Below are 54,082 nucleotides of genomic sequence, written 5' to 3'. Positions count from 1 at the left end.
CAGCTGGATCAAGAAGCCGGGTGGTGCGGCGCCGCTTGGGCTGCTCGCGTCGAGCCTCGCCAGCCTGAAAGGCACTGACCGGCGCGACAGCCCCGTGACCGCCCCGCATCCGACTGTTCTCGTTGGCGGTGGGCACAGCGCCCTCATCGCGCCCGCCCTCGCAACCTTCTATGGACACGGCGACGGCCGGGGCGTACGCGCCGCTGGCCTTGCAGAGCCGCTGCGGACGGTAACGACCGAGAACAGGCACGCCCTCGTGGCCCCGGTCCTGACCTATGCGCAGCAGGGCGGCGGCAACCGGTCGGCCGAGGATCCGCACCACACGATCTGCGCCTCGGCCAAGGATCAGAACAGCCTCATCGCCGCCAGCCTCGTCCAGACCGGCTACGGCGAGCGGCAGGGCCAAGCGCCCCGCGCGCTCGACATCGGGGCGCCGCTCGGGACGGTGGTGGCCGGTGGCGCGAAGCACGCGCCCATCGCCGCCTTTCTCGCCCAGCAGAACACGGGCCTCATCGGCCATGACATGCGCGAACCGCTGTCCACCATCGTGGGCAAGGGCTGCACTCAGACGCCGGTCGCCGCGTGGTTCGCGAAATACTACGGGACCGGCGACGGCGCCCGCACCGACGAGCCTGCGCACACGATCACCGTCAAGGATCGCCTCGGCCACATGCAAGCCGCGCTGGTCGCGCCGCCGTTCGGCCCCGAGCACGAGGCCCGCGCCCGCCATGTAGCCGAGTTCCTGCGCGCTCACGGCGCGTGGAGCGGCGGCGAGTTCGTCACGCTCGACCTCGACGGCGCCACGTTCGTGATCGTCGACATCGGCATGAGGATGCTGACCCCGCGCGAGTTGTTCCGAGCGCAGGGCTTTCCGACTGACTATGTGATCGAGGGCGTCTGGGAAGAGCGCGACGGCGACATGCGTTGGCGGCCCTTCCCGAAGGACGTGCAGGTCTCGTGCTGCGGAAACAGCGTCTGCCCTCCGCTGGCCGAGGCGCTGGTCCGGGCGAACTGCAGCCACCTCGCGGCTGAGGCAGAGGAGGCCGTGGCGTGATGCACCAGCCCCAGCCCGCCCAGAAGGCGCGCGTGACCGGCCTGACCCACGTCCGGGTGGCGGACCTCCGCATGACGGTCCTCAAGGCCGAGGGCACGGTGCAGCTCGTCGTCGCGCGCGAGGGCGACGCCGGGTGCTTCACCACCTTCTTCAACGAGTTCTGCGACGAGGCGACGGCCGGACAGCTGCGGCAGCTGGCCGATGCGGTGGCCGCTGCTTGGGCAGCATCTGGGAGACAGGGATGACCGTCTACGTCGACGACATGCACACCAGCGCGCGCGGCAACCTCGGCCGGATGCGCATGAGCCACATGGTGGCGGACAGCACGGCCGAGCTGCTCGAGATGGCTGACCGGATCGGGGTTGACCGTCGGCACCTGCGGCACGCGGGCACGGGGCGCGAGCACTTCGACATCTGCCTGAGCCGGCGGGTGCGCGCCGTGGCCGCTGGAGCGGTCGAGATCACGATGAGGGACATGGCGCGGATGCGCCGGGAAAGGAGACAGGGATGAAAGACGCAATCTTGGCGATCTACATCGCAGTGGCACTGGCGGTCGGCTTCTCGCGGCCGTTGTGGCTGATCCTGTGGGTGATGGCATGACCGAGATCGACACGAGCAAGCCGAAAGCATTCGTCGTCTGTGTGGTCGCGGAGAAGCTTCCACGCATCGGATACCGGATGCAGATCGTTTCCGCCAGAAACCAGGACGAAGCTGTCGGCTTTGCGCTCCGGGCTTTTGAAAAAAAGGAGCCCGAATGGCAATTCTCGGCCCCCAGCGCGACTGAGGTCACGCATGCGGCCCTGAGCAATCTTGGCGTGATCGACGCCGAACGTGACGCCTTCGCCGCCGAGAACGACCGGCTGCGGGATGAACTGCGGTTGGCCGAGGAAATGTATCTGACATTGGAGAAGATGCATATCAAACAGACCGCCGCCCTCACCGAGGCCCGCGCCGAGACGGGCGCGCTGATCGAGCGTGACCCGGCGCGCATTCTTAAGGATGCCATCTTCGCAATCCTCAAGATCGGAACAGCACCGGTGACATACGGCGGCGTCTTGGTTGAGCCGGGTCGCTGGGCGCGCATTCGGTTCGATACCTACGGCGAGAACGAGCACAACGCGACCGCCGCCCTCGCCGCGTGGCGCAAGGGAGGCGAGGATGCGTGAGCTTGCGAATTGCCCGTTCTGCGGTGGCGAGGCGGCCATCAGCGACGATGAGCACCACTCCACAGCCGTCTTCTACGGATGCGCTGACAGTGACTGCGCCGGGTGGATGCTATGGGCCGAGACAAGAGCCGAAGCCATCGCCGCGTGGAACCGCCGCACGCCCGTCGCGGCTGACCCGGCGCTGCGCACGGAGGCGAGGGGCGGCAACTACCGCCCCCTGACCGCGCCTCCATCGCCTGATGCGCCGCGACCCCGGCCGACCGACGAGTGAGGTGAGCATGAGCGAGGCACGCCCCTTCACACCTGAGACCCTTGCGGAACGCTGGGGGGTCAGCGCAGCATCGGTGCGCAACCAGTGCGCGGCCGGAACGCTCCCGCATTTCCGATTCGGCCGCCTCTACCGAATCCCCGCCCGCGCAGTTGAAGAGATCGAAGCATGCCAGACATTTCCATCGGACGCCTCCGCGGAGGCTTCTGCGTCTACTGGACCATCGACGGAAAGCGAACCCGTCATCGCCTTGCGGCACGCACCCGAGCGGAGGCGGAAGCAGAGGCCGTAGATGTCTACCGGCGCGAGACCTTCTCGGCCTCGCAGAAGGGCGCGACCGTGGCCGACATCTGGGAAATGTATCGGAAGGACCTGGGCGATAAGCCCACGGCCGAGACGATGGGCTACACCGGCAAGGCGGTGCTGGCCCACTTCGGCCACTACCGGCCGGACCAGATAGACAGCGCGCTCTGCCGTGCCTATGCCGCGGCGCGGGAGAAGGCCGGGATCTCGCAGGGATCGACCCACACCGAGCTGGGCCACCTGCGCAGCACCATGATGTGGGCCGAGAAGAATCGGCTGATCGACAAGGCGCCGGCCATCGAGCGCCCGCCGAAGCCGACCCCGAAGGAGCGGTTCCTGACGAAGGCAGAGGTGGCCCGGCTGATCGAGCACGCGAGCGCGGCGCACATCGGCTTGGCGATCCACCTCCTCTTCGCGACGGCGGGCCGGATCGGCGCCATCCTCGACCTGACATGGGACCGGGTGGACATGGAGCGGGGCGTGATCAACCTGCGCCTGCCCGACGCGCGGACGCGCAAGGGCCGCGCCATCGTGCCCATCAACCGCGGGCTCATGGCCGCCCTGCAGACCGCGCGTGAGGCTGCGGTCACGGAGCATGTCGTCGAATATGGGGGCACGCGGGTTGCCTCGATCCGGAAAGGGTTCGAGGGCGCCGTGACGCGGGCTGGCTTTACGGATGTGACCCTGCACACGATCCGGCACTCGGCGGCCGTCGAGATGGTGTCGAGCGGCATCCCGATCGAGCAGGTGGCGCAATACCTCGGCCACTCGAACCCGTCGATCACCTTCTCGACCTATGGTCGCTTCGCACCCGAGCACCTGCAACAGGCGGCGGATGTGCTCGATTTCGTGAGGCTCAAGGTGGCGCGGTAGGTTCAATGAACCACGGGGCACTTCGTAAAACGCGAAAGGCCCCGGAATTTCCGAGGCCCTTCAACGTATTATGGTGGGCGATAACGGATTTGAACCGCTGACATCTTCGATGTGAACGAAGCGCTCTACCGCTGAGCTAATCGCCCTGTGAGGCGGGTACTACAGCCACTTTCCGGCCTCCGCAAGAGCCCTCGGCGAAAATTTCTGCACCCTCTTTCGACATCCTGCGCCGGCGCCCGGACAGGCCCCGGCCACAAGCTGACGTGCCCGGTCCCGGTCCCATGCGCCTGCATCAGGAGCATGCCCCGGCTCCGGCCAGCTTGATGCGCGGGCCATGTCCGGACGGACAGCCGAGGGTCGTTTCCGCTGGCGCAGCGCCCGTTGTGCGGCGGAAGCCTTTCCCCTAGGGTCGCCCGAACCAGACCAGAGGGGGGTGACCGATGAGCTCAGACCGCAAGCTCGGCTTCGACACGCTGCAGATCCACGCCGGGGCCAGACCCGATCCGGCGACGGGCGCGCGGCAGGTGCCGATCTACCAGACAACCGCCTATGTCTTTCAGGATGCGGACCATGCGGCGCGCCTCTTCAACCTCGAGGAGGTGGGCTACATCTACTCGCGCCTGACCAACCCGACCGTTCAGGCGCTGGCCGAGCGTGTGGCCGCGCTCGAGGGCGGCGCGGGCGCGGTCTGCTGCTCGTCGGGGCATGCGGCGCAGATCATGGCGCTGTTCCCGCTGATGGGGCCGGGGCGCAACATCGTGGCCTCGACCCGCCTCTATGGCGGCACGATCACCCAGTTCTCGCAGACGATCCGGCGCTTCGGCTGGTCGGCCAAGTTCGTGGATTTCGACGACCTCGCCGCCCTCGAGGCCGCGGTGGACGAGGATACCCGCGCCATCTTCTGCGAGACGATCGCCAACCCCGGCGGTGTCATCACCGATCTCGACGCGGTGGCGGCCGTGGCCGACAGGGTGGGCCTGCCGCTGATCGTGGACAACACGACCGCGACGCCCTGGCTCTGCCGCCCGATCGATCACGGCGCGACGCTGGTGGTCCATTCCGCGACCAAGTATCTGACCGGCAACGGCACCGTCACCGGCGGCGTGATCGTCGATTCCGGCAAGTTCGACTGGTCGGCCTCGGGCAAGTTCCCGAGCCTCTCGGAACCCGAGTCCGCCTATCACGGCCTCGTCTTCCACAAGGCGCTGGGGCCGATGGCCTACACGTTCCACTCGATCGCCGTGGGGCTGCGCGACCTGGGCATGACCATGAACCCGCAGGGGGCGCATTACACGCTGATGGGGATCGAGACCCTCAGCCTGCGCATGGCCCGCCATGTCGAGAACGCCCGCCGGATCGCCGAGTGGCTCGAGGCCGATCCGCGGGTCGACTATGTCACTTACGCGGGGCTTCCCTCCTCCAGGTGGCACGATCGCGTCGCGCGGATCTGCCCGAAAGGCGCGGGGGCGCTCTTCACCTTTGCCGTGAAGGGCGGCTACGACGCCTGCGTCAAGCTCGTGGACGCGCTCGAGCTGTTCAGCCATGTGGCGAACCTTGGCGACACGCGCTCGCTGGTGATCCATTCGGCCTCGACCACGCACCGCCAGCTCTCGCCCGAGCAGCAGGAGGCGGCGGGTGCCGCACCGAACGTCGTGCGGCTGTCGATCGGCATCGAGGATGCCGACGACCTGATCGCCGACCTCGATCAGGCGCTCGCAAAGGCCACCGCCTGAAGCCGATCTTCAGGGGCGACTTGAAGATCGCCCCTGAAGTCCCTGTTATCAGGGCTGAACGATCTCATAGACCAGCGTCACGCGCGCCGAGGTCTCGATCTCGCCCTCGGCCACCGGCACGGGCGCACCCATCGCGGCCTCGCGATACATCGGCATGGGCGGGCGATAGTCGTCGCCCCCTTCGCGGATCTCGAGGATGGGCCCGAGCGTCACGCCGGCCGCGCCGGTCAGCAGCTCCGCCCGCGCCCGTGCCTTGGCCACGGCCTTCCTGCGCGCCTCGTCCATAGCCGGCTCGGGATCCGCCAGGGCGAAGCTGACCCCGTGCAGGGTGTTCGCCCCGTCCTGCACCGCCTCGTCCAGCACCGATCCGAGCCGGGCAAGATCCCGCACGCGCACCGTCAGCATGTTCGAGGCGACATAGCCCTCGATCCGCGGCGCCGACCCGTCGGGCCCCTGCGTCCAGTTCGGGTTGAGCGAGAGGCCCGTTGTCTGCAGGTCCCGGTCCTCGATGCCGGCGCCTTTCAGCCGCTCGAGCACCCGCGCCAGGTTCGCGCTGTTGTCCGACATGGCCTCGGCCGCCGTGGCCCCCTCGCTGGTCACGCCGAGCGTGATCGTCGCCAGGTCAGGCCGGCCCGCCACCATTCCCTCGCCCGTCACGGTCAGGCGCGGGGTCTCGGCCAGCGCGGCGCCGGACAGCGCGCCGGCGGGCAGCGCAACAGCGGTGCAGAGCATCAGGACTTTCGCAATGTTCATCTGGAATGTTCCTCCTTGGAGATGAGAGCGTTCGCCTCTTGTGACACATCGGGCAAGGCGATCCTTGGGTGTTTTCCTTCCCTTCGGCAAAAAGCTGCTGTAACACCGGAAAGGCCGAGGCCCGGACTCCCCGGTGAGCCGCCAGATATGCTAGACCCGCGAAATGAAACCGAGATTTGCCCTCAACCTTACGCCTGAGGCCGCGAGTCTGCTTCGGCGGATGCCCGACGGATGGGAAGAACTGGGACGGGTGCCCTACGACGCACCCGACCTCGCGGAGGCGCTGGCGGCCCTGCGCCAGGCGGCTCAGGCCGACGCCGGAGAGGCGGGGGTCACCGCCAAGGTGGTGATCCCGAACTCGCAGGTCCTCTATACCACGCTCGCCGCGCCGGGGCCGGACAGGGCCAGCCGGGGGGCGCAGATCCGCGCGGGTCTCGAGGGGCTGACGCCCTACGAGGTCAAGGATCTGGTCTATGACTTCGAGCCTCAGGGCGATGAGGTGCGCGTCGCCGTGGTCGCGCGTGAAACGCTGGACGAGGCCGAGGGTTTCGCCGAAGAGCACGGCTTCAATCCGGTGGCGTTCGTTGCCATCCCTGTCAACGGCGGCTTCCCGCGCGAGCCCTCGTTCGGCATCCTCTCGGCCGCGCAGCGTCGTCTGCCGAACGGCACGAGGGTGGAGCGCGACGCCGAGCCGATTCGGATCCTGCCGCTCGACGTCGCCGAGGATCCCCCGCCCGCCGAGGCTCCGGCCGCTGCCGAGCCGCTCCTCGACGAGGCCCCGGTGCCGGATGCCGTGGATCCGCCGCCCACCCCTCCCGAGCCCGAGGTGGAGGCGCCTGAAGAGGCCGTGCCCGAGGCCGCCCCGCCCGTGTCCGCCGAAGTCGAGCCGGAGCAGCCGTTGACGGTCGGCAATGCGCCTGCCGCGACGGAGGACGATCCGTCGCCGGAGATGCCGGAGACGACCGCGCCTGCCGAGGACGAGGCGTGGGAGCCCGCTCCCGATCTCGCCGCTCTGGCCTCGCTCACGCCGGACGAAAGCGCGCTTGCCCTGCCCGAACCCGAGGTGGAAGAGCCGGTCGAGCCAGAGGCGTTCATTCCCGAGGCCGAACCCGCGGCCCCGCAGGACGAGCCTCCGGCCCCGGAGGACGAGTTCTTCATGCCGCCGCCGCTCGTCCGGGCGCCGGAACGGCCGATCCCGAACGCGCGCGAGCTTCCGCCCTTCACGCCGCCGTCGCCGCCGAATCCTGCGGTGACAAGCCCCGAGGTGCCCGAGGCGCCGTATGTCGAGCTTGCGGGCGACGATGTGCCGGCCATGCCCCCCGGCAGCTTCGCAAGCCGCCGGGCCGCGGCCGAGGCGATCCACACCCGGCCCGCCGCGCGTGTCACGTCAGAGCCGAAGCCCGTGCGCACGGCCGAACCCGTGCTGCGCGCCCCCGGCGGCCGCTCCGCCCTGCCTCCACGCAGTCCGGCGCCCCAGACCGGCCGAGCCGCGAGCCCGGCTGCCGCGACGGCTCCGGGGCTCGCAGCGGCGCGCCCGAAGGCCCAGACGGGCCCGGCACGGCCGGCGCCAAAGGCCGAGGACCGACCGGACAAACCGTTCGGCGTCTTTGGCGGCAAGCCCGCGCCGAAGCGGGGCAAGCCGCGCTTTCTCGGCCTGATCCTGACGGTCGCCCTGCTCGTCTTCCTGGCGGCGGTCGCGGCGCTCTCGTCCTACCTGGTCGCCACCAACGAGGATGGACCGGCGACCGCGCTCGCCATCTCCGAGGCGACCCCGGAGGTACTGGCCGCGGATCAGGAACCGCCACCCGACGAGGCGATTTCCGCGCAACCGCCGTCCGAAGAGCCGATCGAGGCCGCGGATGCAGCCGCCCCGGCCGGGTCTGACACTGCGGCCGAAGCCGCTGAGGCGCCCGCCCCGGCCGCCGAGGCGCCGCGCGTGGTCTCTGACGAGGCCGGACGGGCCAAGCCCGCCGAGACGCCGCAGGACGAGATCTTCCTCACGACGATGGACTCGCCGCTGCCGTCGCTCGACGCGGTGGCGCTGCCGCCGCCGCCGGTCGAACTCGATGCCGCGCCGGGGATGCCGCTGCCGCCGCCCCCCTTCGGCGCCAGCTACGAACTCGACGAGCGCGGCCTGATCCGGCCGAGCCCGGAAGGCGTGCTGGCCCCCGGCGAGTTCCTGCTGATCCAGGGCAAGCCGCCGATCCTGCCCCCGCGCCGCCCGTCGGTGACCGAGCCCGAAGCGGCAGCGCCCGCCGCCGAGGTCGCACCCCGCGCCGCGGCCAGCCCGGGCTCGATCTTCCCCGGCCCGGCCAATGCCGCATCCGCGGAGCCCCCGGCGGCCGCAGCCGACCCCGCGCTGTCCGGCCGGCGCCCGAAAGAGCGCCCCGCACGCGCCGAAGCCGAAGAGGCGGCCGCCGAACCCGACGCCGCACCGGATGCCGCCGCCCCGCGCATGAGCAGCCTGCGTCCGCGCCTGCGTCCGGTCGATCCCGAACCCGGCCAGCCGGAGGCTCAAGGGGCGACACTTGCCATGGCGCTGACGCCCGCGCCGCGCCCCGATGGCGCTCCCGAAGCGGTGGCCACCTCGAGCGGCGCGATCAGCCCGCTCGCCCTTGCGGTCTCGCGCAAGCCCGAGGCCCGACCGAACGATTTCTCGGAGGCCATCGAGGCCGCCGTCGCCGCCGCCGTCCAGGCACCGCCCGCGCCGGCCCCGGCCCCCGTCGCCGCGGCGCCGGCCCCGAGGCAGGTGGCGCCGGCCGTCGCAGCGCCCCTGCCCGAGGACGATGACGAACCCGAGGTGGTCGCCGCCCCCCGGATCCCGACCCGGGCCAACGTGGCGCAGAACGCGACCTTCACCAAGGCCATCAACCTGTCGAAGACCAATCTGATCGGCGTCTATGGCACGTCCTCGAACCGCTATGCCCTCGTCCGCCAGTCCAACGGGCGTTACGTCAAGCTGCGGGTGGGCGACCGTCTCGACGGCGGGGTCGTGGCCGCCATCACCGCCTCCGAACTGCGCTACAGGAAGGGCAGCCGGATGTTCGCCCTGAGCATGCCCAAGGGGTGAGCCCCGAAGCCGGGGCGAGGGACCATCGACCACAACCGCGACAGTTCGGGCGCACAGGCAGGATGGACAGGCCGGAAGGCCGGGCGATAGCCTGACGTCCAGGGCACGGCGGGCAGCGCGACATGGAAAGCCTCCTTCTGCAGGCAAGCATCTACCTCGGCGCGGCGCTGCTGATCGTGCCGCTCGCCGTGCGCGCGGGCTTCGGCTCGGTCCTGGGCTATCTGGCGGCCGGGATCGTCATGGGGCCGGTGCTGGGTCTTGCCGGAGCCGAGACCGGAGACCTGCGCCACTATGCCGAGTTCGGCGTCGTGCTGATGCTGTTCCTCGTGGGACTGGAACTCGACCCGGCGACGCTCTGGGGGATGCGCCAGTCGCTCGTGGGGCTCGGCGGGCTGCAGATCGGTCTCACGAGTTTCGTCGCGGCGCTCGGCCTCGCCTGGCTCGGGTTCACCTGGCAGGAAGCGGCCGTGCTGGGGATGGTCGCGGCGCTCTCCTCGACGGCCATCGTTCTCCAGACCATGACCGAGCGGCGCATGCTGCGCACCGCCGGGGGCCGCAGCTCCTTTGCCGTGCTGCTGGCGCAGGACATTGCGGTGGTGCCGATGCTGGCGCTGGTGCCGCTGCTGGCGCTGCGTCCCTCGGCCAGCGCCCACCTGCCGCATGACGCCGCCGAAGGCCCGGCGCGGCCGATCATCGGCTTCCTGCAATCGCTGCCGGGCTGGGCCGACACGCTGGTGATGCTGGGCGTCGTCGGCTTCATCGTGCTGGGCGGGCACTACCTCACGCGGCCGGTGTTCCGCTATGTCCATGCCTCGCGCCTGCCCGAGATGGGCAGCTTCATCGCCCTCTTCACCGTCGCGGGCACATCCTTCCTGACCATGGTCGTGGGTCTGTCGCCCGCGCTCGGCACGTTTCTCGCGGGCGTCGTGCTGGCCAACTCCGAGTTCCGCCACCAGCTCGAGGCCGACATCCGTCCCTACAAGGGCATCCTGCTCGGCCTCTTCTTCATGGCCGTCGGGATCGGGATCGACTTCCGCCTGCTCGCGGCCGACCCCTGGCCGCTCATCGCGCTCACGCTGGGGCTGGTGTTCGTCAAGGTGCTGGTGCTGGCCGCGCTGGCCGAGACCTTCGGGCTCCGGGGGCGCGACCGCTGGCTCCTGACCCTCGGCCTTGCGCAGGCGGGCGAGTTCGGCTTCGTGCTGGTGGGCTTTGCGGCACAGGAGGCCATCCTCACCTCCCTCCTGGCGCAGAAGACGCTGATCGTGATCAGCCTCTCGATGCTGGTAACACCCGTCCTCTTCCTCATCGCCGGCTGGTTGTCGGGACTGGGCGAGGAACAGCCGGCCGGCCGGCCCGACCCGATCGACGAGAAGGGTCGCGTCATCATCGCGGGCATCGGCCGCTTCGGGCAGGTGGTGAACCGCCTCGTGCGGATGAGCGGCATCCAGACGGTCGTTCTCGACCATGACATGATGGCCGTGCAGATCATGCGCCGCTTCGGCGTCAAGGGCTTCTTCGGCGACCCGACGCGCCCCGATCTGCTGCAGGCGGCCGGTCTGGACGAGGCGGCGGTGCTGGTGGTGGCGGTGGACGACCGCGAGAATGCGATCAGGATCGTCCGCTACGCCCGACAGGTCCGGCCCGACCTGCATATCGTGGCCCGCGCCCGCGACCGGGTGCATGTCTATGAACTCTATCAGGCCGGCGCGGACGACATCGTGCGCGAGACCTTCGACAGCTCGATCCGGGCCGGGCGCTATGTGCTCGAGAACATGGGATTCAGCGAATATGAGGCGGCCCAGCGGTCGCGCACCTACTACCGCGTGGACCGGGCCGCGATGCGCGATCTGGCCGAGCTCTGGGTGCCCGGCCAGCCCGCGCATCTCAACGACGCCTATGTGACCCGCGCCCGGCAGCTCGATGCCGATCTCGAGACGGCGCTGCTCGAGGAAGCGGTCCAGGCCCGACCCGATCCCGAGGCTGTGGAATAGGGCTGTGGCTCAGCCCTCGGCCACGCCGGCTTCGGCGAAGGTTGCCATGCCCGACAGGCAGGCCACCGCGCTGCGCAGGATGTTGATGGCCACGATGGCGCCGGTCCCCTCTCCCAGCCGCATCCCGAGCTCCAGGATCGGCTCCTTGCCCAGCCGCGCCAGAACCGCCGGATGCGCCCCTTCGGCGCTGACATGGCCCGCCACCGCATGATCGAGCGCGCCGGGCCGGATCGCATGCAGGACCGCCGCGGCAGCCGAACAGATGAAGCCGTCGAGAATCACCGGGATGCGCCCCACGCGCGCCCGCGCGATCGCACCCGCCATGGCCGCAAGCTCGCGTCCGCCCAGCCGGCGCAGGACCTCGACCGGGTCCGAGAGTGCCTCGGCATGCCGTTCCAGCCCCTGCGCCACGACGAGCGTCTTGCCCTCCAGCGCCGCCCCCTCGACGCCGCTGCCGCGGCCGGTCCATTCTCCCGCCGATCCGCCGAAGAGCGCCGCCGCGATCGCCGCGGCGGCCGTGGTGTTGCCGATCCCCATCTCGCCCACGACGAGAAGATCGGCCTCGTCCTCGACCGCCTCCCAGCCCGCCGCCAGCGCCGCGACCAGCTCGTCCTCGGTCATGGCCGGGCCTTGGGTGAAGTCGAGTGTCGGCCGGTCGAGATCGAGTTCCGTGACGGTCATGCTTGCGCCCGCCACCTTGCAGAGCTGGTTCACCGCAGCCCCGCCGGCCCGGTAGTTCGCCACCATCTGAACCGTGACCTCGGGCGGAAAGGCCGAGACGCCGCGCGCGGCAATACCGTGATTGCCCGCGAAGATCGCCACCTGCGGCCGCTCGAGCGCGGGGCGCCCGTCGCCCACCCAGCCCGCATACCAGATCGCCAGCCCCTCCAGCCGGCCCAGCGCGCCCTTCGGCTTCGTGAGCTGCCCGTTGCGCACGGTGGCCGCCTCAAGCGCGGCCGCATCCGGCTGCGGGAGCGCGTCGAAAACGGCACGGAAGCCTGCGAGGGAGGTGAACGGAGCCTTCATGGCGGGTCCTTCTGGTTGCTTGGCTGATGCGGCTTCGGTATCGGGAACTCTCGGTGGAGACCAGTGCACGGGAGAGGCAAGGTGAAAGACAGGCTGTCGCAGAGGTGGGCGGATGTGCTGCTGGCCCTGGCGCTGCTGACGCGGCTGCCTCTGCGCGCGCGGTCCCTGCCCGATCGCGGCGCCTCGGCCGCCTGGGCCTGGCCCCTGGCCGGCGTGGCGGTGGGCGGGCTGTCGGCGCTGGTGGCGGCATTGAGCCTCGCCGCCGGCCTGCCCGCCACGGTCGCAGCGGCGCTGGCGCTGGCAGCGCAGGCGCTGGTGACCGGCGCCATGCACGAGGACGGGCTTGCCGACACCGCCGACGGCCTCTGGGGCGGCTGGACGCGCGAGCGGCGGCTCGAGATCATGAAGGACAGCCGCACCGGCAGCTATGGCGTGGCGGCCCTCATGCTCGTGGGCCTCGTGCGCTGGTCGGCTCTGGCGGCGGCGCTTGAAAGCGGCAGCGCGGTGCTGATCGCGGCCGCGGTGCTCTCGCGTGTGCCGATGGTGGTGCTGATGGCCTGGCTTCCCAACGCGCGCGGCGCGGGGCTCTCGCAGTCGCTCGGCCGGCCCGATGGGCGTCAGGCTCGGCTTGCGGTGCTTGTGGCACTGGCGGTGGCGCTGCTCGTCTCGGGCCCTGCCGCGCTGATCCTCGCCCTCGCCGCAGCATCCGCGGCCCTGGCGCTCGGCATGGTCGCACGCGCCAAGATCGGCGGCCAGACCGGAGACATCCTCGGCGCGTCCCAGCAGCTTTCCGAAGCCGCGGTCTTCGTGGCGGCCGCGGCACTGGCCTGACCTCACGCTGAAAGGCGAGCCAGCGTCTAGTCGCAGGGCCAGGCGGCCATCGCCTGTGCGATGCCCGGATGGCGCAGAACGGTTCCCGGGCCGATCCCCAGCGCGCGGGCGAGGCCCCCGTTGATCTCCAGCACGCTCTGGATCCCGTCGCCGCCGGTGATGGGGGTCAGATCGCCCGGCACCGCCTCGGCATGAACGCTTTTCACCGTCCCGTCAGGGCCGGCGAAGATCATGTCGAGCGGGATGAGCGTGTTGCGCATCCAGAAGCTCGCCCGGTGCGGCTCGTCGAACAGGAACAGCATCCCCGACGACCGCGGCAGGCTCTTGCGATGCATGAGGCCCCGCGACCGTTCCTCGGGCGAGTCGGCAATTTCCACGGCAAAGCGCACCGTCGCGCCGGTCTCGGTGCGCAGCTCGACCGTGTCGGGCCGGCAGTCGGCCCGGACCGCGCCGGGAACGAGCACCAGCGCGAGGGCCAGCGCCCTCAGACCGGTTGCTGATGCTGACGCGCCGCCGCTTCCCATGAGACCACCTGCACCGCCATGCGCCCGCGCCGCCCCTCGATGATGCGCAGCGCCACCGCTTCGCCCGCGGCAAGGTCGGCAAAGCCCGACATCCGCAGGACTTCGACATGGATGAAGACATCCTCGGACCGGCCGAAGACATTGGCAAAGCCGAAGCCCTTGCCCTTGTCGAACCATTTCACCCGGCCCGGCTCGAGCGGACGCGAGGCGATCTCCTCGGGGGTCGTGGCCTCGCTGTCCTCGCTCAGCTGGAACGTCGTCCCGGCCGGCGGCTCGATCTCGACCACCTCGACGGCCTGAACGCCCCGCTGGGTGCTCTGGACCTTTACGGTGATGCCCGCCCCGTCCGCCACCGAACTCTGCCCATAGTTCCGAAGGACATTGGCGTGGAGCAGGATATCGGCTCCGTTCTCCTCGGTCACGATGAACCCGAAGCCTTTTGCCGGATCGAACCATTTCACACGGCCATGCACAAGCTGCAGGGCCTTTTCGTCTTCCACCATTCCAGAGCTGTCCCCAGATGAGCCCGTAGATTGAAACTTGTGCCGTCAATCCTCCGGCGGATTCAAGAGCAAATCATCACTCGCAGCCGAACCTTTCATTCACGAAGCGTGAAATTCAAGGGTGCAGACGCTCGATCGTCCAGCTGTCCGAAAGGTGTTCGCGGCGCCAGCGAAACCGGTCGTGCAGGCGGAAGGACCCGTCGGCCCAGAACTCGATCTCCAGTGGCTTGATCCTGAAACCACCCCAGAACGCCGGCCGCGGCGGGTTTGTTCCGTGGCGCGCCGTGACCCGGGCGACCTCGGCCATGAGGCTCGCGCGCGACGTCAGCGGCTGGCTCTGCTGCGAGGCCCAGGCGCCGAGTCGGCTCTTGAGCGACCGCGACTGGTAGTAGGCGTCCGCCTGCGGCCCCTCCTCGCGTTCGACGAGGCCCCGCACCCTGACCTGCCGGCGCAGCGACTTCCAGTGCAGCACGAAGGCCGCCTTGCCCGTGGCCTCGATCTCGACCGCCTTCTGCGAGCCGTAGTTGGTGTAGAAGACGAAGGCCGCGGGCTCGATCTCCTTCAGCAGCACCATGCGCACGTTGGGCAGGCCCGACGCATCCACGGTGGCCAGCGCGATGGCGTTGGGATCGTTCGGCTCCTGCGGCTCGGCCTCGGCCAACCAGCTTCTGGCGATGGCGAAGGGATCCTCCCCCGCGAAGATGCCCGTCCTGTCCATGGTCTTCCCCTTCTGAGCCGGACGACCCTAGTGCGGCAGACCGCCTCCGGCAATATCCGCCTCATCCTGCCGCACTTGATGGAGACCCTGCGATGGCCTACACCTCGCGCAAACCACTCAGAACATGACGAGGGAAAGCCGATGGCGAACGGACTGCTGGCTGGCAAGCGCGGTCTCATCATGGGGCTCGCAAACGACAAGTCCATTGCCTGGGGCATCGCGAAATGCTGCGCCGAGCAGGGCGCCGAAATGGCCTTTTCCTATCAGGGCGACGCGCTGAAGAAGCGGGTCGAGCCCCTGGCCGCCTCGATCGGCGCGACCGAACTGGTGGAATGCGACGTGTCGGACGAAGGCTCGCTCGACCGGCTCTTTGCCCATCTGAAAGAGATCTGGGGCACGCTGGATTTCGTCGTCCACGCCATCGGCTTCTCGGACAAGACCGAGCTGCGCGGCCGCTATGTGGACACGTCGCCGGCGAACTTCCGCATGACGATGGACATCTCGGTCTATTCCTTCACCGCCGTCTGCCAGCGCGCCTGCGCCATGATGCCCAACGGAGGCAGCCTGCTCACCCTGACCTACTACGGCGCCGAGAAGGTGATGCCGCATTACAACGTGATGGGCATCGCCAAGGCCGCGCTCGAGACCTCGGTGCAATATATCGCCGAGGATCTGGGCAAGGACGGCATCCGCGTCAACGCGATCTCGGCCGGCCCGATCAAGACGCTCGCCGCAAGCGGGATCGGCGACTTCCGCTACATCATGAAGTGGAACGAGCTGAACTCGCCGCTGCGCCGGAACGTGACGCAGGAAGAGGTGGGCAAGGCCGCGCTCTACCTGCTGTCCGACCTCGGCTCGGGCACGACGGGCGAGGTGCTGCATGTGGATGCGGGCTACCATGTCGTCGGCATGAAGGCCGTGGACGCGCCCGACATCGACGCCGTGACCGGCCGCAAGGACCACTGAGGTGACCCTCGCCGCCTTCGCGGCAGCCTGGCTGCTGCATCTGATGGCGGCGATCAGTCCCGGCCCGGCCGTCCTCATGTCCGCCCGCACCGGCATGACCGAGGGGCTGCGCACCGGCGCGGTCCTTTCGCTGGGGCTGGCGGCCGGGGCTGTCACCTGGGCATCGGCGGCCCTCTTCGGGCTGGCCCTGCTGTTCCAGATCGCGCCCTCGATCCTCTGGGGGCTGAAGATCGCCGGCGCCATCTACCTGATCCGCATGGCCTACATCATGTGGCGCGAGGCGGACCGGCCGTTCGATACCGACCTCGGCGGCCGACCGCCCCGAAGCATGGCCTCGGCCTTCCGGCTGGGCCTGTTCACCCAGCTGTCCAATCCCAAGCCGGCGGTCTTCTTCTCGGCCATCTTCATCGGCACGGTTCCACCGGACGCCGCACCCTGGGCGGTGGGGCTGCTGCTTGTCGCGGTGTTCCTGAACGAGTTCCTGTGGAACCTGTTTGTGGCACGCGTTTTCTCCTTTGAACGGGCGCGCAGCGGATATATCAGCCTCAAATCCGTCATCGACCGCAGCTTCGGCGGCCTGCTGGCTCTGCTTGGCGTGAAGCTCGCCGCGTTCTAGGAGATCCGTATGAAAGAGCGCCTTCCCCATGAGAAGGGATTCCACGTCAGCTGGGACCAGATCCACCGCGATAGCCGGGCGCTGGCCTGGCGGCTCGATGGCCAGGGGCCCGACAATGGCGCCTGGCGCGCCGTTGTGGGCATCACCCGCGGCGGCCTCGTCCCCGCGATGATCGTCAGCCGCGAACTCGACATCCGCACCGTCGATACGATCAGCGTGAAAAGTTACAACTGGCAGGAACAGCAGCCCCCCAGCGTCATCAAGGCCCCGCAGGCCGAGCTGATGGGCGATGGCCACGGCATCCTGATCGTCGATGACCTTGTCGATTCGGGAAAGACGCTCGAATTGGTGCGCACCCTCTACCCCCGCGCCCATTTCGCCACGGTCTATGCCAAGCCCTCGGGCCGGCCGATGGTGGATACCTACATCACCGAGGTGAGCCAGGACACCTGGATCTTCTTCCCCTGGGACATGGCGCTTCAATATGTGGAGCCCTACCGCGGGCGCGACTGACGCCCTCTCCTGCCGCCGGAGGCCCCGATGACCCTGCCGCTCAATCCCGCGATGGCCGCGACCTTCCCGCCCCCGGTGATGGAGGCGCGGCGCTGGATCCAGGGGCTGAGCTTTCCTGCGGATCGCCCGCTTCTCAATCTGAGCCAGGCCGCGCCGGTCGAGCCTCCGCCCCCCGGCCTGCGCGAGGCGCTGGCCGAAGCGGCGCTGAGCGATCCGCAGGCCCATCTCTACGGCCCGGTGCTCGGGATGCCGGCCCTGCGCGAGGAGCTTGCCTCCCAGTGGTCGCGCGCCTACGGCGGGCGGATCGAGGCGGCTCAGGTGGCCATCACGCAGGGCTGCAACCAGGCCTTCTGCGCGATCATGGCGACCCTCGCGGCGGCCGGTGACGAGGTGATCCTGCCGACCCCGTGGTATTTCAATCACAAGATGTGGCTCGACATGCAGGGCGTGACGGCGGTGCCGCTGCCGACCGGCCCGACGCTGCGGCCCGACGCCGAGCGCGCGGCGGCGCTTGTCACACCGCGGACCCGTGCCATCGTGCTCGTCACGCCCAACAACCCGGGCGGCGTCGAATATCCGGCCGCAACGCTTGCGGCCTTCCGGGATCTCGCGCGCAGCCGCGGCCTGGCCCTGATCCTCGACGAAACCTACCGCGACTTCGACAGTCGCACCGGCGCGCCACACCCGCTCTTTGCCGATCCCGAATGGGACGGCGTGCTGGTGCATCTCTATTCCTTCTCCAAGGCCTATCGGCTGACGGGGCACCGTGTCGGCGCCGTGGTGGCCTCGGCCGCGCGTCTGGCCCAGGTCGAGAAGTTCCTCGATACGGTGGCGATCTGCCCGAGCCAGCTTGGCCAGATCGGCGCACTCTGGGGGATGCGGAACCTGGCGCACTGGGTCGCGGGCGAGCGGGACGAGATCCTCGCACGGCGGACGGCGATGGTGGGCGGCTTTGCGGCGCTGCCGGGTTGGACGCTTCTCGGCTGCGGCGCCTATTTTGCCTATGTGACGCATCCCTTCGCCGAAGCGTCCGACCGGCTCGCCCAGCGGCTGGTGCACGAGGCGGGCGTGCTCATGCTGCCCGGAACCATGTTCCGGCCTGAGGGCGCGGACGAGGGAGGACGCGAACTCCGCATCGCCTTTGCCAATGTGGACACGGCCCGGATCGCCGATCTGTTCGCGCGGCTGGCGCAGGTCGCGGACTGACGGGGCCGGCGCCGCGGGGGGCTGTCCGCCCCCCGCACCCCCCGAGGATATTTGGGCCAGAATGAAGGAGGCGGGGCCTTCCGCGCATGCAGGCCCCACGCTATATGGGCGCGATGGCCCAGAACCCACCCAACCTCCGCCCCGATCTCGCGCCCCGACTGGTGATCGACAGCCCCCGCCGCGAGGGGCAGCCGACCATAGGCATGGTCTCGCTCGGCTGCCCCAAGGCGCTCGTGGACAGCGAGCGGATCCTGACGCGGCTGCGCGCGGAAGGTTATGCGATCTCGCCCGATTACGCGGGGGCGGATGCGGTGATCGTGAACACCTGCGGCTTTCTCGACAGCGCCAAGGCGGAAAGTCTCGAGGCGATCGGTGAGGCTCTGCGCGAGAATGGCCGGGTGATCGTCACCGGCTGCCTCGGCGCCGAGCCCGATTACATCACGGGCGCGCACCCCAAGGTGCTGGCCGTGACCGGTCCGCATCAATATGAGCAGGTTCTGGATGCGGTGCATGGCGCGGTGCCCCCCGCGCCGGACCCGTTCGTGGATCTCCTGCCTGCGACGGGCGTGCGGCTGACGCCCCGGCATTTCAGCTACCTGAAGATTTCGGAGGGCTGCAATCACAGCTGCCGCTTTTGCATCATTCCCGACATGCGCGGCCGCCTCGTGAGCCGGCCCGAGCGCGCGGTGCTGCGCGAGGCGGAAAAGCTGGTGGAGGCCGGGGTGCGCGAGCTTCTGGTCATCAGCCAGGACACGAGCGCCTATGGCACCGACTGGAAGGGCCCTGTGCGTTTTCCGATCCTGCCGCTCGCGCGCGAGCTGGGGCAGCTCGGCGCCTGGGTGCGGCTTCATTATGTCTATCCCTATCCCCATGTGCGAGAGCTGATCCCGCTGATGGCCGAGGGGCTGATCCTGCCCTATCTCGACATTCCCTTCCAGCACGCCCACCCGGAGGTCCTCAAGCGCATGGCCCGCCCGGCCGCTGCGGCGCGGACGCTCGACGAGATCGCGGCCTGGCGGCGCGATTGCCCGGACATCACGCTGCGCTCGACCTTCATCGTGGGCTATCCGGGCGAGACCGAGGAGGAGTTCCAGACGCTGCTTGACTGGCTCGACGAGGCGCAGCTCGATCGCGTGGGTTGCTTTCAGTACGAGAATGTCGCGGGGGCGCGTTCCAATGCGCTGCCCGACCATGTCGCGCCCGAGCTCAAGCAGGAACGCTGGGAGAGGTTCATGCAGAAGGCCCAGGCGATCTCGGAGGCGAAGCTTGCGGCCCGAATCGGACAAAGGCTTGAGGTGATCGTGGACGAGGTGGATGGCGAGGGGGCGACCTGCCGCACCAAGGCCGATGCGCCGGAGATCGATGGCAATCTCTTCATCGATGAGGGGTTCGAGGCGCTGTCTCCGGGTGACCTGCTGACGGTGGAGGTCGAGGAAGCGGGCGAGTACGACCTGTGGGGACGCCCTGTCTTGGCGTGAAATGTGGATCCTGCCAGTCCTCGAGCGACGCTTCGTGCCGGGCGTGCAGAGGCACCTTCCCCGGGCACAGCCGGGGAAGGTGCTGGGCGTCAGGCCGCGTTCTGTCGCGAGAATCCTGCGTCGAGCGCATCTTCGCCGATCGACATGTCGAGGTCGAACCCACCGCACTTGCGGGGCGCAGCGACGGTCGGCTTTGGCCGGGGAGACGTCATCTGCGGCCTTGAGGTCCGCCTGGGCGCGGCTGCGGCCCCCTCCATGCGGAAGTGGGAGATCGACCCCTCAAGATGTTCCGCCTGGCCCGAAAGCTCCACGGCGCTCGTCGAGAGCTGCTCGGCCGCCGACGTGTTCTGCTGGGTGACCTTGTCGAGTTGCTCGATCGCCGCGGCCACCTGTTGCGCGCCCGTGGACAGTTCGCGCGAGGCCACGGAAATGTCGGTGACGAGACGCGCCGTCCGCTCGATGTCGGGCACCAGCCGTTCCAGCATCTCGCCGGCGACATTGGCCGTCCGCATCGTGCCGATCGAGAGGGTCGAGATCTCGGACGCTGCGGTCTGGCTGCGCTCGGCCAGCTTGCGCACCTCGGAGGCGACAACGGCAAAGCCGCGGCCATGCTCCCCGGCCCGGGCCGCCTCGACGGCGGCGTTCAGGGCCAGCAGATCGGTCTGGCGCGCGATCTCCTGCACGACCATGATCTTCTCGGCGATGGTCTGCATGGCCTCGACGGCCTCGGCCACGGCCCGGCCGCTTTCGCGGGCGTCAGCGGCCGACTTGTCCGCAAGCACCTCGGTCTGGGCGGAATTGTCCGCAGTCTGCTTGATGTTTGCGGTCATCTGCTCGACCGAGGCCGAGGCTTCCGTCGTGGCCGAGGCCTGTTCGCTGGCACTCTGGCTGAGCTGTTCGGACGTCGCCGCCATTTCAGCACTTCCCGAGGCGACCTCGCGCGTGGCACCGCTGACATTGCCCACGATCTCGCGCAGCTTCAGCACCATGGTGTTCGAGGCGCTCAGCAGGTCGGTCAGCTCATCCCGTCCGCTCAACTCCACCGTGGTCGACAGATCGCCCTCGGCAACCCTTCGCGTGGCGCCGATCGCCTTGGCGAGGCCGCGGGTGATGGAGAGCACGATCCAGCCGGCGGCGGCAATGCCGATGATGCCCGAGACCGCCACGATGATCATCAGGTTGCGCGCGGACGAGGCATAGAGCACATCCGTCTCGCTCTTGGCCTGGTCGAGGTCGGCCATCAGCCGGGCGCGCAGATCGTCGATCAGATCAATGCGCTGCTGCTGGCGGGCCATCTGCTCCTTGTCCGCGATGAGCCGCTGCGCGCCCTGCGTGTCACCGGCCGAGGCCAGTTCCACGACCTTCGCGTTCACGGCATTCACCTCGTCCCAGAGGGTTCGGTATTCGGTGAGAATGGCTGCCCGCTCGCTTGACTGCAAGAGAGCCGACAGAGCCTCGAAGGCGCCTTGCTGCACCTGGCGGGCTTTCTCCATCTTTGCGATGCTGTCCTGTCGCTCGGCCGCGGAACCGGCGAGGATCAGGTCACGGTTGTAGCCCTTGACGGCCAGTTGCCCCTCATTCAGCTGCTGAGCCAGCAGCACCTTGTTCACGTCGATGTCGATCAGCGAGGTCAGCCGATCGTTCAGCTTGTCGAGGCTCGTGATGGCAATGCCGGTGGCCAGGCCGCTCAGGGCGAGGACGAGGCTGAAGGCAATGATGAGCCTGAGTTTGATGGTCAATCTCATGGGAAAGGGTCCTGTCTGTTCAGGCCGCGGCGGCTTCGGCGTCTGCGCCGAGGGCGGTGGGGCTGACAGCGAAGAAGCAGGGCGTGGGCGCCGGCCTGCGGCCCGACGGCTCGGGCGCCACCCACGTCAGAACCTTCCGCCCGGCCCCGGCGGCGTCTGGTTCTGGCAAGCATGCTTTCATGACATCAGCCAATCGAAAGAGATACCTGCATGAGCGAGGCATCGGGTGCGCCACGGCAGTTCATTCTCTGTCCGACGCTCGCGCCTGTTTCGTCGGAGTGGCATGAACCGGCGGCGTACGGCGAGCAGGTCCCTCGTGCCGGATGGGCCCAGCCATCGGAACCTGAACCTTGGAATGCCGCACAAACCTTAGCGCGCAGCTAACGCTCCTCGGATTTGTCCTGGAAACGCATTCGAAGGGGAGCCCGTCCAGCCGATACAGGCGCAGACGTCAGGCGGTGACGCGCCTGACCTGCCGGAGCCGCGCGTCCGGCAGGCCTGCAACTTGCGGTGGTGCCACGACATTCACGGCTCAAGGGCGGGTCCGGCCTGTCCGGTGGCCTCAGGCCATCGCCCCGACGCTCGGCAGCGTTTGCAGATGTGCGGCAAATTCGACCGATCTTACACGGGAAGCGCCCACGCCGCCCTTGCGGACACCGGCCGAGAGGCTCAGCGCGGACCGTAGAGCGTCTGGGCGCGCTTTTCGAAGGCCCGGACGATGCGGTGCATCGCCTCGTTGAAGACGACGCCGATGATTCCTTGAAGGATCGCGTTGCGGAACTCGAAATCGACGAAGAAATCGACCTCGCAGCCGCCGTCGGGGCGGTCGCGGAAGCTCCAGGAGGAGCGCATGTACTTGAACGGCCCGTCGAGATATTCGGTCTCGATCCGCTTCGCCTCGGGAAACAGCTTCACGCGGCTGCCGAACCGTTCGCGGAACACCTTGAACGAGATCACCAGATCCGCCTCCATCAGCTCGCCGCCCTGGATGGGCTTTCGCGAGCGGATGCGGGCCGCGGAATTCCACGGCAGGAACTGCGGATAGCGCTCCACGTCCGCGACGAGGTCATACATTTCCCCGGCGGTCCAGGGAAGCGGGCGGCTCTCGGAGTGGGTCGGCATCGCGGCGTTCGGTCCTCGGGCAACGGCCCCGGTCGGGCGTGACTTGGGCGTCGTTTCTGGATAAAGGGGCGGCAGGATGCAAGAGGGCGCCATGCCGACGAGACCTTATGTCATAGACCAGATGATCTCTCCCAAACAGATCGCGGCACGGGTCGAGGTTCTGGCGCGCCAGATCACCGAGCATTTTGCCGATACCGAGAAGCTCGTGGTCGTGGGCCTTCTGCGCGGCTCGTTCGTCTTCATCGCCGATCTGGTGCGCGAGATCCATCTGCCGGTCGAAGTGGATTTCCTCGAGGCCTCCTCCTACGGCGACGCGATGACCTCGAGCCGTGAAGTGCGCATCCTCAAGGATCTGCGCGGCGAGATCGCGGGGCGGGACGTGCTGGTGGTCGAGGACATCGTGGACACGGGCTTCACCCTCAGCCATGTGGTGCGGCTGCTGCGCTCGCGCGAGCCCAAGCGGCTCGAGGTCTGCGCGCTGCTCGACAAACCCTCGCGGCGCGAGGTGGGCATCCGCGCCACCTGGACCGGGTTCGAGATCCCCGACGAGTTCGTTGTGGGCTACGGGATCGACTACGCCCAGCGCAACCGCAACCTGCCCTTCATCGGCAAGGTCCGGTTCCTGGAAGAGGCATGAGTCCACTCTGGCTGCTGCGGATGGTGCGGTGGGCCCGGCGTCCACCGTCGCGGCGGCGTGTGCTTCTGGTGCTTGCGGTGGTTGGCGCCTCGCTTGCGCTGGTGGCGGTCGAGCGCGTGGCGGGATGGCCGGAGGCGCTGACCGTGGACGGCTTCGGCCGCGCCGGCCGGCCCTGATCCGGGCATTGGCGCGGCCCCCACGCCCGGCCGACCGGCCCGATACCCCGATCCGCCGGCGAAAAACCCGCCACCTCACGGAAAAGTTGAAAATCCCCGTAGGCCAATCGGCGGACGCGGGCTAGCCTCTTCTTCCGCAGTCCATAGCCAGGAGGCCGTTTGATGCGACCCATTCCAGCATTTGCCCTGACCTTCTCTCTCGCAGCCTTTCCCGCCGTCGCCCAGGATGCCCGCCAGATCGAGCGGATGATGGAAGGGCGGCAAGGGCTCATGACGCTGATGGCCCACGAGCTGGGCAAGCTGGGCGGCATGGCCAAGGAAGAGATGCCCTATGACGAGGCGGTTGCGGGCAAGGCCGCGGCGAATCTCGCGGCGCTGGCCTCGGTGATCTCGCCCGAGCTTTTCCCGCAGGGCTCCGGCGAGGGTGAGGCGGAGGGCAGCGAAGCCCTTCCAGCCATCTGGGAACAGCCGGACGACTTCGTGACCAAGATCAACGGCATGCAGGAGGCCGCCGCGACGATGCAGGCCGCGGCGGGCACCGATCTTGCGGCGCTTCAGGCCGCCATGCGGGATGTGGGCGCGGGCTGCGGAAGCTGCCACGAGACCTACCGCCAGAAGGACTGAGGCATGCGGCGCATCCTGACGGTCGGTCTCGCGCTCCTTCTGGTCGCGGGGGCGGCCGGACTGTGGCTCACCCGGCCGGTCACGAGCGACCCCGCGACGCTTGCGGGCCTGACAGGCGATGCCGGCCGGGGCGAGCGGGTCTTCTGGGCCGGAGGATGCGCCTCGTGCCATGCCGCCCGCGATGCCCGCGGCGAGGCGCGGCTCGTGCTGTCGGGCGGCCTGCGGCTGACCACGGACTTCGGCACCTTCGTCGCGCCCAACATCTCGCCCGATCCCACCCACGGGATCGGCGCCTGGTCGCTCGAGGATCTGGACTCGGCCCTGCGCCACGGCACCTCGCCCGAGGGGCAGCACTATTACCCCTCCTTCCCCTACACGTCCTACGCCCATGCGACGCCCCAGGACGTGGCCGACCTCCGGGCCTTTCTCGACACCCTGCCCCCATCGGATCGCCCGAACGAGCCGCACGAGCTGGGCTTCCCCTACAACCAGCGCATGCTCCTCGGCGGCTGGAAGCTGCTGGCGGGCGGCCCGTCATGGATCGTCGAGGGCGACCTCTCGACGGCGGAAGAGCGCGGCCGCTATCTGGTCGAGGGTCTCGGCCACTGCGGCGAGTGTCATACGGCGCGCAACGCGCTCGGCCTGCGCGACACCGGCCGCTGGCTGGCCGGCGGGCCGAACCCCGAGGGGCGCGGGACGATCCCGAACATCACCCCCGCCAGGCTCGACTGGTCCGAGGGCGACATAGCGGAGTATCTGAGCTCGGGCTTCACCCCGGAGTATGATTCCGCGGGCGGGCAGATGGCGGATGTGGTGCGCAACACCGGCCAGCTCCCGGACGAGGACCGCCGCGCCATCGCGGCCTATCTGAAGAAGGTGCCGGGGATCGAGTGAGAAGGAGGCGACCGACGCCGCCCCCCGATCGCCGTCAGGCGCCCAGACGCTCCAGCCGCGCGGCGCGCAGGCGGGCGAAATCCTCGCCGGCATGGTAGGACGACCGGGTAAGCGGCGTGGCCGATACCATCAGGAAGCCCTTGCCGTAGGCGGCCTTTTCGTAGCTCGCAAATTCCTCGGGAGTCACGAAACGGTCAACCCGGTGGTGCTTGGGCGTGGGCTGCAGATACTGGCCGATGGTCAGGAAATCCACGCCGGCCGCGCGCATGTCGTCCATCACCTGCATCACGCCCTGCCGGTCCTCGCCAAGGCCCACCATGATCCCCGACTTGGTGAAGATCTGCGGATCCAGCTCCTTGGCCCGCTGGAGCAGCCGCAGCGAGTGGAAGTAGCGCGCGCCGGGCCGGACCTCGGGATAGAGGCCCGGCACCGTCTCGAGATTGTGGTTGAACACGTCGGGACGCGCCGCCACCACGGTCTCGAGCGCCTCGGGCCCGCATTTCAGGAAATCCGGCACCAGCACCTCGACCGTGGTGCCCTGCGCCCGGTGACGGATCGCGCGGATCGTCTGGGCGAAATGCTCGGCCCCGCCATCCTCCAGATCGTCGCGATCCACGCTCGTCACCACGACATGCTTGAGGCCGAGCTGGCTGACGGCATGGGCGACGCGCCCCGGCTCGAAGGCGTCGAGCGCCTGAGGCTTGCCGGTGGCCACGTTGCAGAAGGTGCAGCCGCGCGTGCAGATCTCGCCCATGATCATCATGGTCGCGTGACCCTGCCCCCAGCATTCGCCGACATTGGGGCAGCCCGCCTCCTCGCAGACGGTCGCGAGCTTCTGGCCGCGGATGATGTCCCGCGTTTCCTTGTAGCCCTCGGACGTCGGAGCCTTGACGCGGATCCAGGAGGGCTTCCTGGGCTGGTCATTGTCCGGGCGGTGCGCCTTTTCCGGGTGGCGCTGGTCGGGAATCTTCAGGTCGCGCACAAGTTTTCCGATCATGAAAGCGACGTTCCATGTTCATATAGGCCGTCGCGAGCGACGGAGCCAGCCCATACGGCCCGCAGGAACGCCCGCGCCCTCATTCCGGGTCCCAGACCCCAAACTGCCTTTTCAATGCAAGACCGGACACTGCCCATACATTCACAGACACGGGGATGATCCATGACCAAGAAGCTCCTCGCTGAAATGCTCGGCACATTCATTCTTGTCTTCTTCGGCTGCGGAGCGGCCGTGCTGATGGGAGAGCAGATCGGAATGCTCGGCATCTCGCTCGCCTTCGGCCTCTCCATCGTCGCGGCCGCCTATTCGCTCGGGGCGATCTCGGGCGCCCATCTCAACCCTGCCGTCTCGCTCGGCTTCCTGATGGCGGGCCGGATGCCGATGGCCGAGTTCGGCGGCTATGTCGTGGCGCAGGTGGCGGGCGCCACCCTCGGCGCGCTCGTCGTCTTCCTCGTGGCTTCCGGCAAGGCCGATTATGCGCTGGCGACGGACGGGCTCGGCCAGAACGGATATGGCACGGGCTACCAGGGGGAATATTCGCTGGGGGCTGCCCTGATCTTCGAGCTGGTGGCCACCTTCATCTTCGTCTGCGTGGTTCTGGCGGCCACGGCCTCGCATGTCTCGGCGGCCTCGACGGCGCTTGCGGGCCTGGCCATCGGCCTGACCCTCGCCGGCATCCATCTGGTCGGGATCAATGTCACCGGCGTCTCGGTCAATCCCGCCCGCTCGATCGGGCCGGCGGTCTTCGTGGGCGGCAAGGCGCTCGCCGACCTCTGGGTCTTCATCGCGGCCCCCCTTGCCGGAGGCGCTGCGGCGGGTCTGGCCCATGCCTCGGGCTTCTTCCGGCCCGGCGGCCTGCAACCCGCACCGGCCACCGGAGCGCCCGTCCTCTAGCCCCGTGGCACGGCGCCCCCCGGCCGCCGTGCCGCCTGCTGTCCCGGCCCCCCTCGCGGCCGACGTCACCTGACCACGGTGCACCGGGACCTTCGCCGCAGCCCGGGCGATGAGCATCGGCGGACGGGTGCGAGGACCGCGACGCGCCTGCCCCCGGATCCGCCGGAGGCGTCCGCCGAGACAATACATCCTTGAACCATCTGCGCGTGTCTGGGCGATGCCGGGGGTGATCCTCGCCGCCGGTGCGCCTTCCTCCCTGAACTGGACTGGCCGCGCCTTCATCCGAAGGCGCGGTTTTTCCAGCCTTTTCGGCAGCCGGGGCCGGATCGATTCGCGGTTGACGGGCCTTGATTTAGCCCTTAGCGTCCCCATCAGTTGAAGTCGGCCAGTCCGACAGGGAGCAAAATTGACGCAGGGAAGGGCCGGACTGCCGGCCCTTTTCGCTTTGGCTCCTTGCGCCGCAGCCCGACCGCCCGACCGGCCATCCGGCGCGAGAGGCGTCACGGACCCATCCCCGGCCATGTACGACCGGCCGCCACCTGCGGCGGATCGCGCATTTGGCACCTGACTTCGGCGGGTCGGCGTGCTACAGCCCGCCCGACATCATGTGAGGACAGGATCGCGCATGTCGAGCAATCAACTGAAAACCCTTTGCGTCATGGCCCTCGGCCTCGCCCTCGCCCCGACGGCCTGGGCGCAGGAGACGCCCGCGGCACCGGCCGCCGAAGCCCCGGCCGCGCAAGCTCCCGCCGAAGGGGCCGCCGCTCCGCAGGGTCTGTCAATGGGAGAGGAAGAGCCGTCCGACGGGATCGGCTCCACCTATGTCGCCGAAACGCACGGCGACTGGCAGCAGCGCTGCGTCCGCACCGAGGACGGGGCCGACCCCTGCCAGATGTATCAGCTTCTGAAGGATGCCGAGGGCAACTCGGTCGCCGAGATCAGCATGTTCGCCCTTCCGGCCGGTCAGCAGGCCGCGGCCGGCGCGACCATCGTGGCGCCGCTCGAGACGCTGCTGACGGCGAACCTGGCTCTGGGCGTCGATGCGGCCAAGCCCAAGGTCTATCCCTTCTCCTGGTGCAACCGCGTGGGCTGCTTTGCGCGCGTGGGCTTCACCCAAGCGGAGGTGGACGCGTTCAAGAAGGGCAACAAGAGCGTGGTGACGATCGTTCCGGCCGTCGCACCCGACCAGAAGGTCGCGCTGACCGTCTCGCTCAAGGGCTTCACCGCCGCCTATGACGCGGTCAAGAGCGCGAACGAAAAGGCCGACGCGGCGCCTGCCGGCAACTGATCCGGTCAAGGCTCAAGGCCGGCGCCGCTTCCGCAAGGCAGCGGCGCCTTTCACAAGGTGCCACAGGCGAGACCCGCCCGAGGTCAGACGCGGCGCAGCGCGAGGACCGCGTTCAGCCCGCCAAAGGCAAAGGCGTTCGAGAGCACCACATCCACCCGCGCCTCGCGCGCCACGTTCGGCACGACATCCAGCGCACATTCCGGGTCGGGCTCCTCATAGCCGATCGTCGGCGCGATCACCCCTTCGCGCAGGGCGAGGATGCAGGCCAGCAGTTCCACCGCGCCCGTCCCGCCGATCAGGTGGCCGTGCATCGACTTGGTGGACGAGATCATCAGCCGGTCGGCGTGATGGCCGAACACATCCGCCACCGCCGCGCATTCGGTCTTGTCGTTGGCCGCCGTGCCGGTGCCGTGGGCGTTGATGTAGCCCACCGCCTCGGGATTGAGCTTCGCATCGCGCAGCGCCCCCTCGATGGCGCGCGCCGCCCCCAGCTTCGAGGGCATCACGATGTCGGACGCGTCCGAGGTCATGGCAAAGCCGATCACCTCGGCCAGGATATCGGCGCCGCGCGCACGGGCGTGCTCGTATTCCTCGAAGACGAAGATCGCCGCGCCCTCGCCCTGCACCATGCCATTGCGGTTCAGCGAGAAGGGCCGGCAGGCGTCCTTCGACATGACGCGCAGCCCCTCCCACGCCTTGATCCCGCCGAAGCAGAGCATGGCCTCGGATCCGCCGGTCAGCATGACCCGGCTCATGCCCGAACGGACCATGTTGAAGGCCTGCCCCATCGCATGGTTCGAACTGGCGCAGGCGGTCGCCACCGTGAAGGACGGCCCGCGGAGCTGGAACTCCATCGAGATATGCGAGGCGGCCGCGTTGTTCATCAGTTTGGGCACGACGAACGGATGGACGCGGTTCTTCCCCTCTTCATAGACCACGCGGTAATTTTCGTCCCAGGTGTTCACCCCGCCGCCCGCGGTGCCGAGGATCACCCCGGCCTCCAGCCCCAGACTGCCGGCAAAGGTCAGCCCCGACTGCGCCACCGCCTCGCGGGCCGCCAGAAGCGTGAACTGGGTGAACTTGTCGTAGAGGACGATCTGCTGGCGGTTGAAATGCGCCTCGGGATCCCAGTTGTGGACCTGCCCACCGATCTGGATCGACAGCCGCTCCTTGTCGCGGATGTCGAGATCGGTGATCCCGCACCGGCCCTCGCGGAAGGCTGCGATCGTGCCTGCAACATCGTGCGCCAGCGCGTTGATCGTGCCGGCGCCCGTAATGACCACTCGTTTCATGCGGCGTCCGTCAGGCGGCCTGCTGGGCCACCAGCCCTTCCACCGCCGCCACGATGGCCGCCACCGACGAGATGTCGAAGCCGCTCGCCTGCGGGTCGTTGGCGTTGAAGGGCACCGAGATGTCGAAGGCTTCCTCGATGGCGAAGATCGATTCCACGAGGCCCAGGCTGTCGATGCCAAGCTCTTCGAGCGTCGCATCCATCTTCACATCCGACGGTTCCAGAACCGCCTGCTCCGCGATGATCGCTATGACCTTTTCCTGAACGCTCTGTGCCATGGTCTTCCCCCTGCACCGTCTGCTGACGGCGATCTAGCCACTCTGCCCCGTCTTTGAAACAGCTTTCTGAAGCTCTGCCACCGTCGCCGCCAGCCGCGGCAGACGACGCATGGCCTTCTGGATCTCGATCTGCGTCTCCATCTTCACGGCCGGATCCCCGAGGATCACCCGCCCGGCCGGCGCGTTGGTGCGGATCTTGGTCGAGCCGCCGGCGATCACGTCGTCGCCCACGAAGATGTTGTCCGAGACGCCGACCTGTCCACCCAGCACGACGCGGTTGCCGATCCGGGACGAGCCCGCGATTCCCACCTGCCCGCAGAGCAGGCAGTCCTGCCCCACCTGGACATTGTGGCCCACCTGCACGAGATTGTCGATCTTGGTGCCGTTGCCCACCACCGTGTCGCGGATCGTGCCCCGGTCGATGGTCGAGTTCGCCCCCACCTCGACATCGTCCCCGATCCGCACCGAGCCGAGCGAGTGGATGCGGACCCAGGATTGCTGCCGGATCTCCTCGCGATCGCCGAGCGTTTCGCGGATTTCCTCGACGCCGGATTTCTCGGGCGTGACGAAGGAAAAGCCGTCCGCGCCGATCACCGCGCCCGGCTGGCAGATGAACCGGTCGCCGATCCGCACACGCGCGCCGATCCGCGCGCCCTGCAGGATCAGCGCATCGTTCCCGATCTCGGCCCCTTCGGCGATCGAGACGTGGCTGGCGATCCGCGCCCCGGGCCCGATGCGGACGCCCGCGCCGATGGTGACGAAGGGGCCCACCGCCGCGCCCTCGCCCAGCCCGGCCGAGGGATCGACCAGCGCCATCGGATGCACGCCGGGCGCGATCTGCGGCCCCGGATCGAAGATCCGCGAGAGGCCGGCCATTGCCAGCCGCCCGCGCGGCACGAAGATCGCCGCCTCCAGCCCCAGCCCGCGCCAGTCCGCCCCCGGCCAGAGCATCGCCGCCCGAGCGTCGCCCCGCGCCAGCCCCTCGGCATAGCGCGGGTCCATCGCCAGCGCGAGCGCATCGCCGCCGGCCGCCACAGGCTCGGCCGCGTGCGTCACGACAAGCTCGAGGTTGCCATCAGCCTCGGCGCCGAGCGCCGCGGCGATCTCGCGGATTGTATGGCCCATGTCGCGGCTCCGAAGGCTTCGGCGGCCTCCTGCCGCCCCGGTCCAGATCTAGCCCTGAACCGCGCCCGGCACCACCCCGGCGGCGCGCAGCGCCTCCAAGATCACGCCATCGCGACCGTAGATGTCCTGCCGATAGCTCATCCGCCCGGTCGGCCCCGCCCAGGCGGTGGAATAGACCAGATGCACCGGCACCGGCTCTTCCAGCCGCACCACCGTCTCCTTGCCGGTCCTCAGATGGGACTGGAACAGCCCCTCTGGATCGTCGGACTGCCGGGCCAGCAGGGCATAGGCGAAGTCGAAGGGCTGCGCCAGACGGATGCAGCCGTGCGAGAAGGCCCGGACCTCGCGGTCGAACAGCGACTTCGAGGGCGTGTCGTGCAGGTAGATGTTCCAGGGGTTCGGGAACATGAACTTGACCAGCCCCAGCGCATTTCCGTCCGAGGGCGGCTGCCGCATCGAATAGGGAAAGTTGCGCGCATTGTAGGCGTTGAAGTTGACCGAGCCGCGATTGACCACCTGTCCGCGGCTGTCGATCAGCTTCAGATGGGCGGCGGCGTTCGGATTGCGCTGCAGCAGCGGCAGATATTCCTTGGTGGTGATCGAACGCGGCACATGCCACGACGGGTTGATCACCATATATTCCATCTCGTCCGAAAACTCGGGGCTGCGCTGGTCGGGACTGTCCTTGCCGATCACCGAGCGGGTCTCGAACGTCACCTTGCCGCCCTCGACGATGCGGGCGCTGAAATCGGTGAGGTTCACCCAGATGTGCCGCTCGCCCCGGTCGCTGGCCAGCCAGCGCTCGCGCTCCAGCGCCACGAGAACCGATTCCAGCCGCGTCTCGGGCGACACGTTCAGCGCGGCCAGCGTACCCTCACCCACGACGCCGTCGGGCGTGAGCCCGTGGTCGATCTGGAAGGCCCGCACCGCCGCCTCGATCGAGGCGTCATAGCCCGCCACCGTGCTGCGGCCGAGGTAGCCCATGGCCATCAGCCGGTTGCGCAGCGCCAGAACGCCCTCGCCCGTGGCGCCAGGGCGCAGCTTCCCGGCCGGAACCTGCGGGCCCCATCCGCCGGCCGCGATCCGGGCCTCCAGCTCCATTCGGGCCCGCATCAGACGCGCATACTCGGGCGTGCGCGGCGCAAGGCCGTTCAGGAACGGCCGGGGATCCGCCTCGAAGGCCGTCAGCACCGAACGCGGATCGAGGCGCTGCACCTCGCGCTTGATGCCCGGATCGACCTTGCCGGGCTCGAGCGCGCCCCCGCGCAGGTCGTGGGCCCAGGCCAGAAGCGCCCGCGTCATCGCCACCTCGACGCGCCCCCGGTCGGCCTCGGTCCGGGCGGCGCGGAAGCGGGCGGCCAGCTCCGCCGCATCATAGCGCTGCACCGGCAGACCGTGGGCCGAGGCCTGCGCTATGGCCGTCAGGAACGCCTGCCGACGCTCCGCATCCTCGGGCCCGGTCCAGAGCGGGCGATAGGACCGCCCGGCATAGAAGGCCGAGATCACGTCGCTCCGCCCCGCGGCCTCGGCCACCGAACGGGTGAAGGGTGTCAGCGCCGGCGCCGAAGGATTCGCCAGAGCGCCCGTCCCGAGGAAGGCGGCGAGGCAAAGGGCAAGCCCGAATCCGGCCTTATGACGGTGGGGAGACGACATGGACACCTCAAGCGGGGAAGGTCGGCGCATTTCCTACCAACTTCGGCTATTTGCCGGCCCTCGTAAATCCGGGGCCGCGCGCGCCTGCGACATTGTCGCTTTTTCGTCACGCCGCCGAACTTTCCCCAACCCGCCGATGAGCGCGCTCCCGTTCAGCAAATTTTTGCCTATTGGCCGTCAACTGCGCCGGTGCGGCCAATCCGGCACTTCTGTTGCAGGGAACCATATGGCATAGGAGGTAAGCACTTGGGGACGAGTAGCAAACAAAGCTGCCGGAACAGGCGGTCAAAAGACCAAGCGACGGGACAGGCGCTCACATGACACGGACGAACACGCTCATCACGCGGCGCGGCCTTCTTGGTGCGTTTGCCGCCTCTGCTGTGGTTGCAGCCCCCACCTATTCGCATGCCTTCGGTTTCCTGCGCGGTGCGGGCGACGTGCGGCGGATCCGCATGTATTCGGGGCGCACCGGCGAGTCGATGGATACGATCTACTGGATCGAAGGGGAGTACATCCCCGAGGCGCTCAAGGAAATCAATCACTTCATGCGCGACTGGCGGACGAATGACATCACGCGCATCGACCCTCGGGCGGTGGACATCATGGCCGCCTCGCACCGGCTGATGGATGTGTCCGAACCCTACATGCTGCTCTCGGGCTACCGTTCGCCCAAGACCAACGCGATGCTGCGGTCGCAGTCGAGCGGCGTGGCCCGCAACTCACTGCACCTGCGCGGACAGGCGGCCGACCTGCGGCTCAAGTCGCGCTCGGTGGGTCAGATGGCCAAGGCGGCGGAGGCCTGCGCCTCGGGCGGTGTCGGCCGCTACTCGCGGTCCGATTTCGTTCACATGGATTGTGGCCCGGTGCGTCACTGGGGCCGCTGAGACAACCGAACCACCCTTGAAGCCGGGCGCCCTCTTGCGGCGCCCTTCTTCGTTCCAGGGCCGCGCGCCGGCCCGGCGGGCGTCAAAATCCCGACAGCGGCGCCCGAGCCTCACTCATCGTCCGCGCCCTCGCGCGACCGGCCGCGGAAGCCCATCGCCACGACGAACTTTTCCGAACTGTCCGCGCGGCTGGCCGGAGGCTTCACGTTCGCCACCTTGGTGAAATTCTTCTTCAGCAACGCCTGCAGCTCATTCTCGGCCCCGCCGGCCAGAACCTTGGCCACGAAGGTGCCGCCCTCTTCCAGCACGTCGAAGGCAAAGGCCGCCGCGGCCTCGCAGAGCGCGATGATGCGCAGGTGGTCGGTGCCCTTGTGGCCCGAGGCGGCCGCAGCCATGTCGCTCATCACCACATCGGCCCGGCCGCCGAGCCAGCCCTTCACCTTCTCGTCCGCATCGTCGGACAGGAAATCGAGCTGGTGGATCTCGGCCCCGGCGATCGGCTCCACCTCCTGAAGATCGACCCCCAGCACCGTGCCCTGCGCCTTGTTCTTCTTCTGGCCGAGCGCGTTCACCCGCTCGACGGCGACCTGACACCAGCCGCCGGGCGCGCAGCCGAGATCCACCACCCGGCATCCGGGCTTGAGGAAGCCGAACTTGTCGTCCAGCTCGAGGATCTTGTAGGCGGCCCGGCCCCGGAACCCCTCCTTTTTGGCGCGGACCACATAGGGATCGTTCAGCTGCCGTTCGAGCCAGAGCGTCGAGGACAGCTTGCGCCCCTTCGCCGTCTTCACCCGCACGCGCAGCTCGCGCTGTCCCCGGCCCGATGTGTTCTTGGTTGTCATTTGTAGGGTCCGTCTTCCAGAACGCCGTCGGCGCTCATCTGTGCATACAAAAGGCCCTCGCGCAGACCGCGGTCGGCCACCGACAGCCGGTCCGTGGGCCAGATCCGCATCAGGGCCTGCAGGATCGCCGCGCCCGACATGATCAGCGAATGCCGCTCGCGCCCGATGCGGGGATCGGTGCGCCGCCCCTCGGGGCCGAGGGTGAGATAGTCCCGGATCACCGTGTCGATCTGGTCCGAGGTCATGTGCAGCCCGTCCACCTTGGTCCGGTCGTAGCGGCGCAGCCCGAGGAACGAGGCCGCCACGGTCGTGATCGTGCCGGAGGTGCCGATGATCTGGAACCCCTCGCGCGGATTCTCGGCATTGTAGGGCGAGAAGCTCGCGAGATTCTCCTCGAAATACCAGCTCATCAGGGCAAAGCGCGCGGCATCGTCCTCGACATCCCCGAACTGGTCCTTGAGCGTCGCCACCCCCAGCGGCACCGAGATCCAGTCCACCACCCGCGCCTCGGGGCCAATGCCCTTGGGCGTGAAGCTGGAATGAAGCCGCATGATCGCCCGCGGCCGCTCCTCGCGCGGGACGGCCGAAAGGTCGATCCAGACAAGCTCGGTCGAGCCGCCGCCGATATCGACCACCAGCAACTGCTCGGTGCGCCGCGACACCAGCGGCGCGCAGGAAATGACGGCGAGGCGCGCCTCCTCCTCCGGGGCGATGATCTCGAGCGCGAGCCCGGTCTCGCGCCGGATCTGGCGGATGAAGTCGCGCGCGTTTCGCGCCCTGCGGCAGGCCTCGGTCGCCACCAGCCGCATCCGGCGGACGTGGTGCTTCTCGATCTTCTTCTGGCAGATCCGCAGCGCCTGGATCGTGCGGCCCATCGAGGCGCGCGAAAGCCGGCCGGAAGCTTCCAGCCCGACGCCGAGCTGCACGGTCTTGGAAAACGAATCCACGACCTGAAACTGACTGCCCTTCGGCTGGGCAATCAGCATGCGGCAACTGTTCGTGCCGAGGTCCAGCGCCGCATAGAGCTGCCCCCGGTCGCTTGGCGGGGTGACGGAAGGTTCCACCGCTGCGCCGACGGCCAGATCGCCGCGCGCCGGGATCGCGTCCGCACCCCTGGGACGCTCGGGCGTCATCGTCGCCCTCCATTCATGGTTACCTCAAGAGTATGCGCGCCAAGCCCCCGCCGCAAGGTCGGATCGTCGCAGGCGCATCACTCGGAGCCGCATCCGCAGACTGCCGGGGGAACGGCAATCGTCCGCGGCCAGCGCCCGCAAATGCGACGTTGGGGAAACGGCCCGCGCCTGCGCAGGGGGCGGCGTCGCTCCGCGCTCGCACCATGTCGAAATCCGACGCCGGGTGCGGCGTTCCGCCTCGTATGACGGGCTGAGGAAGGGGAATCGTCGATGCCCGAAGTGACCATCGTCTACTGGCGAGACATTCCGGCCCAGGTGATCGTGGGCCGGGGCCGCAAGGGCACCAAGAGGCCCCTGCCCGAGCGGTTCGAGCAGGCGATCGACCGCTGCGCCATGAAGATCGGCGCACGGGACAGCGATGCCTACATGGCCGAATGGCGCAAGGCCTCGCACGAGGCCGAGGGGGAGCCAGAAGCCCTCGCCCGCGCAACGGCCGAACGTCTCGAGGCCGACTACGACTCCGCGCGCCTCCGGGCGCTGATCGACAACGATGGCCGGGCCTGACCTGCCCCGCCGCCTGAAGGAGGCCGCCATGGCGCTTTTCAAACTCCGCCGCGAGGCGACCGCCCCCACCGCCCCCGCCCCCGTCGAGGCGCTGCTGAAGGGCTATTCGATCGAGGTCATGCCGCGCACCGCCGAGAAGGTCGCGGACTTCCGCGACCTGCTGCCCCGCGGCACCCGCGTCTATATCGCCCATATCGACGGCACGCCGATCGAGGACATGGTGGCGACGGCCAAGCGCCTGACCGCCGAAGGCTTCCCGGTCATGCCGCATTTCCCGGCCCGCATCATCCGCGACCGCGCGACGCTGGCCGACTGGATCGCGCGCTATCGCGGCGAGGCCGACGTGAAGCAGGGGCTGATCCTGGCGGGCGGCCTCCGCGCGCCGCAGGGCGAGTTTCATTCCTCGATGCAACTGCTTGAAACCGGCCTCTTCGACGGGTTCGAGCGGCTGCATGTCGCGGGCCACCCGGAAGGGTCGAAGGACATCGACCCCGACGGCTCGGACCGGATGGTGATGGAGGCGCTGCGCTGGAAGCAGGCGTTTTCAGAGCGCACCGACGCGAAGATGGCGATCGCCACCCAGTTCTGCTTCGAGCCCGACCCGGTGATCGCCTGGGCCGAGCGGCTGGCGGCCGAGGGGATCGCGCTGCCCATCCATATCGGGATCGCCGGCCCCGCCAAGCTTCAGACCATGATCAAGTTCGCGGTCGCCTGCGGCGTCGGCCCCTCGATGCGGGTGCTGCAGAAGCGCGCGATGGATGTGACCAAGCTTCTGCTGCCCTACGAGCCCACCGACTTCGTGAACGGCATCGCCGCGCACAAGGCGAAGAACCACATGTTCGGCATTGAATCCGTGCACTTCTTCCCGCTGGGCGGGATCAAGGCCAATGCCGAGTGGGTCACCGCCAACGGCGGCCGATCCGGCATTCCGGCCAATTCTGATGCAAAGGTTGAAGCATGACCCGTACCGTCCTTGAATCGAAAACGAAAACTGTCGTAATCGGCTTCGACGAACCCTTCTGCGTGATCGGCGAGCGCATCAACCCCACGGGCCGCAAGAAGCTGGCGGCCGAACTGGAGGCCGGCGATTTCTCGACCGTCGAGAAGGACGCGCTGGAGCAGGTCGCCTGCGGGGCGATGGTGCTGGACGTGAACTCGGGCGCGGTCTTCACCAACAGGATGGCCGAGGATCCGCGCTATGCCGACAACAACTTCGTCGAGCCGCCGCTGATGAAGGAGCTGGTCGCCCGCATCCAGGCGATCACCGACGTGCCGCTCTGCATCGACAGCTCGGTGCCCGGCGCGCTCGAGGCGGGGCTGGCCACCTGCGAGGGCCGCCCGCTCTTGAACTCGGTCACCGGCGAGGAGGAGCGGCTGGAACTCGTCCTGCCGCTGGTGAAGAAATACAACGTGCCGGTGGTGGCGATCTCGAACGACGATACCGGCATTTCGCCCGATCCCGACGTGCGCTTCGCGGTGGCGAAGAAGATCGTCGAGCGCGCGGCCGACTTCGGCATCCCGGCGCATGACATCGTGGTCGATCCGCTGGTGATGCCGGTGGGCGCGATGGCGAGCGCGGGCCAGCAGGTCTTCGCGCTGGTGCGGCGCCTGCGGGATGAGCTGGGCGTGAACACGACCTGCGGCGCCTCGAACGTCTCGTTCGGCCTGCCGAACCGGCATGGCGTGAACGCGGCCTTCCTGCCGATGGCGATCGGCGCCGGCATGACCTCGGCGATCATGAACCCGGTGCGCTCGGTCGAGATGGAGGCGATCCGCGCCGCCAACCTCTTGATGAACCACGACGCGAACGGCGGCGAATGGATCCGCTTCTCGCGCATCCTCGACGCGGTGAAGGAAGGGGCGAGCTTCCCCGAGGCTTGCGCCGCGCAGGCCGCCGCCGGCGGTCGCGGTCGCCGTCGCGCCCGCGCCTGAGGCCTACGCCACCGAAAACGGGGGCCGCGTCCGCGCGGCTCCCTTCGCATGTTCCCGTGCCGGTGCCATATCCGATCCATCCTTCCGCCCTGACGACGGAGCCCGTTCCATGTCCGATCCGCTGGTCATCTTTACCCCCTCGGGCAAGCGCGGCCGCTTTCCGGTCGGCACGCCCGTGCTCACCGCAGCGCGCCAGCTGGGCGTGGACCTCGATTCGGTCTGCGGCGGCCGCGGCATCTGCTCGAAATGCCAGGTTCAGCCGGGCACGGGCGAGTTCGCCAAGCATGGCGTGACGGTGGCGGCGGATGCGCTCTCGCCCTGGAACGCGGTCGAGGAACGCTACCGCTCCAAGCGCGGCATGATCGACGGCCGCCGCCTCGGCTGTCAGGCGCAGATCCTGGGCGACGTGGTGATCGACGTGCCGCCCGAAAGCCAGGTGCACAAGCAGGTCATCCGCAAGTCGGCGGCCGAGCGGGTGATCGCGATGGACCCGGCCACCCGCGCCCTCTACGTCGAGGTGGCCGAGCCCGACATGCACGAGCCCTCGGGCGATTTCGAACGCCTGCAAACCGCGCTTCGCGAACAGTGGGGGGTCGAGGGCGTCGTGGCGGACCTCGCGATCCTGCGCCGCCTGCAGGCCGTGCTGCGCAAGGGCGGCTGGAAGGTGACGGTGGCGCTGCACAAGGGCAACCACGACGCGCGCCCCCGCATCCTGGACCTCTGGCCCGGTTTCCACGAGGGCGGGCTTTACGGGCTGGCGATCGACCTCGGCTCCACCACCATCGCCGCACATCTGTGCGATCTGGGCGACGGGCGGGTGCTGGCCTCGGCCGGGGTGATGAACCCGCAGATCCGCTTCGGCGAGGATCTGATGAGCCGCGTCAGCTATGCGATGATGAACCCCGGCGGCGACATCGAGATGACGGCTGCCGTGCGTCAGGCCATCGACCGCCTTGCGGTCGAGATCGCGGCCGAGGCGGGGGTGGAGCCCGCCTCAATCTACGAGCTGGTGTTCGTCTGCAACCCGGTGATGCACCACCTGCTGCTGGGCATCGACCCGGTGGAGCTGGGACAGGCGCCCTTTGCGCTCGCGACCGGCGGCAGCCTGTCGCTGGATGCGCGCGACCTGGAGTTGTCATCTGTCAACCGTGCGGCGCGGGTCTATGTGCTGCCCTGCATCGCGGGCCATGTCGGCGCCGACTGCGCCGCGGTCGCGCTGTCGGAAGAGCCGCAGAAATCGCGCGACATGGTGCTGATCGTCGATGTCGGCACCAACGCCGAGATCCTTCTGGGCAACGAGACCCGCGTGCTGGCCTGCTCCTCGCCCACCGGCCCCGCCTTCGAGGGGGCGCAGATCTCGTCGGGCCAGCGCGCGGCGCCGGGCGCCATCGAGCGGGTCGAGATCGACCCCGCCACCAAGGAGCCGCGCTTCCGGGTGATCGGCTGCGACCTCTGGTCGGACGAGCCGGGCTTTGCCGAGGCGGCCGGGCCGATCACCGGCATCTGCGGCTCGGGGATCATCGAGGCGGTGGCCGAGATGCGGATGGCGGGGCTTCTGGACGCGCGCGGCCTGATCGGCTCGGCCGACCAGACCGGCAGCGCGCGCTGCGAACCGGACGGGCGCACGCATTCCTGGCTGCTGCACGACGCCTCGGCCGCGGGCGGGTCGCGCATCCTGGTCACGCAGGGCGACATTCGGGCGATCCAGCTGGCGAAATCGGCGCTTTACGCGGGCGCGCGGCTTCTGATGGACGAGCTGAGCATCGAGCGGGTGGACCGCGTGGTGCTGGCCGGGGCCTTCGGCGCCCATATCAGCGCGAAACATGCGATGGTGCTGGGCATGATCCCCGACGTGCCGCTGGACAAGGTCGTCTCGGCCGGCAATGCGGCGGGCACCGGCGCGCGGATCGCCCTGGCATCGGTCGCGGCGCGGGATGCGATCGAAGACCTCGTCCACGACATCCACAAGGTCGAGACCGCGATCGAGCCGCGCTTTCAGGAGCATTTCGTCAACGCGAATGCGATCCCCCATGCGGTCGATCCCTTCCCCTGCCTGCGCGGGCTGGTGACGCTGCCCGAGGTCAGCTTCAACACCGGCGGGGGCGCCGACCGCCGACGCCGCCGGGGATAGGCCGGAAAGCAAAAGGCGGCGCCCGAAGGCGCCGCCCGAGAGGATGGCCGCCGGACTTCAGGCCCGGGCTTCGGGGCGGCTCCAGTTCAGGCGCACCGCCTCGAGGTTCAGGCCGGTCGCGGCCGTGGCCCAGATCAGGTAGGGCACGAACAGCACGCCAGCCCAGGTGTCGAGCTGGAAGAAGCTCCACATCGTCGCGGCCACGAAGAGCCACATCACGACGACGACCCCGAGCGCCGTCGCCATCCGCTTCAGCCCGAAGAAGACGGGGGTCCAGAGCGTGTTGAAGGCAAGCTGGGCGGCGTAGAAGGCTAGCGCCTGCCCCGACCCATCAAGCTGCGCCACCCGCATGGCGGCCAGGCTCATCAGGAAATAGAGCGAGGTCCAGGCCAGCGGGAACACCCAGCGCGGGGGGTTCCACCAGGGCTTGTTCAGATTGTCATACCATTCGTCGGGCTTCATCAGCGCCCCCGTCGTCGCGGGCGCCCCGCAGGCGGCGAGGAAGGTGAGGAAAAGAGCCCAGTCCATGTTCATCATCGTTACTCCGGATCTACCTGCAAGAGAACCTAGATCGGGTTGACCCGGTTCCCCATCCTCTGCCGGGCAATCTGCCTGTCCTGCGCCTCGAGCTGGGCGAGGACCGCGATCAGCGCCTCGGACCGGCCGCGTTGCGGTCGGGCACGGGCGGCGGCGTTGACGAGGAAGGCAACCTCCGGCTCGGGCGCCGCATGAAGCGTCGCGCAGCCGGGTCCGATCGGGGTGAGAGCGGCGCGCGTGGCCGAGACGGCCAGCCACACCAGTTTCTGCCGCTTGTTGGTGAAGGCGCGGCGGGTCACGCTGTCATAGCCATTGCGCGCGATCTCGCGGCCGATCGCCGCATAGATATGGCGCGCGGCGTAGATGCCGGGGCGGCAGGCCAGCGGCAGGCCGCAGACACCCGATTCCGAGCGGTAGTAGAGCCGGTCCGCCGCCCGCAGCAGGCGGCGCGTCACGGCGCGGATGCGGTCGCAGGCGACGGGGTTGCCAAGGAACTCCTCGACCGGAAGCCCCGCCTCCTCCATCCAGTCGCGCGGCAGGTAGATCCGCCCCGAGCGCGCGTCGGTGCCGACGTCGCGCGCGATGTTGGTCAGCTGCATGGCCAGTCCGAGATCGCAGGCCCGCGCCAGCACATCGGGATCGCGCACGCGCATGAGGACGCACATCATGGCCCCCACCGCCGCCGCGACCCGCGCCGAATAGTCCAGCACGCCCGAGAAGGTGTCGTAGGACTTGCCCACCGCATCCCAGGCCAGCCCCTCGAGCAACGCCTCGGGCAGGGTGCGCGGCATCTCGAACTCTTCGACCACGGCGGCGAAGGCACGGTCGGCCGGCGCGTTGCGCGGCCGACCGGCATAGACGAGGTCCAGCCGGTCGCGCAGGCTGAGGACCGCGCGCCGCTTGGCCTCGGCATCTTCCTGCTGGCCCTCGTTCACCGCCTCGTCCACCGCATCGTCCGCGACGCGGCAGAAGGCATAGAGAGCCAGCGACGGCGCCCGCACCTTCTCGGGCAAGAGGCGCGAAGCCGCGTGGAAGGAGTAGGAGCCGGTGCGGATCAGCTCGCGGCAGGCATCGAGGTCGGCTGTGGCAATCATTCCGCGGCCAGCCTTTCAGCGGGTTCGGCCTCGCGGCGCGCGCGCGGCGCGTCGGGGGCGAGCTTGGCCATCACTTCGGCCGAACCGATCACACCGGGCACGCCCGCGCCCGGATGGGTGCCGGCGCCGACGAGGAAGAGGCCCTTGACCTCCTCCGAGATGTTGTGCGGCCGGAACCAGGCCGACTGCAGGATGCGCGGCTCGATCGAGAAGCCGGCGCCCCAGGGGCTGAGATAGCGGTCGCGGAAGGTTTCGGGCGTGAAGACCAGCGACGGCCCGATGCGGTCGCCGATGCCGGGCATCGACTCCTCGAGCACCTCGAGCACGCTCTGCCGGTAGGGCTCTTCCATCGCCTGCCAGTCCACCGGGTTGGCATGTTTCAGGTGCGGCACCGGCGAGAGGGCGTAGAAGGTGTCGTCGCCCTCGGGCGCCACGGTCGGGTCGGTGATCGAGGGCCGGTGGATGTAAAGGCTCATGTCCTTGGCCAGCTTGCCCTTGAGGAAGATGTCCTCGACCAGCCCCTTGTAGCGCGGCGCGTTGATGATCGTGTGGTGGCCGACGTCCGACCACATGCCCTTCGTGCCCTTGGTGCCGAAATACCAGACGAAGAGGCCCATCGACCAGCGGCGGCTTTTCACATGGGCGTCGGTCCACCGCTTGCGCTTGTGGTTGCGCAGGAGCCGCATGTAGGTGTGCCCGGCATCGGCGTTCGAGACCACGAGACCCGCGCGCAGCACCTCGCCCGAGGCGAGCCGCACGCCCTTCGCCTCGCCGTTCTCGACGACGATCTCATCGACCTCGGTGTTCATGCGGAAGGCGCCGCCCTGCCCCTCGATCACCTGGGCCATCGCCTGCGCGATCGCGGCCACCCCGCCGATGGCGTAGTGGACCCCGAATTCCTTCTCGAGCTGGCTGACGAGGATATACATCGAGGTGACGTTGAAAGGGTCGCCGCCGATGAACAGCGGGTGGAACGACAGCGCCATGCGCAGCCGCTCGTCCTGCACGCGCCGGGCGGCGTGCTGGTAGACCGACCTGTCGGCCCGCAGCATCCCGAAGGTCGGCAGGACCTTGATGAGATCCCACAGCTTGTGCATCGGCCGGCGGCCGAGGTTCTCGTAGCCGAACCAGTAGCGTTTCTCGCTGTCCTTGAGGAACGTCTCGTAGCCCGCGACGTCACCGGGCGACAGGCGCGCAATCTCGGCCTTCATCGCCTCGGTCGATTGCCGGACGGTGAAGTTCGACCCGTCGGGCCAGCGCACCTCGTAGAAGGGATCGACCGGCTTGAGAGCCACATCCTTGTCGAAATCGCGCCCGCAGGTGGCCCACAGGTCGCGCAGCGACTGGGGGACGGTGACGATGGTCGGCCCAAGGTCGAAGCGGTGCCCCTCCTGCGTGATCGAGGAGCCGCGCCCGCCGGGAACGTCCAGCTTGTCGATCACGGTGACGCGCCAGCCCTTGGCGCCGAGCCGCATGGCCGCGGACAGACCCCCGAGCCCCGAGCCGATCACAATGGCATGGTCGGCATCGGATACATGCTTGGTCGCGGGCATGGGTCTGTCTCCTGCAGGGCCTGTCAACATGCCGCCTACAATAGACTGTCTAGTCAGGTTTACAATGCGGCTTGAGGGCGGTGCGACTTCGCGACTAATGTCGGGCCGCTAAGGAACGGTGTTTGATCGCGCCCACCCCATCTGCAGGAGGAATGACATGCAGACCGTCACTCTCAGTATCTTCCGGTTCAACGAGTTCGAAAAGCGGCTCTGGGTGCTCGGTCAGATGACCGCGAACAAACTGGGCATGCACTACCTGCCGAAGGCCAGTTTCTGGAAGATGTTCGGCTCGGGGACGGGTCAGGGCTTCACGCCGAAGCCGAACTGGCACGTCTGGAGCATCCTGGCCGTCTGGCCCGACGAGGAGACCGCGCGCAAGGAAGTGGCCGAATCGCCCATCTACCAGCGGTGGGGCAAGATGGCGGACGAGAGCTACACGGTGCTCCTGTCGCCCACCAGCGCCTGGGGCCAGTGGGACGGCAAGGAGCCCTTCGCGCCGGTCAAGCCCTCGCCGGACGTGCGGCCTATCGCCGCCCTCACCCGGGCCACCATCAAGTTCTGGAAGGCCGAGCGGTTCTGGGCGCGCGAACCCGCCATTTCCCACATGATCGGCAAGAACAAGGACGTGGTCTTCAAGATCGGCGTGGGCGAGGTGCCGTTCCTTCAGCAGGTGACCTTCTCGGTCTGGCCCGACTCGAAGTCGATGGAAGAGTTCGCCCGCGGCGCCGGCGGCCCGCATGGCGAGGCCATCAAGTCGGTGCGCGCCGAGAACTGGTTCAAGGAAGAGCTTTATGCCCGCTTCCAGATTCTCGGATCGATTGGTAAGTGGGAAGGCAAGGACCCGGTGGGCGAGGCGCTGAACGCGCGTCCGGCCGCGGCTCCGAAGCCGGCCGTCGAGGCCCCGAAACCCGCTCCGGCCCCGGTTGTGGAAAAGCCCGCTCCGGCCGTCGAAGCGCCGAAAGCTGCCCCGGCGCCGGTTGCGGAAAAGGCCGCCGTCGCCGTCGAGATGCCGAAACCCGCCCCTGCCGCCGCGGCGCCGAAGCCGGCCCCGGTTGTCGAGGCCCCGAAACCCGCACCCGCTCCGGTGACTTCCAGACCGCAGGGCGGCAAGCCGAACTTCAAGGGCAAGCCCGGCAAGGGCGGCCGCAAAGAGAACGCCTGACGCAATGAAAAACCCCTTCCCCTTCTCGGCCATCGTCGGTCAGGAGCAGATGAAGCAGGCCATGGTGCTGACTGCGATCGACCCGGGCATCGGCGGCGTGCTGGTGTTCGGCGATCGCGGCACCGGGAAATCCACCGCCGTCCGTGCGCTCGCGGCGCTTCTGCCGCTGATCAAGGCGGTCGAGGGCTGCCCCGTGAACTCTGCCCGGCCCGAGGATTGCCCGGAATGGGCGCAAGTCTCCTCCACCACGATGATCGAACGGCCGACGCCCGTCGTCGACCTGCCGCTCGGCGTGACCGAGGACCGTGTGGTGGGCGCGCTCGACATCGAGCGCGCCCTCACCCGCGGCGAAAAGGCCTTTGAACCCGGCCTGCTCGCCCGCGCCAACCGCGGCTATCTCTATATCGACGAGGTCAACCTGCTCGAAGATCACATCGTGGACCTGCTGCTTGATGTGGCGCAGTCCGGCGAGAACGTGGTCGAGCGCGAGGGCCTCTCGATCCGCCACCCCGCCCGTTTCGTGCTGGTGGGCTCGGGCAACCCGGAAGAAGGCGAGCTGCGTCCGCAGCTTCTGGACCGCTTCGGCCTGTCGGTCGAGGTCCGCTCGCCCCGCGACGTGGAGACCCGCGTCGAGGTCATCACCCGCCGCGACGCCTATGACGCCGACCATGAGAATTTCATGGCGAAATGGGGCGCCGAAGACATGCAGCTGCGCGGCCGCATCCTTGGTGCACGGGCGGCCCTGCCCACGCTCAAGACGCCGAACACCGTGCTGCACGACTGCGCGGCGCTCTGCATCGCGCTGGGATCGGACGGTCTGCGGGGCGAACTGACGCTTCTGCGCGCGGCGCGGGCGCAGGCGGCCTTCGAAGGCGCCGAGGCCGTCGGCCGCAGCCATCTGCGCTCGGTCGCGACGATGGCGCTGTCGCACCGGCTGCGGCGCGATCCGCTGGACGAGGCCGGATCGGTGACCCGCGTCGAGCGCTGCGTGGCGGAGGTTCTGCCCTGACACATCCCGCCGCCCCCGAGCCGCTTTCGCCTTGGGAACGGGCCGAGGCGGCTCTGACGTTGCTCGCGGTCGATCCGGTCGGCCTCAAGGGCCTCTGGCTTCGCGCGCGGGCCTGTCCGCTGCGGGACAGGGTGACGGCGGCGCTGTCCGCGCTGCCGCTGCCCCTCCGCCGCATCCATCCCACCATCGGCGACGATGCCCTGTTCGGCGGGCTCGATCTGGCCGCGACGCTCTCGACCGGCTCGCCGGTGGTTCAGAAGGGAATCCTCGACGAGCCCGCGGCGCTGGTTCTCGCCATGGCGGAACGCGCGACGCCGGGTCTTGCCGCCCGGATCGGCACCGCGCTCGACGAGCCGCGCCACTGCCTGATCGCGCTCGACGAGGGCGCCGAGAGGGACGAGCTTCTGCCGCTGGGCCTCGTGGACCGGCTGGGGCTGTTCATCGACATCGACGGCCTGCCATGGGGCGACACGCGCGACATCGCGATCGACCCGGAACGTCTGGCCGCGGCCCGCGCCCGTCTGGCGGGCGTGAAGACCCCGGCCCGCGCGGGCGAGACGCTGGCCCGGGTGGCCGCGCAATGCGGCATCGCGAGCCTTCGGGCGCCGACGCTGGCGCTGGCCGCGGCCCGCGCACAGGCCGCCTGGGAAGGCCACGAGGCGATCACCGAGGATGACCTGCGCCGCGCCGCCGATCTGGTCTTCGCCCACCGCGCGCTGCCCGCCTCGGAAGAGGCCCCGCCCGAGCCCGAGCCGGAACCGCCCGAGGATCAGCCCGACGACACCCCGCCGCCGCCCGAGCAGGAGCAGCAGCAGGGGGAGGAGCTTTTCCCCGAGGAGATGCTGGTCGAGGCGGTGCGCGCCGCCCTGCCCTCGGACCTGCTCGAGCAGTTGGCCGCCGGCCGCGCGGCGCGCATGGCGCGCGGCGCCACGGGGACCGGCTCGGCCAAGTCGGGCAACCGCCGCGGTCGCCCCCTGCCCTCGCGCATGGGTCGCCTCGGCACGGGCGCGCGGATCGATCTGGTCGGCACGCTGCGGGCCGCGGCCCCCTGGCAGCCGCTGCGCCGCCGCCAGCAGCAATCGGACGCCATCCTTCTGGTGCGCCCCTCGGACATCCGCATCAAGCGTTTCCGTGAGACCTCGGACCGGGTCCTGATCTTCGCCGTGGACGCCTCGGGCTCGTCGGCAATGGCGCGCCTGTCGGAGGCCAAGGGAGCGGTGGAACTGCTGCTGGGCCAGGCCTACGCGCGGCGCGACCATGTCTCGCTGCTGGCCTTCCGCGGCCGCGACGCCGAGCTGATCCTGCCGCCGACCCGCAGCCTCGTGCAGACCAAGCGCCGGCTGGCGGGGCTGCCCGGCGGGGGCGGCACGCCGCTTGCGCACGGGCTGCGGCTGGCGCTGGCGGTGGGGTTGCAGGCCCGCGCGCGGGGGATGACCCCGACGGTGGCGCTTCTGACCGACGGGCGCGGGAACATTGCCCTCGACGGTTCGGCCAACCGGGCGCAGGCCGAGGAGGATGCGTTGAAGCTCGCCGCGTCGCTGCGCGCCTCGGGCCTGCCGGCGATCGTGATCGACACGGCCAACCGGCCGCAGCCCTCGCTGGCCAACCTCGCCCGTGCCCTCGACGCGCCTTACATCGCGCTGCCGAGGGCCGACGCCCACCGGCTCTCGTCGGTGATCGGTGCGGCGATGGGAGACTGATCATGGATCTCGACCGGATGCCCCTCGACTGGCCCGGCCGAGAGTCCATGCGGCGCATCGACTGCCCGCCGCACCAGTGGTGCGTGCTGGACAAGGGCACCGGCCCGACCGTGCTGCTCTTGCACGGCGCGGGCGGGGCAAGCCACTCCTGGCGCAACCTCGTGCCGCTCATGGTGCCGCACTACCGGATCGTCGCGCCGGACCTGCCGGGCCAGGGCTTCACCAGGGCCGGGCAGCGGCGCTTCTCGCTCGACGCGATGGCCGAGGACATGGCGCGGCTCTCGGCGGCCGAGGAATGGTGGCCCGCCGTCATCATCGGCCATTCCGCCGGGGCGGCGCTCGCGCTGCGGCTGGCCGAGATCCTGCCCACGCCGCCCCGTGCCGTGGTGGGGATCAACGCGGCCCTTGGCAATTTCGAGGGAACGGCGGGCTGGCTCTTTCCGCTGATCGCCAAGATCCTCGCGCTAAATCCCTTCATCCCGCCGATCGCCGCCCGGCTGTTCGGGGTCGAGGACCGGGTGCGCAAGCTGATCGGCGCCACCGGCTCGGAGCTCGATGAGGCGGGCCTGCGCCAGTATGTGACGCTGATCGGCGACCATGTGCATGTGGACGGGACGCTGTCGATGATGGCGCAGTGGCGGCTGGACAAGCTGCAACGCCACCTGCCGGCGATCGACGTGCCGACGCTGCTGATCGCGGCGGCCGGGGATGGCACGGTGCCTGCCCGCATCTCGCGCGAGGCGGCCGGCCGGATGCCCTTCGGCCGCTATGTCGAGATCCCGCGCCTCGGCCACCTCGCGCATGAAGAGGATGCGGCGGCCGTGGCCGCGATTCTTCTGCCCTGGATCGCCGAGCGGCTGCATCCGCCGGGCTGAGGCCACGCTCCCTTTGCGAAGCGCAAATGGAAAGGGCGGCCAACCCTGCGGCGGCCACCCTCTCCCGTCACGACCGGCCTACTGCACCACGCGCAGCTTGCCGAAGATCCGCTCCATATGTTCGGCGAGGTAGATGCGCAGCCAGGGCGTGAACCGCTCGGGATGCTCCTCGACCTCGCGGGCAAGATCGTGCAGATCGACCCAGCGCGTCTCCCAGACTTCCTCGGGGTCGGGCGCCACCGGCAGATCCTGCGGAGCCTCGGCCACGAAGATGTCCACCACCTCATGCTCGATCAGCCCCGAGCCGACGTCAGCGCGATATTCCACCTGATCGGCGAAGACCGTCACGAGGCCGGTGATCCCCAGCTCTTCGCGCAGGCGGCGGACGGCGCAATCGGCCGCCTCCTCGCCCCAGCGGGGATGGGTGCAGCAGGTGTTCGCCCACAGGCCCGGCGTGTGATACTTGCCGGCAGCCCGGCGCTGGATCAGCACCGACTCGCCCGCCATGACAAAGACCGAGATCGCCTTGTGGCGCAGGCCACGCTGATGCGCCTCGAGCTTCTCGACCGGCATCAGCCGGCCATCGACCCAGGCGGGAACCATCTCCTGCATGCTCACGTCCATTGCGGCGACACCAGTCGCGTCAGGTGCATCACGTTCTTGAACCCGATCTTGATGTGGGCCCAAGGCTGTTTGCTGGTCAGCTTCTTGTTCATGTAGGACTCGAAGGTCAGGCGCTGGACATCGACATCGTGGCAGAGCGAGACGAACCGCTCGCGCCGCTCGTCGTCGCGATAATAGGCATCCTGCATCGAGCGGAGAACCTTGAACACGGTCTTGTGGTCGGCCATGAACAACTTGCGCGCAAGCTGCAGGTCGGTCGCCCGGCCCGACTTCAGTGCGGCGAGGCAGGCCTTGGCCGCCACCTGGCCGCCGACAAAGGCGTAGTAGATCCCCTCGCCCGACGAAGGCGCGACGACACCCGCCGCATCGCCCGCCAGCACCACATCCTTGCCATTGTCCCACTTGTCGAGCGGTTGCAGCGGGATCGGCGCGCCCTCCTTGCGGATCGTCTCGCACTGGTCGAGCCCGGCCTGCTTGCGCAGCAGCGCGGTCGCCTCCTTGAGGTCGAACCCGTGGATGCCCGTCCCCATCCCGACCGAGGCGGTCTGGCCATGCGGGAAGATCCAGCCGTAGAAATCGGGGCTGACGCGGCCGTCGTAGATCACGTCGCAGCGCGTCGGGTCGTAGTCGATGGCCGCACTGCTCGGCGGCTTGATGATCTCATGGTAGGCGATCACCATCGGGATCTTGTCGCCGCCGGGCACCTCGGCGCGGGCCACGTCGGACTTCGCGCCGTCGGCGCCGATCACGAACTTGGCCTCCGACCGCTTTTCCTCGCCCGTCGCCTTCTCGCGCCACACGACCCAGGTGTGGAAGCTGTCCCGCTCGATCCGCACGAAGGTGCCGGTCAGCCGCTCGGCCCCGGCCTTGGCGGCGCGGCAGCGGAGCCATTCGTCGAAATGCTCGCGGTCCACCATGCCGACGAAGCCGCCCTCGATCGGGATATCGACCTTGCGGCCGGTGGGCGAGATCATCCGCGCGGTGCGGATGCGCGCCACGATCTGGCTGTCGGGAATGTCGAAATCCTCGATCAGCCGGGGCGGGATGGCCCCGCCGCAGGGCTTGATCCGCCCGGCGCGGTCCAGAAGCGCCACGCGCTTGCCGGCACGGGCCAGCTCATCGGCTGCCGTGGCGCCCGACGGGCCGCCACCCACTACGAAGACATCATAGGCCATGATCACTCTCCAGGCACAAGCCGGCCGGCCGGCGCAGCGCGCCCGCCTTCCAGGATACGCAGCGCCATCAGCGCCGATATGACGAACAGGACGGCCTCGAACAGGAAGACGAGACCATAGGCGGTGGAATTGCTCGCGAACTGCGTGAGCGTGTCGGCCGCGGCCGCGCCCACCAGACCGCCAAAGCCGGCAGCGACCGCCTGGGCCGCGCCCCAGAGCCCCATCCGGGTGCCCTCGCGCGCGTGACGGCCCTCTCCGGCAAGCTGCATCATCGAGCCGATGGCCGCCACGGCAAACATGCCGTTGAAAAGGCCCATCAGCACGACGGCGGGCACGATCAGCGGCAGGTGCATCTGCCCGATCAGCGCGATCCCGGTCAGCGCCAGCGCCGATCCGAGGCAGCCCGCCACGACCCAGGAGCGGAGCGCACCGATCCTGAGGCCGGTCTGCCCGATGCCGACCGCCAGCATCCCCACGAAGACGCCCGCATTCTGCGCCCCCGAGAGCGAGGTGGTCTGCCCCGGCGTCAGGCCAAAGACGAGGCCCGCATAGGGTTCGAGGATCAGCTCCTGCATGAAATAGGCGGTCATGGACAGGAGGACGAAGAAGGTGAAGATGCGCGCCCTCGGCTCGGCCCAGATCTCGCGCAGCCCCTCGAGAAGCGGCGCGGGTTCGGGCTCGGGCTCGGAAATCAGGCCGCGCTCGATCCGCCAGGTGGCGAGGACGGTGACAACGAGGCCGCCCGCACAGACCGCACCCACCAGGCGCAGCAGGCGCTCGGGCGTGTAGGGATCGAGCAGCGCGCCCACGGTGCCCGCGGTGGCGGCAATGCCGAAGATCATCATCAGCCAGGTGATCGTGGCCGCCGCCGCGCGCCGCTCGGGCCGGGTGCAGGTGGCCATCAGCGCCAGAAGCGAGGTGCCGCCCATGCCCGCGCCCAGGCCGATCATCAGATAGGCCAGGACAGAGAGGACCAGCCCCGGCCAGAAGGCGGTGTGCATCCAGACCACGCCAAGCGCGGCCAGGAAGGCGCCGAGGGCCAGCGTCGCCATGCCGCCCACGATCCAGCGGGTGCGGTTGCCGCAGGTGTCCGAGCGGTAGCCCCAGGAGGGCCGCGTCACCTGCACCGCGTAATGCAGCGCCACCAGCAGCCCCGACAGCACCGCCGGCAGGGCCAGCTCGACCACCATCAGCCGGTTCAGCGTCGAGGTGGTCAGCACCACCATGCCGCCGAGGCTCATCTGCACGAGGCCGAGCCGGACGATGCCGAGCCAGCCCAGCGTCACGGCATCACCTCCAGCCCGCGGATGGCGAAGGCCGCCACCATCATGCCCGAGACATAGAGCGTGACGCCGGTGCCGTTATACCACGGGCACTTGCCGGCCGGGTCGCGCAAGAGCACGCGCATCGCGAAGAACTGGGCGATCAGCAGCGCGCTGATGATGCCCGCATGGATCGGCTTGCCCCAGATGAAGAGCAGCGCGATGACCAGCATCTGCGCCAGCGCCATGACGGTGCAGGCCAGCTTGGCGGCGACCTCGGGCCCGAGCATCACCGGCAGCGAGCGGACGCCATGCTGACGGTCGCCCTCGAGCGCCTTGAAATCGTTGAGCGTCATGATCCCGTGGGCGCCGAACGCATAGAGCAGCGCCACCGAGACGATGAAGAAGTTGGGCGCGCCGGCCGACAGCACGGCCGCGCCCGTGAACCAGGGCAGCCCCTCGTAGCAGAGGGCGACCAGCCCCGGCCCCCACCAGCCCGACCGCTTGAGGCGGATCGGCTCGACCGAATAGGCCCAGGCCGCCAGCACGCCGAAGACCGTGGCGCCAAAGCCCCAAGGACCCAGCATCCAGCCCACGGCCAGCGAGGCCAGCGACATGATGATGGCGATGTAGAGGCCCCAGCGGCCGGGGATGCGCCCCGACGGGATCGGCCGGTCGGGCTCGTTCACCGCATCCACATGGCGGTCGCACCAGTTGTTCGCCGCCTGGCTCATGCCGCAGACGAGCGGGCCCGCAAGGACCATGCCCAGCAGGACCAGCGGCCACTTCTCGCCCGGCCAGATGCCGACCGAGATCGTGCCGCAGAGATAGGCCCAGATCGGCGGAAACCAGGTGATGGGCTGGATCAGCTCGAGCAGCGCGCGCGGCTCGGGCGTGGAGCGGGGGTGTAAGGATAGATTGACACTCATGTGTGTCACCTAAACATGACGACGGGGAGTCGGGCAAGGAAATAGCCCGTGGGTCCCAGTGACAGATTGCACATCAGCGCCCCTTGGGCAGGAGCTCGAACCGGCAGGCGGGTGCGCCCGTGGCGCAGCAGGCGACCTCGCGCACGGCCACATGTGGCCAGACGAGGCGGGAGAAGAGGCGCTCGAACACCGCCGCGTGCCAGTGGCACAGCGGGATGTCCGAGCGTTCTCCGGCGACCACGGGGTTCCGGGCAATCTCGAATGACAGCGGGCGTCCCGAGACGACGCGGAACTTGCCGGAGCCGGCGAAGGTCCAGGAATGTTTGGCGATGGCCGTGGCCAGCACCCGCGCCCCCAGAAAGGCGGGCAATGCGCGGATGAGCCGCTGCGCCAGCGGCGGGATCCGGTTCGCGAGGATGTAGTCCCCCGTCGCGAGCCCCGCCTCCCGCAGGAGGCGCGGGGCCTCCTGCGGATGGGTGTCGCGCAGCCAGCGGTGCAGCGTCGAGACCTGGGTCTCGGGCAACATGCCCGAGTCCGGCCCCGGCCGCGGCACGCCCGCCGCGGCGAGCGCCCGGTCGGCCGCCCCCGGTCCGAAGGCGCCCTCCAGCACCGGGATGAGCTGGAGGATCGCGTTCGGGCCGATCCGGGGGACCGCCGCCGAAGCCGCCGTCAGCCGCTGGTCATGCGCGCTCATCGGCGCTCACTCCGCCGGACGGACGAGACGCTCCTCGGTCTCTTCCATCTGCTGCTTGCCACCGCCGCAGGCCATCGGCATCGCGAACTCGTCCTGCGGCATCTGCTGCTGGCCGCCGCCACAGGCCATGGGCACATGGAACTCGTCCACCATCGCCTGCGCGGCGCCGCCGCAGCCGCCCACCGGGTTCAGCATCGGCACGCCCTCGGCCTTGGCGGCGCTGCGCTCTTCGGCGCGGGCCTTGCCCTGCGCACGAAGCGCCTCGCGCCGTTCGGCGGCCTTGGCGGCGCGGTCGGCCGAAGCCTCCCAGTCCGCGAGCTGCGCATTGCCGATCTTGCGGGTCTCGTCGAAGTGGAAGTCCACCTTGTCCTTGGACTGCGGGCCCCAGTAGCCGGCCTTGCCGAGGTCGTAGAAGGTTCGCCCCACCCCGGCCTTGAGGAAGGCCTTGAGGCAGCCGAGCAGGTAGCGACGGCGGAAGCCGGTGCCGCGCCACGGATAGTGGAACAGCGCCTTGCGCATGTAGAAGCGGCGGTAGTTGTGCATCACGCCGTCGAGCAGCTCGCCGCGGGTCAGCGCCTTGGGCTTCATGATCGGCGTCACGAAGTTGTATTTCGAATAGTCGAAGACCTCGACCTGGTCGCGCAGCTCCTGGAAGAGCGGCGTGAAGGGCCAGGGCGTGTACATCGCCCAGTTCGCAAGGTCGGGCTGCCAGTCCCAGACCATCTGGAAGGTCTCTTCCAGCGTCTCCTTGGTCTCGTTCTCGAGGCCGACGATGAACTGGGCCTCGGTGAAGATGTCGGCCTCGCGCAGGAGGCGGATGGCCTCCTTGTTCTCGGCGACGGTGGTTTCCTTGTTGAAGACGTCCAGCTTGAGCTGCGCCGCGGCCTCGGTGCCGAGCGAGATGTGGACAAGGCCGGCCTTGCGGTAGAACTTGAGCAGTTCCTTGTCGCGCTTGATGTCGGTCACGCGGGTGTTGATGCCCCACTTGACCTTGTCGGGCAGGCCGCGTGCGATCATCTCCTCGCAGAATTCGATGAACTTCTTGCGGTTGATGGTCGGCTCCTCGTCGGCGAGGATGAAGAAGCCCACATTGTGCTCGTTCACGAGCTTTTCGATCTCGTCCACGACCTTCTTGGGGTCGCGCACGCGGTAGTCGCGCCAGAACTTCCACTGCGAGCAGAACGAGCAGGTGAAGGGGCAGCCGCGCGCCATGTTCGGGATGGCCACGCGCACGCCCAGCGGCTCGTAGATGTAGTTCTTCCAGTTGATGATGCCCCAGTCGGGATCGATCGAATCGACGTCCCGGATGGTCGGCGCCGCGGGAGTCGAGACGATCTCGTCACCGTCGAGGAAGGCGAGGCCCTTCACCTGACGGCGGGTCTCACCGAAGTTACCCTCCTCGTAGGCCTTCACGAGGTTCACCAGAACCTCCTCGCCCTCGCCGCGGACGATCACGTCGATCCAGGGCGCTTCTTCCAGCACCTGGCGGAACATGAAGGTGGCGTGGATGCCGCCGAGCACGCGCAGGGCGTTCGGAACCACCTCCATCGCGATCTTCAGCGTCTCTTCGGCAACATAGATCGAGGGGGTGATCGCGGTCGTGGCGACGATGTCGGGCTGAAGTTCCTTCAGCTGCTCGGCAAGCTTCTCGTGCGAGACGTAGTCC

At 68.9% G+C, this 54,082-nt stretch carries 54 protein-coding genes and 1 tRNA gene (2 of these 55 cut by a window edge); 31 read left to right on the top strand and 24 right to left on the bottom strand.

What is annotated here, in order from left to right; translation table 11 throughout:
• From LV780_RS04685 to LV780_RS04660, 7 genes are all read left to right on the top strand, one after another.
• On the top strand, nucleotides 1-1,054 hold the 3' portion of the coding sequence (locus tag LV780_RS04685; protein WP_117344895.1) for a DNA cytosine methyltransferase. 995 nt of this gene lie to the left of the window's left edge; only the last 1,054 of its 2,049 coding nucleotides appear in the window; its start codon lies beyond the left edge, outside the window; it ends in the stop codon at nucleotides 1,052-1,054.
• Nucleotides 1,054-1,299, top strand: a complete 246-nt coding sequence (locus tag LV780_RS04680; RefSeq protein WP_117344894.1) for a hypothetical protein — start codon at nucleotides 1,054-1,056, stop codon at nucleotides 1,297-1,299. The genes LV780_RS04685 and LV780_RS04680 overlap by 1 nt, the downstream gene beginning before the upstream one ends.
• The gene (locus LV780_RS04675) at nucleotides 1,296-1,565 is read left to right on the top strand and encodes a DUF4031 domain-containing protein (protein WP_117344893.1); all 270 of its coding nucleotides are present in this window, start codon (nucleotides 1,296-1,298) and stop codon (nucleotides 1,563-1,565) included. Before LV780_RS04680 ends, LV780_RS04675 begins: the two co-directional genes overlap by 4 nt.
• A gap of 85 nt (nucleotides 1,566-1,650) precedes the next feature.
• On the top strand, nucleotides 1,651-2,220 hold the full coding sequence (locus LV780_RS04670) for a hypothetical protein (protein ID WP_117344892.1): 570 nt from the start codon (nucleotides 1,651-1,653) through the stop codon (nucleotides 2,218-2,220).
• The gene (locus tag LV780_RS04665; RefSeq protein WP_117344891.1) at nucleotides 2,213-2,491 is read left to right on the top strand and encodes a Lar family restriction alleviation protein; all 279 of its coding nucleotides are present in this window, start codon (nucleotides 2,213-2,215) and stop codon (nucleotides 2,489-2,491) included. Before LV780_RS04670 ends, LV780_RS04665 begins: the two co-directional genes overlap by 8 nt.
• Entirely contained in the window at nucleotides 2,460-2,780 is a 321-nt protein-coding gene (locus tag LV780_RS22070) for a helix-turn-helix domain-containing protein (RefSeq protein ID WP_117344890.1), read from the top strand. The genes LV780_RS04665 and LV780_RS22070 overlap by 32 nt, the downstream gene beginning before the upstream one ends.
• 65 nt (nucleotides 2,781-2,845) lie before the next feature.
• A complete protein-coding gene (locus LV780_RS04660; RefSeq protein WP_407647913.1) occupies nucleotides 2,846-3,664 on the top strand; it encodes a tyrosine-type recombinase/integrase in 819 nt (272 codons plus the stop codon).
• A gap of 71 nt (nucleotides 3,665-3,735) precedes the next feature.
• Here the strand turns inward: LV780_RS04660 and LV780_RS04655 are convergent.
• Nucleotides 3,736-3,810: transfer RNA gene (locus LV780_RS04655), tRNA-Val, on the bottom strand.
• 294 nt (nucleotides 3,811-4,104) lie between these two features.
• On the opposite strand from LV780_RS04655, the gene LV780_RS04650 reads away from it, so the two are divergent.
• Nucleotides 4,105-5,397, top strand: coding sequence for an O-acetylhomoserine aminocarboxypropyltransferase/cysteine synthase family protein (locus LV780_RS04650; protein WP_101340362.1), 1,293 nt, complete (start codon nucleotides 4,105-4,107; stop codon nucleotides 5,395-5,397).
• 48 nt (nucleotides 5,398-5,445) lie between these two features.
• Here the strand turns inward: LV780_RS04650 and LV780_RS04645 are convergent, their stop codons facing one another.
• On the bottom strand, nucleotides 5,446-6,150 hold the full coding sequence (locus LV780_RS04645; protein WP_108221416.1) for an SIMPL domain-containing protein: 705 nt from the start codon (nucleotides 6,148-6,150) through the stop codon (nucleotides 5,446-5,448).
• Nucleotides 6,151-6,370: 220 nt separating this feature from the next.
• Here LV780_RS04645 and LV780_RS04640 point away from each other — a divergent pair, with 220 nt between their 5' ends.
• Together LV780_RS04640 and LV780_RS04635 are read left to right on the top strand one after the other, a co-directional pair.
• Complete coding sequence (locus LV780_RS04640; protein ID WP_233863973.1) at nucleotides 6,371-9,220, top strand: translation initiation factor 2; 2,850 nt, start codon at nucleotides 6,371-6,373, stop codon at nucleotides 9,218-9,220.
• A 122-nt stretch (nucleotides 9,221-9,342) separates the two neighbouring features.
• Entirely contained in the window at nucleotides 9,343-11,211 is a 1,869-nt protein-coding gene (locus tag LV780_RS04635) for a cation:proton antiporter domain-containing protein (protein ID WP_108221414.1), read from the top strand.
• Between the two features lie 9 nt (nucleotides 11,212-11,220).
• Here the strand turns inward: LV780_RS04635 and cobT are convergent, their stop codons facing one another.
• Entirely contained in the window at nucleotides 11,221-12,237 is a 1,017-nt protein-coding gene (gene cobT, locus LV780_RS04630; protein ID WP_101342219.1) for a nicotinate-nucleotide--dimethylbenzimidazole phosphoribosyltransferase, read from the bottom strand.
• Nucleotides 12,238-12,318: 81 nt separating this feature from the next.
• Between cobT and cobS the strand changes: the two genes are divergently transcribed.
• Entirely contained in the window at nucleotides 12,319-13,068 is a 750-nt protein-coding gene (cobS, locus tag LV780_RS04625) for an adenosylcobinamide-GDP ribazoletransferase (RefSeq protein ID WP_011908094.1), read from the top strand.
• A gap of 26 nt (nucleotides 13,069-13,094) precedes the next feature.
• Here cobS and LV780_RS04620 read toward each other — a convergent pair whose 3' ends face one another.
• From LV780_RS04620 to pdxH, 3 genes are all read right to left on the bottom strand, one after another.
• Nucleotides 13,095-13,592, bottom strand: a complete 498-nt coding sequence (locus tag LV780_RS04620; RefSeq protein ID WP_181318516.1) for a DUF192 domain-containing protein — start codon at nucleotides 13,590-13,592, stop codon at nucleotides 13,095-13,097.
• On the bottom strand, nucleotides 13,553-14,095 hold the full coding sequence (locus tag LV780_RS04615) for a cold-shock protein (RefSeq protein WP_011908092.1): 543 nt from the start codon (nucleotides 14,093-14,095) through the stop codon (nucleotides 13,553-13,555). Before LV780_RS04615 ends, LV780_RS04620 begins: the two co-directional genes overlap by 40 nt.
• A 115-nt stretch (nucleotides 14,096-14,210) precedes the next feature.
• Nucleotides 14,211-14,813: a pyridoxamine 5'-phosphate oxidase gene (gene pdxH / locus LV780_RS04610; RefSeq protein ID WP_108221412.1), complete on the bottom strand. Its 603-nt coding sequence runs from the start codon at nucleotides 14,811-14,813 to the stop codon at nucleotides 14,211-14,213.
• A 141-nt stretch (nucleotides 14,814-14,954) separates the two neighbouring features.
• On the opposite strand from pdxH, the gene fabI reads away from it, so the two are divergent.
• From fabI to rimO, 5 genes are all read left to right on the top strand, one after another.
• Nucleotides 14,955-15,779, top strand: a complete 825-nt coding sequence (gene fabI, locus LV780_RS04605; protein WP_011908090.1) for an enoyl-ACP reductase FabI — start codon at nucleotides 14,955-14,957, stop codon at nucleotides 15,777-15,779.
• 1 nt (nucleotide 15,780) lies between these two features.
• Entirely contained in the window at nucleotides 15,781-16,395 is a 615-nt protein-coding gene (locus tag LV780_RS04600) for a LysE family translocator (RefSeq protein ID WP_101340613.1), read from the top strand.
• A 9-nt stretch (nucleotides 16,396-16,404) separates the two neighbouring features.
• Entirely contained in the window at nucleotides 16,405-16,908 is a 504-nt protein-coding gene (gpt, locus tag LV780_RS04595; RefSeq protein ID WP_011908088.1) for a xanthine phosphoribosyltransferase, read from the top strand.
• Between the two features lie 27 nt (nucleotides 16,909-16,935).
• Nucleotides 16,936-18,114: an aminotransferase gene (locus LV780_RS04590; protein ID WP_108221411.1), complete on the top strand. Its 1,179-nt coding sequence runs from the start codon at nucleotides 16,936-16,938 to the stop codon at nucleotides 18,112-18,114.
• Between the two features lie 104 nt (nucleotides 18,115-18,218).
• Nucleotides 18,219-19,592 carry a 30S ribosomal protein S12 methylthiotransferase RimO gene (gene rimO, locus LV780_RS04585; RefSeq protein ID WP_101340619.1) on the top strand — a complete coding sequence of 458 codons (1,374 nt, stop codon included), beginning with the start codon at nucleotides 18,219-18,221 and terminating at the stop codon, nucleotides 19,590-19,592.
• An 89-nt stretch (nucleotides 19,593-19,681) separates the two neighbouring features.
• Here the strand turns inward: rimO and LV780_RS04580 are convergent, their stop codons facing one another.
• Entirely contained in the window at nucleotides 19,682-21,337 is a 1,656-nt protein-coding gene (locus LV780_RS04580) for a methyl-accepting chemotaxis protein (protein ID WP_117344888.1), read from the bottom strand.
• A 669-nt stretch (nucleotides 21,338-22,006) separates the two neighbouring features.
• Nucleotides 22,007-22,459 (bottom strand): type II toxin-antitoxin system RatA family toxin, encoded by a 453-nt coding sequence (locus tag LV780_RS04575; protein ID WP_101340610.1) that lies wholly within the window; start codon nucleotides 22,457-22,459, stop codon nucleotides 22,007-22,009.
• 91 nt (nucleotides 22,460-22,550) lie between these two features.
• Between LV780_RS04575 and hpt the strand changes: the two genes are divergently transcribed.
• The 4 genes from hpt to LV780_RS04555 all read left to right on the top strand — a co-directional run bounded on the left by hpt (nucleotide 22,551) and on the right by LV780_RS04555 (nucleotide 24,790).
• A complete protein-coding gene (hpt, locus tag LV780_RS04570; protein ID WP_044247920.1) occupies nucleotides 22,551-23,096 on the top strand; it encodes a hypoxanthine phosphoribosyltransferase in 546 nt (181 codons plus the stop codon).
• Nucleotides 23,093-23,272, top strand: coding sequence for a hypothetical protein (locus tag LV780_RS04565; RefSeq protein ID WP_108221410.1), 180 nt, complete (start codon nucleotides 23,093-23,095; stop codon nucleotides 23,270-23,272). Before hpt ends, LV780_RS04565 begins: the two co-directional genes overlap by 4 nt.
• Before the next feature lie 162 nt (nucleotides 23,273-23,434).
• Nucleotides 23,435-23,896, top strand: a complete 462-nt coding sequence (locus LV780_RS04560; RefSeq protein ID WP_011908082.1) for a c-type cytochrome — start codon at nucleotides 23,435-23,437, stop codon at nucleotides 23,894-23,896.
• A gap of 3 nt (nucleotides 23,897-23,899) precedes the next feature.
• Nucleotides 23,900-24,790, top strand: a complete 891-nt coding sequence (locus tag LV780_RS04555) for a c-type cytochrome (RefSeq protein WP_108221409.1) — start codon at nucleotides 23,900-23,902, stop codon at nucleotides 24,788-24,790.
• A 34-nt stretch (nucleotides 24,791-24,824) separates the two neighbouring features.
• Here LV780_RS04555 and lipA read toward each other — a convergent pair whose 3' ends face one another.
• A complete protein-coding gene (gene lipA / locus LV780_RS04550) occupies nucleotides 24,825-25,787 on the bottom strand; it encodes a lipoyl synthase (protein ID WP_011908080.1) in 963 nt (320 codons plus the stop codon).
• A 162-nt stretch (nucleotides 25,788-25,949) separates the two neighbouring features.
• On the opposite strand from lipA, the gene LV780_RS04545 reads away from it, so the two are divergent.
• Both LV780_RS04545 and LV780_RS04540 read left to right on the top strand, forming a co-directional pair.
• Nucleotides 25,950-26,681: an MIP family channel protein gene (locus tag LV780_RS04545; protein WP_101340607.1), complete on the top strand. Its 732-nt coding sequence runs from the start codon at nucleotides 25,950-25,952 to the stop codon at nucleotides 26,679-26,681.
• A gap of 625 nt (nucleotides 26,682-27,306) precedes the next feature.
• Nucleotides 27,307-27,969, top strand: coding sequence for an invasion associated locus B family protein (locus tag LV780_RS04540; RefSeq protein ID WP_011908078.1), 663 nt, complete (start codon nucleotides 27,307-27,309; stop codon nucleotides 27,967-27,969).
• An 83-nt stretch (nucleotides 27,970-28,052) separates the two neighbouring features.
• On the opposite strand, the gene LV780_RS04535 is transcribed toward LV780_RS04540, so the two are convergent.
• Genes LV780_RS04535 through LV780_RS04520 form a run of 4 tightly spaced genes read right to left on the bottom strand, consistent with a single transcriptional unit; the run spans nucleotide 28,053 to nucleotide 32,346 of the window.
• Nucleotides 28,053-29,261 carry a beta-ketoacyl-[acyl-carrier-protein] synthase family protein gene (locus LV780_RS04535; RefSeq protein ID WP_101340606.1) on the bottom strand — a complete coding sequence of 403 codons (1,209 nt, stop codon included), beginning with the start codon at nucleotides 29,259-29,261 and terminating at the stop codon, nucleotides 28,053-28,055.
• A 10-nt stretch (nucleotides 29,262-29,271) separates the two neighbouring features.
• Complete coding sequence (locus LV780_RS04530) at nucleotides 29,272-29,538, bottom strand: acyl carrier protein (RefSeq protein ID WP_011908076.1); 267 nt, start codon at nucleotides 29,536-29,538, stop codon at nucleotides 29,272-29,274.
• A 33-nt stretch (nucleotides 29,539-29,571) separates the two neighbouring features.
• Nucleotides 29,572-30,663 carry a UDP-3-O-(3-hydroxymyristoyl)glucosamine N-acyltransferase gene (locus LV780_RS04525; RefSeq protein WP_108221408.1) on the bottom strand — a complete coding sequence of 364 codons (1,092 nt, stop codon included), beginning with the start codon at nucleotides 30,661-30,663 and terminating at the stop codon, nucleotides 29,572-29,574.
• 48 nt (nucleotides 30,664-30,711) lie between these two features.
• Nucleotides 30,712-32,346, bottom strand: a complete 1,635-nt coding sequence (locus LV780_RS04520; RefSeq protein WP_181318515.1) for a L,D-transpeptidase scaffold domain-containing protein — start codon at nucleotides 32,344-32,346, stop codon at nucleotides 30,712-30,714.
• 287 nt (nucleotides 32,347-32,633) lie between these two features.
• On the opposite strand from LV780_RS04520, the gene LV780_RS04515 reads away from it, so the two are divergent.
• On the top strand, nucleotides 32,634-33,200 hold the full coding sequence (locus LV780_RS04515) for a YcbK family protein (RefSeq protein ID WP_011908073.1): 567 nt from the start codon (nucleotides 32,634-32,636) through the stop codon (nucleotides 33,198-33,200).
• Between the two features lie 110 nt (nucleotides 33,201-33,310).
• Here the strand turns inward: LV780_RS04515 and LV780_RS04510 are convergent, their stop codons facing one another.
• Entirely contained in the window at nucleotides 33,311-34,042 is a 732-nt protein-coding gene (locus LV780_RS04510) for an RlmE family RNA methyltransferase (RefSeq protein ID WP_108221406.1), read from the bottom strand.
• Nucleotides 34,039-35,175, bottom strand: a complete 1,137-nt coding sequence (locus LV780_RS04505) for a Ppx/GppA phosphatase family protein (protein WP_011908070.1) — start codon at nucleotides 35,173-35,175, stop codon at nucleotides 34,039-34,041. Before LV780_RS04505 ends, LV780_RS04510 begins: the two co-directional genes overlap by 4 nt.
• A 270-nt stretch (nucleotides 35,176-35,445) precedes the next feature.
• Here LV780_RS04505 and LV780_RS04500 point away from each other — a divergent pair, with 270 nt between their 5' ends.
• The 4 genes from LV780_RS04500 to LV780_RS04485 all read left to right on the top strand — a co-directional run bounded on the left by LV780_RS04500 (nucleotide 35,446) and on the right by LV780_RS04485 (nucleotide 39,802).
• Nucleotides 35,446-35,739, top strand: coding sequence for a virulence factor (locus tag LV780_RS04500; protein ID WP_011908069.1), 294 nt, complete (start codon nucleotides 35,446-35,448; stop codon nucleotides 35,737-35,739).
• A 28-nt stretch (nucleotides 35,740-35,767) separates the two neighbouring features.
• Nucleotides 35,768-36,700, top strand: a complete 933-nt coding sequence (locus LV780_RS04495) for a methylenetetrahydrofolate reductase (protein ID WP_108221420.1) — start codon at nucleotides 35,768-35,770, stop codon at nucleotides 36,698-36,700.
• On the top strand, nucleotides 36,697-37,671 hold the full coding sequence (locus LV780_RS04490; protein WP_108221405.1) for a methyltetrahydrofolate cobalamin methyltransferase: 975 nt from the start codon (nucleotides 36,697-36,699) through the stop codon (nucleotides 37,669-37,671). The genes LV780_RS04495 and LV780_RS04490 overlap by 4 nt, the downstream gene beginning before the upstream one ends.
• A 109-nt stretch (nucleotides 37,672-37,780) precedes the next feature.
• On the top strand, nucleotides 37,781-39,802 hold the full coding sequence (locus tag LV780_RS04485; RefSeq protein WP_108221404.1) for an ASKHA domain-containing protein: 2,022 nt from the start codon (nucleotides 37,781-37,783) through the stop codon (nucleotides 39,800-39,802).
• A gap of 57 nt (nucleotides 39,803-39,859) precedes the next feature.
• On the opposite strand, the gene tspO is transcribed toward LV780_RS04485, so the two are convergent.
• The 3 genes from tspO to LV780_RS04470 are packed head-to-tail and all read right to left on the bottom strand — an operon-like array spanning nucleotide 39,860 to nucleotide 42,986.
• A complete protein-coding gene (tspO, locus tag LV780_RS04480) occupies nucleotides 39,860-40,339 on the bottom strand; it encodes a tryptophan-rich sensory protein TspO (RefSeq protein WP_101340601.1) in 480 nt (159 codons plus the stop codon).
• A 29-nt stretch (nucleotides 40,340-40,368) separates the two neighbouring features.
• Nucleotides 40,369-41,433 carry a 15-cis-phytoene synthase gene (crtB, locus tag LV780_RS04475; RefSeq protein WP_101340600.1) on the bottom strand — a complete coding sequence of 355 codons (1,065 nt, stop codon included), beginning with the start codon at nucleotides 41,431-41,433 and terminating at the stop codon, nucleotides 40,369-40,371.
• Nucleotides 41,430-42,986: a phytoene desaturase gene (locus tag LV780_RS04470; protein WP_101340599.1), complete on the bottom strand. Its 1,557-nt coding sequence runs from the start codon at nucleotides 42,984-42,986 to the stop codon at nucleotides 41,430-41,432. Before LV780_RS04470 ends, crtB begins: the two co-directional genes overlap by 4 nt.
• Nucleotides 42,987-43,143: 157 nt before the next feature.
• Between LV780_RS04470 and crtA the strand changes: the two genes are divergently transcribed.
• Genes crtA through bchO form a run of 4 tightly spaced genes read left to right on the top strand, consistent with a single transcriptional unit; the run spans nucleotide 43,144 to nucleotide 47,732 of the window.
• Nucleotides 43,144-44,148: a spheroidene monooxygenase gene (gene crtA, locus LV780_RS04465; RefSeq protein WP_108221403.1), complete on the top strand. Its 1,005-nt coding sequence runs from the start codon at nucleotides 43,144-43,146 to the stop codon at nucleotides 44,146-44,148.
• A 4-nt stretch (nucleotides 44,149-44,152) separates the two neighbouring features.
• Nucleotides 44,153-45,157, top strand: a complete 1,005-nt coding sequence (gene bchI / locus LV780_RS04460; RefSeq protein ID WP_108221402.1) for a magnesium chelatase ATPase subunit I — start codon at nucleotides 44,153-44,155, stop codon at nucleotides 45,155-45,157.
• A complete protein-coding gene (locus LV780_RS04455; protein ID WP_101340617.1) occupies nucleotides 45,154-46,857 on the top strand; it encodes a magnesium chelatase subunit D in 1,704 nt (567 codons plus the stop codon). The genes bchI and LV780_RS04455 overlap by 4 nt, the downstream gene beginning before the upstream one ends.
• A gap of 2 nt (nucleotides 46,858-46,859) precedes the next feature.
• Nucleotides 46,860-47,732, top strand: a complete 873-nt coding sequence (bchO, locus tag LV780_RS04450) for an alpha/beta fold hydrolase BchO (RefSeq protein WP_101340597.1) — start codon at nucleotides 46,860-46,862, stop codon at nucleotides 47,730-47,732.
• Nucleotides 47,733-47,810: 78 nt separating this feature from the next.
• Here the strand turns inward: bchO and idi are convergent, their stop codons facing one another.
• The 6 genes from idi to bchE all read right to left on the bottom strand — a co-directional run.
• Nucleotides 47,811-48,344, bottom strand: a complete 534-nt coding sequence (gene idi / locus LV780_RS04445) for an isopentenyl-diphosphate Delta-isomerase (RefSeq protein WP_108221401.1) — start codon at nucleotides 48,342-48,344, stop codon at nucleotides 47,811-47,813.
• A 2-nt stretch (nucleotides 48,345-48,346) separates the two neighbouring features.
• Nucleotides 48,347-49,531 carry a geranylgeranyl diphosphate reductase gene (locus LV780_RS04440; RefSeq protein ID WP_101340595.1) on the bottom strand — a complete coding sequence of 395 codons (1,185 nt, stop codon included), beginning with the start codon at nucleotides 49,529-49,531 and terminating at the stop codon, nucleotides 48,347-48,349.
• A gap of 2 nt (nucleotides 49,532-49,533) precedes the next feature.
• Nucleotides 49,534-50,817, bottom strand: coding sequence for a BCD family MFS transporter (locus LV780_RS04435; RefSeq protein WP_011908056.1), 1,284 nt, complete (start codon nucleotides 50,815-50,817; stop codon nucleotides 49,534-49,536).
• Complete coding sequence (gene chlG / locus LV780_RS04430; RefSeq protein ID WP_011908055.1) at nucleotides 50,814-51,722, bottom strand: chlorophyll synthase ChlG; 909 nt, start codon at nucleotides 51,720-51,722, stop codon at nucleotides 50,814-50,816. The genes LV780_RS04435 and chlG overlap by 4 nt, the downstream gene beginning before the upstream one ends.
• Before the next feature lie 73 nt (nucleotides 51,723-51,795).
• On the bottom strand, nucleotides 51,796-52,416 hold the full coding sequence (gene bchJ, locus LV780_RS04425; protein ID WP_108221400.1) for a bacteriochlorophyll 4-vinyl reductase: 621 nt from the start codon (nucleotides 52,414-52,416) through the stop codon (nucleotides 51,796-51,798).
• Between the two features lie 6 nt (nucleotides 52,417-52,422).
• Nucleotides 52,423-54,082: the 3' portion of a magnesium-protoporphyrin IX monomethyl ester anaerobic oxidative cyclase gene (bchE, locus tag LV780_RS04420; protein WP_108221399.1), read on the bottom strand. 143 nt of this gene lie beyond the right edge of the window; the window shows 1,660 of its 1,803 coding nt (coding positions 144-1,803); the start codon falls outside the window, past its right edge; its stop codon occupies nucleotides 52,423-52,425.

The sequence above is a fragment of the Cereibacter azotoformans genome, assembly GCF_021391315.1.
Classification (GTDB): Bacteria; Pseudomonadota; Alphaproteobacteria; order Rhodobacterales; family Rhodobacteraceae; genus Cereibacter_A; species Cereibacter_A azotoformans.
This window is presented reverse-complemented; position numbering and strand designations above follow the sequence as displayed.

Coding starts and splice junctions, on each gene's coding strand:
- LV780_RS04680 (WP_117344894.1), top strand. CDS start 1,054: ATGCACCAGCCCCAGCCCGCCCAGAAGGCGCGCGTGACCGGCCTGACC.
- LV780_RS04675 (WP_117344893.1), top strand. CDS start 1,296: ATGACCGTCTACGTCGACGACATGCACACCAGCGCGCGCGGCAACCTC.
- LV780_RS04670 (WP_117344892.1), top strand. CDS start 1,651: ATGACCGAGATCGACACGAGCAAGCCGAAAGCATTCGTCGTCTGTGTG.
- LV780_RS04665 (WP_117344891.1), top strand. CDS start 2,213: ATGCGTGAGCTTGCGAATTGCCCGTTCTGCGGTGGCGAGGCGGCCATC.
- LV780_RS22070 (WP_117344890.1), top strand. CDS start 2,460: ATGCGCCGCGACCCCGGCCGACCGACGAGTGAGGTGAGCATGAGCGAG.
- LV780_RS04660 (WP_407647913.1), top strand. CDS start 2,846: ATGTATCGGAAGGACCTGGGCGATAAGCCCACGGCCGAGACGATGGGC.
- LV780_RS04650 (WP_101340362.1), top strand. CDS start 4,105: ATGAGCTCAGACCGCAAGCTCGGCTTCGACACGCTGCAGATCCACGCC.
- LV780_RS04645 (WP_108221416.1), bottom strand. CDS start 6,150: ATGAACATTGCGAAAGTCCTGATGCTCTGCACCGCTGTTGCGCTGCCC.
- LV780_RS04640 (WP_233863973.1), top strand. CDS start 6,371: ATGCCCGACGGATGGGAAGAACTGGGACGGGTGCCCTACGACGCACCC.
- LV780_RS04635 (WP_108221414.1), top strand. CDS start 9,343: ATGGAAAGCCTCCTTCTGCAGGCAAGCATCTACCTCGGCGCGGCGCTG.
- cobT (WP_101342219.1), bottom strand. CDS start 12,237: ATGAAGGCTCCGTTCACCTCCCTCGCAGGCTTCCGTGCCGTTTTCGAC.
- LV780_RS04620 (WP_181318516.1), bottom strand. CDS start 13,592: ATGGGAAGCGGCGGCGCGTCAGCATCAGCAACCGGTCTGAGGGCGCTG.
- LV780_RS04615 (WP_011908092.1), bottom strand. CDS start 14,095: ATGGTGGAAGACGAAAAGGCCCTGCAGCTTGTGCATGGCCGTGTGAAA.
- pdxH (WP_108221412.1), bottom strand. CDS start 14,813: ATGGACAGGACGGGCATCTTCGCGGGGGAGGATCCCTTCGCCATCGCC.
- fabI (WP_011908090.1), top strand. CDS start 14,955: ATGGCGAACGGACTGCTGGCTGGCAAGCGCGGTCTCATCATGGGGCTC.
- gpt (WP_011908088.1), top strand. CDS start 16,405: ATGAAAGAGCGCCTTCCCCATGAGAAGGGATTCCACGTCAGCTGGGAC.
- LV780_RS04590 (WP_108221411.1), top strand. CDS start 16,936: ATGACCCTGCCGCTCAATCCCGCGATGGCCGCGACCTTCCCGCCCCCG.
- rimO (WP_101340619.1), top strand. CDS start 18,219: ATGGGCGCGATGGCCCAGAACCCACCCAACCTCCGCCCCGATCTCGCG.
- LV780_RS04580 (WP_117344888.1), bottom strand. CDS start 21,337: ATGAGATTGACCATCAAACTCAGGCTCATCATTGCCTTCAGCCTCGTC.
- LV780_RS04575 (WP_101340610.1), bottom strand. CDS start 22,459: ATGCCGACCCACTCCGAGAGCCGCCCGCTTCCCTGGACCGCCGGGGAA.
- hpt (WP_044247920.1), top strand. CDS start 22,551: ATGCCGACGAGACCTTATGTCATAGACCAGATGATCTCTCCCAAACAG.
- LV780_RS04565 (WP_108221410.1), top strand. CDS start 23,093: ATGAGTCCACTCTGGCTGCTGCGGATGGTGCGGTGGGCCCGGCGTCCA.
- LV780_RS04560 (WP_011908082.1), top strand. CDS start 23,435: ATGCGACCCATTCCAGCATTTGCCCTGACCTTCTCTCTCGCAGCCTTT.
- LV780_RS04555 (WP_108221409.1), top strand. CDS start 23,900: ATGCGGCGCATCCTGACGGTCGGTCTCGCGCTCCTTCTGGTCGCGGGG.
- lipA (WP_011908080.1), bottom strand. CDS start 25,787: ATGATCGGAAAACTTGTGCGCGACCTGAAGATTCCCGACCAGCGCCAC.
- LV780_RS04545 (WP_101340607.1), top strand. CDS start 25,950: ATGACCAAGAAGCTCCTCGCTGAAATGCTCGGCACATTCATTCTTGTC.
- LV780_RS04540 (WP_011908078.1), top strand. CDS start 27,307: ATGTCGAGCAATCAACTGAAAACCCTTTGCGTCATGGCCCTCGGCCTC.
- LV780_RS04535 (WP_101340606.1), bottom strand. CDS start 29,261: ATGAAACGAGTGGTCATTACGGGCGCCGGCACGATCAACGCGCTGGCG.
- LV780_RS04530 (WP_011908076.1), bottom strand. CDS start 29,538: ATGGCACAGAGCGTTCAGGAAAAGGTCATAGCGATCATCGCGGAGCAG.
- LV780_RS04525 (WP_108221408.1), bottom strand. CDS start 30,663: ATGGGCCATACAATCCGCGAGATCGCCGCGGCGCTCGGCGCCGAGGCT.
- LV780_RS04520 (WP_181318515.1), bottom strand. CDS start 32,346: ATGCGCCGACCTTCCCCGCTTGAGGTGTCCATGTCGTCTCCCCACCGT.
- LV780_RS04515 (WP_011908073.1), top strand. CDS start 32,634: ATGACACGGACGAACACGCTCATCACGCGGCGCGGCCTTCTTGGTGCG.
- LV780_RS04510 (WP_108221406.1), bottom strand. CDS start 34,042: ATGACAACCAAGAACACATCGGGCCGGGGACAGCGCGAGCTGCGCGTG.
- LV780_RS04505 (WP_011908070.1), bottom strand. CDS start 35,175: ATGACGCCCGAGCGTCCCAGGGGTGCGGACGCGATCCCGGCGCGCGGC.
- LV780_RS04500 (WP_011908069.1), top strand. CDS start 35,446: ATGCCCGAAGTGACCATCGTCTACTGGCGAGACATTCCGGCCCAGGTG.
- LV780_RS04495 (WP_108221420.1), top strand. CDS start 35,768: ATGGCGCTTTTCAAACTCCGCCGCGAGGCGACCGCCCCCACCGCCCCC.
- LV780_RS04490 (WP_108221405.1), top strand. CDS start 36,697: ATGACCCGTACCGTCCTTGAATCGAAAACGAAAACTGTCGTAATCGGC.
- LV780_RS04485 (WP_108221404.1), top strand. CDS start 37,781: ATGTCCGATCCGCTGGTCATCTTTACCCCCTCGGGCAAGCGCGGCCGC.
- tspO (WP_101340601.1), bottom strand. CDS start 40,339: ATGATGAACATGGACTGGGCTCTTTTCCTCACCTTCCTCGCCGCCTGC.
- crtB (WP_101340600.1), bottom strand. CDS start 41,433: ATGATTGCCACAGCCGACCTCGATGCCTGCCGCGAGCTGATCCGCACC.
- LV780_RS04470 (WP_101340599.1), bottom strand. CDS start 42,986: ATGCCCGCGACCAAGCATGTATCCGATGCCGACCATGCCATTGTGATC.
- crtA (WP_108221403.1), top strand. CDS start 43,144: ATGCAGACCGTCACTCTCAGTATCTTCCGGTTCAACGAGTTCGAAAAG.
- bchI (WP_108221402.1), top strand. CDS start 44,153: ATGAAAAACCCCTTCCCCTTCTCGGCCATCGTCGGTCAGGAGCAGATG.
- bchO (WP_101340597.1), top strand. CDS start 46,860: ATGGATCTCGACCGGATGCCCCTCGACTGGCCCGGCCGAGAGTCCATG.
- idi (WP_108221401.1), bottom strand. CDS start 48,344: ATGCAGGAGATGGTTCCCGCCTGGGTCGATGGCCGGCTGATGCCGGTC.
- LV780_RS04440 (WP_101340595.1), bottom strand. CDS start 49,531: ATGGCCTATGATGTCTTCGTAGTGGGTGGCGGCCCGTCGGGCGCCACG.
- chlG (WP_011908055.1), bottom strand. CDS start 51,722: ATGAGTGTCAATCTATCCTTACACCCCCGCTCCACGCCCGAGCCGCGC.
- bchJ (WP_108221400.1), bottom strand. CDS start 52,416: ATGAGCGCGCATGACCAGCGGCTGACGGCGGCTTCGGCGGCGGTCCCC.